At 41.0% G+C, this 43,125-nt stretch carries 35 protein-coding genes and 7 pseudogenes; 18 read left to right on the top strand and 24 right to left on the bottom strand.

What is annotated here, in order from left to right:
• A pseudogene (locus tag JCM15074_RS24250) lies at positions 1-154 on the bottom strand (S-(hydroxymethyl)glutathione dehydrogenase); the annotation flags it as partial.
• A gap of 165 nt (positions 155-319) precedes the next feature.
• Between JCM15074_RS24250 and JCM15074_RS22925 the strand changes: the two are divergent.
• Positions 320-1,203: pseudogene (locus JCM15074_RS22925) on the top strand (LysR family transcriptional regulator).
• A gap of 62 nt (positions 1,204-1,265) precedes the next feature.
• Here the strand turns inward: JCM15074_RS22925 and JCM15074_RS25335 are convergent.
• From JCM15074_RS25335 to rpmH, 8 genes and pseudogenes are all read right to left on the bottom strand, one after another.
• Positions 1,266-1,493, bottom strand: coding sequence for a cation:dicarboxylate symporter family transporter (locus JCM15074_RS25335; protein ID WP_267880201.1), 228 nt, complete (start codon positions 1,491-1,493; stop codon positions 1,266-1,268).
• On the bottom strand, positions 1,493-2,341 hold the full coding sequence (locus JCM15074_RS22920) for a dicarboxylate/amino acid:cation symporter (RefSeq protein ID WP_267880200.1): 849 nt from the start codon (positions 2,339-2,341) through the stop codon (positions 1,493-1,495). Before JCM15074_RS22920 ends, JCM15074_RS25335 begins: the two co-directional genes overlap by 1 nt.
• A 248-nt stretch (positions 2,342-2,589) precedes the next feature.
• Positions 2,590-3,804 (bottom strand): NAD(P)/FAD-dependent oxidoreductase, encoded by a 1,215-nt coding sequence (locus JCM15074_RS17965; protein ID WP_025823036.1) that lies wholly within the window; start codon positions 3,802-3,804, stop codon positions 2,590-2,592.
• A gap of 378 nt (positions 3,805-4,182) precedes the next feature.
• Positions 4,183-5,543, bottom strand: a pseudogene (gene mnmE, locus JCM15074_RS22915) (tRNA uridine-5-carboxymethylaminomethyl(34) synthesis GTPase MnmE).
• Positions 5,544-5,623: 80 nt separating this feature from the next.
• Positions 5,624-7,261 (bottom strand): membrane protein insertase YidC, encoded by a 1,638-nt coding sequence (gene yidC, locus JCM15074_RS17955; protein WP_025823034.1) that lies wholly within the window; start codon positions 7,259-7,261, stop codon positions 5,624-5,626.
• Positions 7,262-7,264: 3 nt separating this feature from the next.
• Positions 7,265-7,520, bottom strand: a pseudogene (gene yidD / locus JCM15074_RS24100) (membrane protein insertion efficiency factor YidD).
• Positions 7,487-7,840 (bottom strand): ribonuclease P protein component, encoded by a 354-nt coding sequence (gene rnpA / locus JCM15074_RS17950; protein WP_234400271.1) that lies wholly within the window; start codon positions 7,838-7,840, stop codon positions 7,487-7,489. The pseudogene yidD and the gene rnpA overlap by 34 nt, the downstream one beginning before the upstream one ends.
• Positions 7,841-7,865: 25 nt before the next feature.
• Positions 7,866-8,003: a 50S ribosomal protein L34 gene (gene rpmH / locus JCM15074_RS17945; protein WP_037469963.1), complete on the bottom strand. Its 138-nt coding sequence runs from the start codon at positions 8,001-8,003 to the stop codon at positions 7,866-7,868.
• Positions 8,004-8,447: 444 nt separating this feature from the next.
• On the opposite strand from rpmH, the gene dnaA reads away from it, so the two are divergent.
• The 4 genes from dnaA to gyrB are packed head-to-tail and all read left to right on the top strand — an operon-like array spanning position 8,448 to position 14,499.
• Positions 8,448-9,833 (top strand): chromosomal replication initiator protein DnaA, encoded by a 1,386-nt coding sequence (gene dnaA, locus JCM15074_RS17940; RefSeq protein WP_025823028.1) that lies wholly within the window; start codon positions 8,448-8,450, stop codon positions 9,831-9,833.
• Positions 9,834-9,850: 17 nt separating this feature from the next.
• Positions 9,851-10,951, top strand: a complete 1,101-nt coding sequence (gene dnaN, locus JCM15074_RS17935) for a DNA polymerase III subunit beta (RefSeq protein WP_025823026.1) — start codon at positions 9,851-9,853, stop codon at positions 10,949-10,951.
• 31 nt (positions 10,952-10,982) lie between these two features.
• Entirely contained in the window at positions 10,983-12,065 is a 1,083-nt protein-coding gene (gene recF / locus JCM15074_RS17930) for a DNA replication/repair protein RecF (RefSeq protein WP_025823025.1), read from the top strand.
• A gap of 16 nt (positions 12,066-12,081) precedes the next feature.
• On the top strand, positions 12,082-14,499 hold the full coding sequence (gene gyrB, locus JCM15074_RS17925; RefSeq protein WP_025823023.1) for a DNA topoisomerase (ATP-hydrolyzing) subunit B: 2,418 nt from the start codon (positions 12,082-12,084) through the stop codon (positions 14,497-14,499).
• A gap of 148 nt (positions 14,500-14,647) precedes the next feature.
• Here gyrB and glyS read toward each other — a convergent pair.
• Positions 14,648-16,716: pseudogene (gene glyS / locus JCM15074_RS22910) on the bottom strand (glycine--tRNA ligase subunit beta).
• 14 nt (positions 16,717-16,730) lie between these two features.
• On the bottom strand, positions 16,731-17,636 hold the full coding sequence (gene glyQ, locus JCM15074_RS17915; RefSeq protein WP_025823020.1) for a glycine--tRNA ligase subunit alpha: 906 nt from the start codon (positions 17,634-17,636) through the stop codon (positions 16,731-16,733).
• Positions 17,637-17,737: 101 nt separating this feature from the next.
• On the opposite strand from glyQ, the gene JCM15074_RS17910 reads away from it, so the two are divergent.
• A complete protein-coding gene (locus JCM15074_RS17910; protein WP_037469970.1) occupies positions 17,738-18,316 on the top strand; it encodes a DNA-3-methyladenine glycosylase I in 579 nt (192 codons plus the stop codon).
• 48 nt (positions 18,317-18,364) lie between these two features.
• Here the strand turns inward: JCM15074_RS17910 and JCM15074_RS17905 are convergent, their stop codons facing one another.
• The 5 genes and pseudogenes from JCM15074_RS17905 to fadB form a co-directional block, all read right to left on the bottom strand.
• Positions 18,365-21,532 carry an amidohydrolase family protein gene (locus JCM15074_RS17905; protein ID WP_025823017.1) on the bottom strand — a complete coding sequence of 1,056 codons (3,168 nt, stop codon included), beginning with the start codon at positions 21,530-21,532 and terminating at the stop codon, positions 18,365-18,367.
• A 104-nt stretch (positions 21,533-21,636) separates the two neighbouring features.
• Positions 21,637-22,083, bottom strand: a complete 447-nt coding sequence (locus tag JCM15074_RS17900; protein ID WP_025823016.1) for an MOSC domain-containing protein — start codon at positions 22,081-22,083, stop codon at positions 21,637-21,639.
• 10 nt (positions 22,084-22,093) lie between these two features.
• Entirely contained in the window at positions 22,094-22,339 is a 246-nt protein-coding gene (gene tusA, locus JCM15074_RS17895; protein WP_025823014.1) for a sulfurtransferase TusA, read from the bottom strand.
• Between the two features lie 139 nt (positions 22,340-22,478).
• Positions 22,479-23,644 (bottom strand): annotated as a pseudogene (fadA, locus tag JCM15074_RS22905) (acetyl-CoA C-acyltransferase FadA).
• Positions 23,645-23,661: 17 nt separating this feature from the next.
• On the bottom strand, positions 23,662-25,812 hold the full coding sequence (gene fadB, locus JCM15074_RS17885) for a fatty acid oxidation complex subunit alpha FadB (RefSeq protein ID WP_025823012.1): 2,151 nt from the start codon (positions 25,810-25,812) through the stop codon (positions 23,662-23,664).
• A 294-nt stretch (positions 25,813-26,106) separates the two neighbouring features.
• Between fadB and JCM15074_RS22900 the strand changes: the two are divergent.
• The 3 genes and pseudogenes from JCM15074_RS22900 (at position 26,107) to hemG (JCM15074_RS17870) (ending at position 28,820) form a co-directional block, all read left to right on the top strand.
• A pseudogene (locus tag JCM15074_RS22900) lies at positions 26,107-26,723 on the top strand (YigZ family protein).
• 103 nt (positions 26,724-26,826) lie between these two features.
• Positions 26,827-28,284, top strand: a complete 1,458-nt coding sequence (locus JCM15074_RS17875; protein ID WP_025823010.1) for a TrkH family potassium uptake protein — start codon at positions 26,827-26,829, stop codon at positions 28,282-28,284.
• Positions 28,284-28,820, top strand: a complete 537-nt coding sequence (hemG, locus tag JCM15074_RS17870) for a menaquinone-dependent protoporphyrinogen IX dehydrogenase (RefSeq protein ID WP_025823008.1) — start codon at positions 28,284-28,286, stop codon at positions 28,818-28,820. The genes JCM15074_RS17875 and hemG (JCM15074_RS17870) overlap by 1 nt, the downstream gene beginning before the upstream one ends.
• Positions 28,821-28,848: 28 nt before the next feature.
• Here the strand turns inward: hemG (JCM15074_RS17870) and JCM15074_RS17865 are convergent, their stop codons facing one another.
• Positions 28,849-29,151 carry an ArsR/SmtB family transcription factor gene (locus tag JCM15074_RS17865; protein ID WP_025823006.1) on the bottom strand — a complete coding sequence of 101 codons (303 nt, stop codon included), beginning with the start codon at positions 29,149-29,151 and terminating at the stop codon, positions 28,849-28,851.
• Positions 29,152-29,359: 208 nt separating this feature from the next.
• Between JCM15074_RS17865 and hemG (JCM15074_RS17860) the strand changes: the two genes are divergently transcribed.
• Positions 29,360-29,893, top strand: coding sequence for a menaquinone-dependent protoporphyrinogen IX dehydrogenase (hemG, locus tag JCM15074_RS17860; RefSeq protein WP_025823003.1), 534 nt, complete (start codon positions 29,360-29,362; stop codon positions 29,891-29,893).
• Between the two features lies 1 nt (position 29,894).
• Here the strand turns inward: hemG (JCM15074_RS17860) and JCM15074_RS17855 are convergent, their stop codons facing one another.
• From JCM15074_RS17855 to def, 5 genes are read right to left on the bottom strand one after another with little or no spacing between them, the layout of a single operon-like run.
• Complete coding sequence (locus JCM15074_RS17855) at positions 29,895-31,337, bottom strand: TrkH family potassium uptake protein (protein ID WP_025823002.1); 1,443 nt, start codon at positions 31,335-31,337, stop codon at positions 29,895-29,897.
• An 8-nt stretch (positions 31,338-31,345) separates the two neighbouring features.
• Complete coding sequence (gene trkA / locus JCM15074_RS17850; RefSeq protein WP_025823000.1) at positions 31,346-32,755, bottom strand: Trk system potassium transporter TrkA; 1,410 nt, start codon at positions 32,753-32,755, stop codon at positions 31,346-31,348.
• 10 nt (positions 32,756-32,765) lie between these two features.
• On the bottom strand, positions 32,766-34,049 hold the full coding sequence (gene rsmB, locus JCM15074_RS17845) for a 16S rRNA (cytosine(967)-C(5))-methyltransferase RsmB (protein WP_025822999.1): 1,284 nt from the start codon (positions 34,047-34,049) through the stop codon (positions 32,766-32,768).
• Positions 34,049-35,011, bottom strand: a complete 963-nt coding sequence (gene fmt / locus JCM15074_RS17840) for a methionyl-tRNA formyltransferase (RefSeq protein WP_025822998.1) — start codon at positions 35,009-35,011, stop codon at positions 34,049-34,051. The genes rsmB and fmt overlap by 1 nt, the downstream gene beginning before the upstream one ends.
• Before the next feature lie 8 nt (positions 35,012-35,019).
• A complete protein-coding gene (gene def / locus JCM15074_RS17835; protein WP_025822997.1) occupies positions 35,020-35,532 on the bottom strand; it encodes a peptide deformylase in 513 nt (170 codons plus the stop codon).
• A 198-nt stretch (positions 35,533-35,730) separates the two neighbouring features.
• Here def and JCM15074_RS22895 point away from each other — a divergent pair, with 198 nt between their 5' ends.
• From JCM15074_RS22895 to hemF, 6 genes are all read left to right on the top strand, one after another.
• Complete coding sequence (locus JCM15074_RS22895; RefSeq protein WP_051536955.1) at positions 35,731-36,765, top strand: LysM peptidoglycan-binding domain-containing protein; 1,035 nt, start codon at positions 35,731-35,733, stop codon at positions 36,763-36,765.
• A gap of 23 nt (positions 36,766-36,788) precedes the next feature.
• Positions 36,789-37,901 (top strand): DNA-processing protein DprA, encoded by a 1,113-nt coding sequence (gene dprA / locus JCM15074_RS17825; RefSeq protein ID WP_025822996.1) that lies wholly within the window; start codon positions 36,789-36,791, stop codon positions 37,899-37,901.
• A 2-nt stretch (positions 37,902-37,903) separates the two neighbouring features.
• On the top strand, positions 37,904-38,377 hold the full coding sequence (locus JCM15074_RS17820; protein WP_025822994.1) for a DUF494 family protein: 474 nt from the start codon (positions 37,904-37,906) through the stop codon (positions 38,375-38,377).
• Positions 38,378-38,531: 154 nt separating this feature from the next.
• Positions 38,532-39,095: a DNA topoisomerase family protein gene (locus tag JCM15074_RS17815; RefSeq protein WP_025822992.1), complete on the top strand. Its 564-nt coding sequence runs from the start codon at positions 38,532-38,534 to the stop codon at positions 39,093-39,095.
• 78 nt (positions 39,096-39,173) lie between these two features.
• Positions 39,174-39,737, top strand: coding sequence for an L-threonylcarbamoyladenylate synthase type 1 TsaC (tsaC, locus tag JCM15074_RS17810; RefSeq protein WP_025822990.1), 564 nt, complete (start codon positions 39,174-39,176; stop codon positions 39,735-39,737).
• A 14-nt stretch (positions 39,738-39,751) separates the two neighbouring features.
• A complete protein-coding gene (gene hemF, locus JCM15074_RS17805; RefSeq protein WP_025822988.1) occupies positions 39,752-40,672 on the top strand; it encodes an oxygen-dependent coproporphyrinogen oxidase in 921 nt (306 codons plus the stop codon).
• 13 nt (positions 40,673-40,685) lie between these two features.
• On the opposite strand, the gene JCM15074_RS17800 is transcribed toward hemF, so the two are convergent.
• Positions 40,686-41,111, bottom strand: a complete 426-nt coding sequence (locus JCM15074_RS17800) for a group II truncated hemoglobin (RefSeq protein ID WP_025822986.1) — start codon at positions 41,109-41,111, stop codon at positions 40,686-40,688.
• A gap of 97 nt (positions 41,112-41,208) precedes the next feature.
• Here JCM15074_RS17800 and aroE point away from each other — a divergent pair, with 97 nt between their 5' ends.
• Both aroE and JCM15074_RS17790 read left to right on the top strand, forming a co-directional pair.
• Positions 41,209-42,030 carry a shikimate dehydrogenase gene (aroE, locus tag JCM15074_RS17795; protein ID WP_025822984.1) on the top strand — a complete coding sequence of 274 codons (822 nt, stop codon included), beginning with the start codon at positions 41,209-41,211 and terminating at the stop codon, positions 42,028-42,030.
• 1 nt (position 42,031) lies between these two features.
• Complete coding sequence (locus JCM15074_RS17790) at positions 42,032-42,292, top strand: DUF1488 family protein (RefSeq protein WP_025822982.1); 261 nt, start codon at positions 42,032-42,034, stop codon at positions 42,290-42,292.
• 22 nt (positions 42,293-42,314) lie between these two features.
• Here JCM15074_RS17790 and JCM15074_RS17785 read toward each other — a convergent pair whose 3' ends face one another.
• Positions 42,315-42,857 carry a gamma carbonic anhydrase family protein gene (locus tag JCM15074_RS17785; RefSeq protein WP_025822980.1) on the bottom strand — a complete coding sequence of 181 codons (543 nt, stop codon included), beginning with the start codon at positions 42,855-42,857 and terminating at the stop codon, positions 42,315-42,317.
• Positions 42,858-43,125 lie beyond the last annotated feature (268 nt).

Here is a 43,125-nt window from a genome sequence, read left to right as displayed (position 1 = left end):
TTGTGAATGCGTCAGTGTGGCATACGCCTGTAGCAACGATACGAACTAATACTTCGCCCGCACGAGGTAGCATAACGTCAACTTCTTCTACTGATAGTGGTTGACCTGGACCCCAAGCAATCGCTGCTTTTGATTTGATAAATTTATCTGTCATTTGATGTTCCTATTTCTATAAAAACTATTTTTTGGGTACTAGCTAAATATAGCGTAAAAAAATTTTTTGATTAACCATGCGGTCATTCGATGATTAGTATTGTATTTATTTCTAGATAAATGATAATTACCTTAGTATGCAAATAACTTTTACCAAGGTGTAATAATGATGCAGTGGGAAGGAGTCATTGAGTTTGTGGCAGTGGCTGAAACCGAGAGTTTTACCTCAGCGGGTAAACGTTTGGGGATATCTACCGCGCAGGTAAGTCGCCAAGTCAGTGGTTTGGAAAATCGTTTAAATACTAAACTTTTTTATCGAACAACCCGTAAAGTATCGCTAACAGAAGAGGGCGCAATTTATTATCGACATTGTCGCCAAGTGTTAGATGGTTTAGAAGAAGCTGAACGGCTATTTCAAGTTTAAAAGATAAACCGCAAGGGATTATTAAACTGACGGCGCCAGTGACTTATGGTGAGCAGTATATTATGCCTATTGTGGTTGATTATATGCAGCAATACCCTGAAGTTGAAATTATCTCTGAATTGACCAATCAACCATTGGACTTAGTTGACGGTGGTTATGACTTAGCGATTCGTCTTGGCCGTTTAACTAACTCAAGTATGATGGCAAAGCGACTCACCAGTCGGATGCAGTTTGTCTGTGCAGCGCCAAGTTATATTGCTAAATATGGTTCACCCTATACCTTATCTGAATTAACTCAGCATAATTGCTTAGTGGGTAATTATAACCATTGGTATTTTACTGAAAATGGTAAATCTCGAAGTGTTCGTGTCAGTGGTTCATTGGTATGCAGTAGTGGTCATACGTTACTTGATGCAGCTAAACGTGGAATTGGACTAATTCAATTACCAGGTTATTACGTTGATGAAGCAATTGAGAGTGGTGAGTTACAGGTATTACTGCAGCAATACCAAGAACCTAAAGAAGGGATTTGGGCGCTATACCCACATAATCGCCATTTGTCGCCGAAAGTGCGTTTATTAGTGGATATGTTGGCTGAGAAATTACCTAAAAGTAAATATGGCTAAACGTGGTTATAGATAGCAAAAAAGCCGCAATTATTGCGGCTTTTGTAATAATAACTGCTTTATTAAGCTTTTTGCTGCCATTTATCTACAATTACGCTAGCAATTAAGTCGCCTTCAACGTTAACTGCCGTTCTAAAAGTATCAAGTGGTCTTTCAATAATCAGTAAGATTGCGATAGCTTCTAATGGAATGCCAACCGCTAACATCACCAGTTGCATACCCGACATTGAGCCAGATGGCATGCCAGGAGCACCTACTGATGACACCATTGCCATTAAGAAAATGATCACTAAGCACTGGTGCCTAAATCAATACCATAAAGTTGGGCGAGAAAGATTGCCGCAACCCCTTCAAACAGTGCAGTACCATCCATATTCATAATTGAACCGAGTGGTAACACCATACTACTGGTGGTTTGAGATACGCCTAAATCTTCTTGAGCCACTTGCAAAGATAATGGCAAAGTTGCAGAACTAGATGATGTGGTAAATGCCATTGCCATTGGGGCTGAAATGGCTTTCATCATCGGCAATATTTTACGACCAGTAAAAATTTTGGCTAATAAAGGTAAAGTAATACCACCATGAATGGCGGTAAGCACAAAGACTAATAAGGCAAACTGAGCGAGTTCACCAAATAATGCGCCATTCCCCTGTGTTGAATATTGGAAAATGATACTAAACACTGCAACAGGTGCAAACTTTACGATGCCTGAAACAAGTTTAGTTAAGCCTTGGTTAATACCATCAATGACCTGAAATACAGCGTGTTGTTTTGGTAATGTCAGTAATAAACTGATCCCCAGTAGTAGTGCAAATACAACAATCGCTAATAAATTACCATTGGCAAGGGCATGAAACGGATTTGCTAATGCCATATCAAGTAATTTAGTACTGATTGCTCCACCTGACGCACTATCTTGTGAGATTAAAGTGAGATGACTACTGTCTGGTAATGAGGTTAATGGTGGCCAAGTTGGCATCATTAACGCAGCCCCTAAACCTAAACAAATTGCTAACGTTGATGTCAGCATATAGATCGCAATAGTTTTACCACCGAGTGCTTTTAACTGTACGACAGAGCCTATGTGGGTAATGCCTTGCAGAAGTGAAAATAGCACGACTAAGCCAACTAACATTTTTAGCAAGCCGATATAAATAATTTTACCTATATCTGTAAATGTCAGTAATACGCTATCAGGCCAAGCCAAGATTGGGGGAGTAAATAACTAAGAAGAACAGCCAGTAATGCAGCAAGCACCAATTGACCGGGCAGTGTATGAGTGAGCTTTTTAAGCATACAAGATTCCTAAATGCCGCCATTAACACAACAAAATGGCGGCGAGTGGGGAATACCAAGCTTTATTGCATTGGTATGATACTAATATTAATTAGTGCTTGGCTTAAAAATACACTTTAAACGCTTAATGATTATTAAACGGGACATTGTTAATAAGCCACTGACTGTTTTTTGATGCAATCTGAAAATTGTATCGTACAGACGACGAACTAAGCTACCTTGAAGTATAAGTCTATCGTTCATCATAGTACTAATTGCAAAGTTATGACCAATCGCGACAACCATACCACCGTCTTTATAAACAAACGGGGTTAAATCTTGACCATTTAGCTTACCTGTAAGGCTTTTAGCTAAATGAACGGCTGCACGGTTAGCTGCCTGTGCCTTAGGTGGAACCATTGTACCGTTTGCTTGTGGAATTGCTGCGCAATCGCCTAACGCAAAAATACTATCATCAGTGGTTGTTACTAATGTTTGTTCAACTTCAAGTTGGTTAAGACGGTTAGTCGCTAAACCACCAATGTTCTTTAACCAATCAGGTGCTTTAATACCTGCAGCCCAAAATTGAATATCTGCATTAATATGTAAACCATCACTGGTTGTCATACCATCATTTTCAACCGCGGCAATACGAGTATTCAGCATCACTTTGATGCCATGATTTTCTAATTTACTTAATGCTTGGGTCGACATTTTTACCGGACTATTAGGTAAAATACGATCAGCAGCTTCAATAAGATTAATCTGTAATTTTGCAGCATGTGGATTTGAGCTTAATTGCTCGCTTACCTTTGCTAATTCTGCTGCTAACTCTACGCCTGTTGCACCCGCACCAACAATATTGACACTGCGATGACCGCCTGAACGTAATAGCGTGCTAATTAATTGCCAGCTATGACGAGCTTGCTCTGGTGTATCTAAGAATAAGCAATGCTCTTTAGCACCTAGGGTCGCAAAATCATTACTGATAGCACCAATGGCAATCACTAGGTAATCATAAGCTAGTTGATCTGTTTCGCCATTAGGTTTACGTACCACCAGTTGCTTATGATCACGATCGATATCTTGCATCCATGCTTGGTAATGCATATAGCCGTGCTTGGCACCGTGACTAAAATAACAAACAGTATCAAGATCGCTATCAAAAGTACCTGCTGCTATCTCATGAAAACGTGGTTTCCAATAATGGTGAGTTTCTGGTTCAACTAACACTATTTCATGTTTTTTACCTGCTGATTTACCTAACATGCTCGCAAGTTCTAAACCTGCAGCGCCACCACCAACAATAACTACTCGAGACATATACGTTCCTAAATAATGCCGATTAATGGTCGGCATGTGTTGCAAAATAAAATTTGGGGATAACTCCTTTGCTCTTTACTTATTTAAGTAAAAAGTATGAAGGGTATCGGATGGAGAGTATTATATTTATTTCTCAGCCAATGATAATCTGGCGTAATCGCAAATTACTTTTACGGTAAGGTAATAATCGACTGGTATATTACTTTATTAACATCAGATTTTAGTGATAAATGCTTTTCTGATAAAGTGATAACTAAAATATTGATGTAAATCAAAGACGCGAATATTGTTTTTTGAGAGGAACGACACGTTTTAGGTAAAAAAATAGCCAAACATTTTGTTTGGCTATTTATAAATAAGTAATTTAGTACTGCAAATTTACTTACCGATACAGAATGAACTGAAAATCTTACCTAATAGATCATCTGAGGTAAATTTACCGGTAATTTCTGACAGAGCTTGCTGAGTCATACGTAACTCTTCAGCTAATAATTCACCTGCATAGAACACTTCAAGCTGTTCTTTACCTAACTGTAAGTGTTCAGCGGCAATAGCTAAAGCTTCTAGGTGACGACGGCGAGCAATAAAGCCACCTTCAAGGTTACTTTGATAACCCATAAGTGATTTCAGATGTTGTTTAAGCGCTTCAACACCTAAGCCTGTTTTTGCTGAAATACGGTATACGCTATAACCAGATTCTTCTGTGGTTGCTAATACTTCACCCGTTAAATCTGCTTTATTGCGGATAACGGTAACCCCCATATTACTTGGTAGGCGTTCAATAAAGTCTGGCCAGATATCTTTTGGATCAACGGCATCAGTCGTTGTGCCATCGACCATAAATAATACCCGGTCAGCATTATTAATTTCGGCCCAAGCACGCTCAATACCTATTTGTTCTACTGTGTCTGTAGTATCACGTAAACCTGCAGTATCAATAATATGCAGCGGCATTCCATCAAGGTGGATATGTTCACGTAATACGTCACGGGTGGTACCTGCTATTTCAGTTACAATTGCAGACTCTTTACCCGCTAATGCGTTTAATAGGCTTGATTTACCGGCATTAGGGCGACCTGCAATCACCACTTTCATGCCTTCACGGATAATTGAACCCTGTTTAGCACTTTGCTGGACGGTATCAAGTTTCGTGATGATGTTATTAAGGGCATTGGCAATTTTGCCATCAGATAAAAAGTCGACTTCTTCATCTGGAAAATCAATCGCGGCTTCAACGTATAAGCGTAAGTTCGTGACCTGTTCAACTAACTGGTGAACTTCATTTGAAAATTCACCTTGTAGCGATTGTAAGGCGCTTTTAGCTGCTTGCTCACTGGTAGCATCAATTAAGTCTGCAATCGCCTCTGCTTGAGTTAAATCAAGCTTATCGTTCATAAATGCTTGTTCGCTGAACTCACCTGGACGAGCTATACGAACATCACCCACTTCCAATACACGCTTAATTAACATGTCGAGTACGATTTGGCCGCCGTGTCCTTGTAGTTCAAGTACATCTTCACCCGTAAATGAATGCGGGCCTTTAAAGAATAGGGCAATACCTTGATCGATAACATTACCGTTATCGGCTTTAAAATCGCAATAATCGGCATAGCGAACTTTTGGCAAATGACCTAACACTGCCATAGCAACGTCTGTAGCCTTGTTGCCTGAAACACGAATAATACCAACGCCACCACGGCTGGTGCAGTTGCCTGTGCCACAATAGTATCTGTTGTCACTGTGTTTTCCTGCATTTGTATAGAATTTGTATGATAAAAAAGGCGGCTATTAAGCCGCCTTTTTTTAATATCTTAATGACTTATTTTAAGCCTTTTTTCGCTAAACCAGCATAAATAATCTTCTGCTGAGTAATCGCGACTAAGTTACCTACTAACCAGTATAGTACTAGACCGGCAGGGAACCATAAGAAGAATACGGTAAATACTACTGGCATCCACTGCATCATCTTAGCTTGCATAGGATCCATAGTTGGTGCCATTGGCTGCATCTTCTGCATAACAAACATCGATATACCCATTAGGATAGGCAAGATGTAGTACGGATCTTGAACTGATAAGTCGTGGATCCAGAGGATGAACGGTGCATGGCGTAATTCCACACTTTCCAATAATACCCAGTATAGCGCGATGAAAATTGGCATCTGTAACAAGATTGGTAAACAGCCACCCATAGGGTTAACTTTTTCTTTCTTGTACAGTTCCATCATAGCTTGACCCATTTTCTGTCGGTCATCGCCATAACGTTCTTTCAATTCGGCTAATTTAGGCTGTAGATTACGCATCTTCGCCATAGAAGTGTACTGCGCTTTAGTTAGCGGGTACAACAGACCACGAACGGTAAGTGTAATCAGGATAATTGCCACACCCCAGTTACCAACGATTGAGTGGAAGAACATCAATAGTTTGTAAATTGGGATTGCTAGCCACCATAAGAAACCATAATCAACTACTAGGTTTAGTGTCGGTGAAATTGCAGAAAGAGCTGCTTGATCTTTAGGGCCAACATAGAATTGCGCTTTAATATTTGCAGTTGCACCCGGTGCAATATCTTGCACTGTGCCCTTAAAGCCAATATTTGCTAAGTCACCAGTTGAAACACTAGAGAAGATAGTATTTTGTTGATCTGCAGGTGGTACCCAGGCTGATACGAAGTAGTGTTGTAGCATTGCAGCCCAACCACCTTCGGTCTTTTTATCTAGGTTATGTTCTTTCATCTCATCAAACTTGTACTTTTCATAACGTACATCTTGAGTTGAGAATGCAGCGCCGCGATAAGTCGGCATCATCATGTGACTTTCGCTAGGCTTGATAGTTTGCTTGATTTGACCATACATCTGCACTTGTAGTGGTGCAGCTGAGGTGTTGTTGATATGGTAATCAACACCGATATCAAACTTACCGCGGTGGAAAGTATAAATTTTGGTGTAAGTTACGCCATCTTTAGCGGTGAAAGTTAATGGTACTTCTAAGGTATCGCTACCTTTAGCTAAATCATAGTTAGTTTTAGCTGCAGTAAATACTGCACGACCATTAGCACTACTGTCGATACCATTACGACCAATTAGACCACTTTGAGCGATGTAGGTATAACCTTTAGTATTTTCTAATAATACAAAAGGATCGTTTTTATTCAATTCGAGTTTATGCGCAAGTAATGCAGCATAAACAATGTCACCACCAACTGGATTAATATGAATTTCTAGTTGGTCTGTCTTTACTGTAATAAGATTTTTTGATGCCATGTTCGACTCTGCCGGTACATGAGCATCAGTATCAGCATCAGGAACATCGGCATTGTGATCATGAGCAACAGTAGAAGAAGACACTGAAGTCTGAGTTGCGACGGGTTGCGGAGCTTTGTCCGTTTGCCACTGTTGCCATAGCAAAAAGCTGACAAACAACAGTCCGATTAGCAATATATTGCGTTGAGAATCCATAGCCTATTTATTACACCTATTCATTTTTAGGGGGGACGGGATCATTACCGCCCGGATGTAAAGGGTGACATTTTAATATGCGTTTCAGTGCAAGCCAACTCCCTTTTACCGATCCGTGGGTTCGAATCGCTACAATAGCATAATTGGAGCAACTGGGAGTAAAACGACATCTCGGCCCCAATAAGGGACTGATGAAAAGTTGATAACCACGAATTAACGTGGTTATTAGCCATTGTAGCGGCGACTGAGTTTGCGCCATAGCTTTTCTATTAGTTTATGAAGTTGTTCATTTTCCATTTCCAACACACCGTTACGTACCAATACGACAATATCCACAGGTGGAAGATCATGTTGGTGCAAACGAAAATTATCTCTGATAACACGCTTAATGCGATTGCGTTGATTGGCCCGTTTAACAAAACGTTTAGCTACGGTTAAACCTATACGAGGATGGTTTTCTTCATTAGGAATAGCGAGCAAGGTTATTTCAGCAGAGGATGCTTTGATTGGATTGGTAAAAACAGATTTAAATTGCGCGGGAGTTAGCAATCGCAACTCCCGCGTAAAGGTGTAACTTATAGTCACCTGAATGTTCTACTTAAGCTTAAGCAGAAAGGCGAGCACGACCCTTGGCACGGCGGCGAGCCAGTACCTTGCGGCCGTTAACTGTAGCCATACGTGCGCGGAAGCCGTGAGAACGCTTGCGCTTCAGGTTGCTAGGTTGAAAAGTACGTTTACTCATTATGGCAATCCGTATTCGTTAGTTAAAATTGCTTACCGCAAAAATTGTGGTAAGGGCAAAAAAGAGGCCGAATTGTAATCACTATGGCGCTTACAGTCAACAAGTAAACTGATAGATAACACAATTAATACCTACAAATGTGATTTTGAATTGCCATATTTTTACCAGAAGATGTGGATAACTCTGTGAATGAACACTACATCTAGTGGATCTAATCTTTATTGGCAAGATCGAAACCTCGCCATTATAGATCAAAGCCGATCCCTTAATAAAGCTGGATTTGCATGTAACTTAAAATAAAAGGATCGATCTTGATCATTTAAGATCTGTCAACCGATTTAATTACGATCTCGCTGGGGATAATTTTATTTTAAGGATAGCGATCATTAGCATCTCGAAGTAGAATAGTCCTCTTTTCTATAGATATTTCTTGAGGATTAGTCAGTGGCGGTTTCACTTTGGCAACAATGTATCGGGCGACTACAAGATGAGCTCTCGGCTCAACAGTTCAGTATGTGGATTAGACCGTTACAAGCTGAAATGGATGGGGATACACTGATCCTTTATGCACCTAACCGTTTTGTATTGGATTGGGTTCGTGATAAATATCTAAATATTATCAATCAATTCTTTATTGAACAGATGGGCAGTAATGCACCTAAGCTACGTTTTGATATTGGTAGTCGTCCATCTGCACCTAAACCACAACCGGTACCTACTATGCGTGCAACCGTGGCGCCATCGCCAGCTGCGCGCGTTAATGCACCACGTTTTAATGTGGAAAATGAGCCGGTTATTGATACTAACCACCGCAGTAATATTAATCCGACTTATCAGTTTGAAAACTTCGTTGAAGGTAAATCAAACCAATTAGGTAAGGCGGCTGCATTGCAGGTTGCTGAAAATCCAGGTGGCGCATACAACCCATTATTCTTATATGGTGGTACTGGTTTAGGTAAAACCCACTTATTACATGCGGTAGGTAATGGCATTATTAAAAATAATCCTAATGCTAAAGTGGTGTATATGCATTCTGAACGTTTTGTGCAGGACATGGTTAAGGCCTTACAAAATAACGCAATTGAAGAATTTAAACGTTATTACCGTAGTGTTGATGCACTCTTTATTGATGACATTCAGTTTTTTGCCAATAAAGATCGTTCGCAAGAAGAGTTTTTTCATACCTTTAATGCATTATTAGAAGGTAATCATCAGATCATTTTAACTTCAGACCGTTATCCAAAAGAGATCGACGGTGTTGAAGATCGATTAAAGTCACGTTTCGGGTGGGGGCTTACGGTTGCGATTGAGCCACCTGAATTAGAAACCCGTGTGGCGATCTTAATGCGTAAAGCTCAAGAGAGCGGTATTAATTTAGCAGACGAAGTGGCTTTCTTTATTGCTAAGCGTTTGCGTTCGAATGTGCGTGAACTTGAAGGTGCATTAAATCGTGTTATTGCCAATGCTAATTTTACTGGCAGACCGATTACGATTGATTTTGTACGCGAAGCATTGCGTGATTTACTCGCTTTACAAGAAAAGCTTGTTACTATTGATAATATTCAGAAAACAGTTGCTGAGTATTATAAAATTAAGATGGCAGATATGTTGTCTAAACGTCGCTCTCGTAGTGTTGCTCGTCCACGACAAGTGGCGATGGCATTGTCGAAAGAGCTGACTAACCAAAGTTTACCTGAAATTGGTGATGCTTTTGGTGGTCGAGACCATACGACAGTATTACATGCATGTCGAAAGATTGCGCAGTTACGCGAAGAGAGTCATGATATTAAAGAAGATTATGCTAATTTAATAAGAACTTTATCTTCTTAGGCGGGGAATAACTTAAAATGAAATTTTCGATTGATAGGGATGCCCTATTAAAACCGTTGCAGCTTGTATGTGGTGCGGTTGAACGTCGACATAATTTACCAATCTTAGCTAATCTACTAGTTGAAGTCAGTGAAACATCACTGAAAATGACGGGTACAGATTTAGAGGTTGAGTTAGTCGGCCAAGCTGATATTTCTGGTGAAGTTAATCCAGGTCGTACTACCGTACCTGCAAAAAAACTGCTCGATATTGTTAAATCATTTCCAGATCAAACCGAATTGCAGATTGAACAGCAAGATAATAAATGGTTATTACGCTGTGGTCGTAGCCGTTTTACGCTGGCGACTTTACCTGCAGAAGAATATCCAAATGTTGAAGCATTTGAAGCGGATATCGAATTTACCTTAAAGCAAGGTACGCTTAAGTCATTGATTGATTCAACACAGTTCTCAATGGCTAACCAAGACGTACGTTATTATCTCAATGGCTTGTTAGTTGAAACCGAAGGTAATGTATTACGTACTATTGCAACTGATGGTCACCGTTTAGCTTTAAGTCATCGCCAAATCGAAGCGCAATTACCTGAGAAGCAAGTGATCGTGCCACGTAAAGGGGTGATGGAATTAGCCCGCTTACTGGATAGTGAAGATCAAGATATTACCATTGCTATTGGTGATAATGCGATTCGTGCTACGACTGCACATGCGGTATTTACCAGTAAATTAGTTGATGGTCGCTTTCCTGATTATCGCCGTGTTTTACCAAAGGGCGGTGATAAGGTTGTTGTAGCTAGCCGTAATCACTTCAAACAAGCATTAACTCGTGCTTCTATTTTATCAAATGAGAAGTTCCGTGGTGTGCGTATTCAGCTTGAGCAGAATTTATTAAAAATTACTGCAAATAACCCTGAACAGGAAGAAGCTGAAGAGATTATTGATGTTGAATATGAATCTCAATCACTGGAAATTGGTTTTAACGTTAGCTACCTACTCGACGTATTGAATAACCTTCGTAGTGATGATGTACGTATTACCTTAATCGATGGTAACTCTAGTGCATTGATTGAAAACCACCTTGAACAAGATTCAATGTATGTGGTTATGCCGATGCGTTTATAATGATGATCGAGTTTCATAAATTGATGATTTTATGAGCTTAAGTCGGCTTTATATTGAACAATTTCGTAATATCCAATCAGCCCAACTCCAACTCGGAACTGGGCTGAATCTTATTTACGGCCAAAATGGTAGCGGTAAAACCAGTGTTTTAGAAGCTATCTATTTTTTAGGTATGGGCCGTTCTTTCCGTAGTCACTTATCTTCTCGAGTGATCAATAATCAAAGTGATAAATTAACTTTATTTGCCCAACTAGCGGCTGACTGCCAAGTGAATAAAATCGGCTTTCGACGCTTTAAAAATGGTGATACTGAAGTCCGTATTGACGGTGAGAAAGTTAAACGATTATCGATTTTGGCTGAAAATTTACCTATCCAAGTGATTACCCCTGAAAGCTTTTCATTATTATTTGAAGGCCCTAAAGCAAGGCGTCAATTTATCGATTGGGGCGCATTTCATAGTGAACAGCAGTTTTATAGCGCTTGGATGAATGTTAAGCGCATTTTAAAACAAAGAAATCAGTTACTTAAGAATGGTGTGAGTTATTCGCAAATTCAATATTGGGATAAGGAATTAGCCCGTTACAGTGAAATTGTCACTGATATTAGAAAGCGATATGTGGACTCGTTAAATGCGCTACTTAAGGGTATAATCGAAGAGTTTTTACCACGTCTTGATGTTAAGGTTTCCTTTAGCCGTGGTTGGGACAACAAAACTGATTTTGCGCAGCTACTTGAAGCGCAATATTCCCGAGATATTGCCACTGGATTTACAGTGAGCGGACCTCATAAAGCAGACCTAAGACTAAGGGTAGCGAATCTACCTGTACAGGATGCTCTATCTCGGGGGCAGTTAAAATTATTAGTCTGTGCACTGCGTATTGCACAGGGAAAGTTGCTCAAACAACAACTGAATAAAGACAGTATTTATTTAGTGGATGATTTGCCATCCGAGTTGGATGCACAGCATAGGCAGCTATTGTTGAAGCAGTTAACCGAAACCGGCGCACAAGTTTTTGTCACCGCAATCGAACCTTCAGCGATAGTCGATTCGTTAACTTCGCCTCCATCTCAAATGTTTTGTGTTGAGCATGGGCAAGTAACGGCAATTGAATAACCGACGAGAGAATAATATGTCAGAGAATAGTTACGATTCTTCGAGCATTAAGGTATTAAAAGGCCTTGATGCAGTACGTAAAAGACCTGGGATGTACATTGGTGACACCGACGACGGTACGGGTTTACACCATATGGTATTCGAAGTAGTCGATAACTCTATCGATGAAGCGTTAGCCGGTCACTGTAATGATATCGTGATTACTATTCACCATGATGGCTCAGTATCTGTAAAAGATGATGGTCGTGGTATTCCTGTAGCCATTCACCCTGAAGAAGGGGTTTCAGCTGCGCAGGTTATTATGACGGTACTGCATGCCGGTGGTAAGTTTGATGACAACTCTTATAAAGTGTCAGGCGGTTTACACGGTGTTGGTGTCTCAGTAGTTAACGCATTATCTGAAAAACTACAACTTACTATTCGTCGTAATGGTAAGTTGTATGAGCAATTTTATCAAATGGGTGAACCTGTTGAGCCAATTAAAGAGATTGGTGACTCAACACATACAGGTACTGAAATCCGTTTCTGGCCAAGTAAAGAAACCTTTTCTGATGTGCTGTTCCACTTTGAAATTTTAGCAAAACGTGTACGTGAACTGTCGTTCCTTAACTCAGGTGTTGGAATTCGACTTGTTGATGAGCGTGATGGTAAAGATGAGTTCTTTCAATACGAAGGTGGTATTAGTGCTTTCGTTGACTATCTAAACCGCAATAAGACCACAGTAAACAAAGATGTGTTCCACTTCACTCAAGAACGTGAAGATGGTATCACTGTCGAAGTGGCTATGCAGTGGAATGATGGTTTCCAAGAGAATATCTATTGCTTCACTAACAACATTCCACAACGCGATGGTGGTACTCACTTAGCGGGTTTCCGTAGTGCATTAACACGTAACCTTAATAACTATATGGAGCGTGAAGGCTTCAATAAGAAAGGTAAAACCAGCGCAACAGGTGACGATGCTCGTGAAGGTTTAACTGCGGTTATTTCCGTGAAAGTACCTGATCCTAAGTTCAGCTCGCAAACGAAAGATAAGTTCGTTTCAAGTGAAGTGAAGACTGCCGTTGAGCAGACTATGGGTGAGCAGTTAAATGATTTCTTACTTGAAAATCCTGCTGACGCTAAACTGATTGTGGGTAAGATCATTGATGCTGCTCGCGCACGTGAAGCGGCTCGTAAAGCACGAGAAATGACTCGTCGTAAAGGCGCGTTAGATTTAGGTGGCTTACCTGGTAAGCTTGCTGACTGCCAAGAAAAAGACCCTGGTCTTTCTGAAATTTACATCGTGGAGGGTGACTCTGCGGGTGGTAGTGCTAAACAAGGTCGTAACCGTAAAAACCAAGCTATTTTACCGTTAAAAGGTAAGATCTTAAACGTAGAAAAAGCACGTTTTGACAAGATGTTATCTTCGCAAGAAGTAGCAACGTTAATTACTGCTCTTGGTTGTGGTATTGGCCGTGATGAGTACGATCCAGAAAAGACTCGTTACCATAACATCATCATCATGACCGATGCTGACGTCGACGGTTCGCACATTCGTACGCTACTGTTGACCTTCTTCTTCCGTCAAATGCCAGAGCTAATTGAGCGTGGTTATATCTATATTGCACAGCCTCCTTTATACAAAGTGAAGAAGGGTAAACAAGAGCAGTATATTAAGGACGAGAAAGCATTAACTGAATATCTAACTACTTTAGCGTTAGATGGTGGTAGTGTTTATTCATCACAAGATGCACCTGCGATGTCAGGAGCAGCGCTTGAGCGTTTAGTATATCAGTACCGTGAAGTTGAAGCGGGTATTGAGCGTTTATGGCAAAAGTATCCTGAAGTGCTTTCAAATCAAATGATTTATCAGCCACGTATGACTGCTGAAATGTTAAAAGATGAAGCGGCTGTTCAAGCATGGAGTGAAATGTTAGTGGCTGACTTAGTCGCGCAGGAAAATGGTGGTGTACTTTATAGTGCTGTAGCCAATTTTGACCCTGAACGTCAAGTTTACCTACCTATGATTACAATGCGTAAGCATGGTATTGATCATAACCATTTATTTGGTGCAGACTTCTTCGGTTCTCATGACTACGAGCGTATTGCTAGCTTAGCGGAAGCATTAGATGGTTTAATCGAAGAGGGTGGTTATGTTAAGCGTGGTGAGCGTGTTAAATCGATCACTACCTTTGTTGAAGCTCTTGATTGGTTAATGACTGAATCAAAGCGTGGTTTGTATATCCAACGTTATAAAGGTCTTGGTGAGATGAACCCAGAGCAGCTTTGGGAAACGACCATGGATCCAGAATCGCGTCGCATGCTACAAGTTACCATTGATGATGCAATTGGTGCTGATCAATTATTTACTTGTTTGATGGGTGACCAAGTTGAACCTCGTCGTGACTTTATTGAAGCGAACGCATTGAACGTTGCTAACTTAGACGTTTAATCAGGTTATCAAACTAATAAAAAGGAGCTAATTAGCTCCTTTTTTGTTTTTAAAATAACCAATAACAATACTGATTAATGATTATTTTAATAGTATGGTTACCATAAAAACGCACCCTAAGGTGCGTTTTTATGGGGTTAATTCGCCATTATTGCAGTAAAGAGATATCTGCAATATGTAAGAACAAGTTACGTAGCTGAGTTAGCATAGCTAAACGGTTAGCTCGTACAGCTTGGTCATCAGCCATTACCATCACATCTTCAAAGAAGTTATCTACAGTTTCACGTAGACTTGCTAATAAGGTTAATGCTTGTTGGTAATCACTGTTAGCAAATAGTGGTGCAAGTTGTGGTTGCAGTTCAGCTAACTTTTTAGCTAATGCAATTTCAGCTGCTTCTTGTAATAAGCTGCTATCAACTTGATCGCTTAACTCGCCTTCAACTTTGGCTAGAATATTTGATACACGCTTATTTGCAGCGGCTAGGGCTGTTGCTTGCTCAAGTGTTCTAAAGTGAGCAACCGCTTGAATGCGACTATCAAAATCAGCAGGCTTAGTTGGACGACGAGCTAATACCGCTAAAATAACGTCAGTGCTGATACCTTTATCTTGGTACCAAGCACGGAAGCGTGCCATTAGGAATTCAAGCACTTCATCAGCTGCATTGTTATTACTAATGCTTGCACCATGTAGTTCAAGTGCCTTAGCGATTAGGTCAACTAAATCTAAAGGTAGCTTGTTTTCTACAATAATACGTAAAATACCAATCGCTGCACGACGAAGCGCAAATGGATCGCTGCGCCTTTAGGTGCCTGACCAATACCGAAGATACCTGTTAAGGTATCAAACTTTTCAGCCAATGCTACTGCACAAGATGTTGCTGCGGTAGGTACTGTATCGCCAGAGAATTTAGGTTTGTATTGCTGCTCAATTGCAACGGCTACAGCTTCAGTCTCACCATCTAAACGAGCATAATGCATGCCCATGGTACCTTGAGTATCAGTGAACTCCATTACCATGTTCGTCATTAGATCTGCTTTAGACAGTAAGCCAGCACGTGCTGCATCAGCAGAACTTGCACCAATTTGATCGGCAATATAAGCGGCTAATGCCGAAATACGATTTACACGATCTTTTAAGGTACCTAGCTGCTGTTGGAATACCACAGTTTCTAAGCTCGCTAAACGTGACTCAAGTGTGTGCTTCTTATCAGTATTAAAGAAGAACTCAGCATCTGCTAGACGTGGACGAACTACTTTTTCGTTACCAGAAATAATTTGGCTTGGGTCTTTTGACTCAATGTTGGTCACGAAAATAAAGTTAGGTAGTAGTGAACCATCAGCAGCAAAAACAGGGAAGTACTTTTGGTCACCCTTCATGGTGTAAACCAAAGCTTCTGACGGTACTTCTAAGAATTTATCTTCAAAGCTTGCGGTTAGTACCACTGGCCATTCAACTAATGAAGCGACTTCTTCAAGTAGTGATTCTTGAATATCTGCTACACCATTTAATTGTGCCGCCGCTTTTTCTGAGTCAGCTTTAATGATTGCTTTACGTTGTTCGTAATCAACCATTACTTTGCCGCGCTCAAGTAGGGCGCTTACATAGTTATCTGCATGGTCAAGTTCAAAGCTTGCTTCACCCATAAAACGGTGACCACGAATAGTACGTGCTGAAGCAATACCGAGTAATTCACCGGCAATTAACTCATCGCCAAATAACATAGTAATTGTATGTACTGGACGGATAAATTGAGTTTTGTTACTACCCCAACGCATTGGCTTTGGAATAGGCAGTTTATCAAGTGCACGCTGTGCCATTGCAGGAATAAGTGCAGATGTGGCTTCACCCGTTACTTTTGCATTGTAAAGTAACCATTCACCTTTATCTGTGACTAGACGTTCCGCTTGGTCAACTGTAATACCGTTACCACGAGCCCAACCTTGAGCTGCTTTAGTAGGATTACCATCAGCATCAAAAGCAACGTTAACGGCAGGGCCACGCTTTTCAACTACTTTGTCAGCTTGTGCTGTGACTAAACCATCAACTTTTAATGCTAAGCGGCGAGGTGCTGCATACCAAGTGGCTTGGCTATAGTTTAATTCTGCTTTGTTTAATTCATCAGTGAAGTTAGCTAAGAATGATTCAGCTAGCTTACGTAATGCTTTTGGTGGTAACTCTTCGGTTCCCACTTCGATGAGTAAGTTTTCTACATTCATATTTATTACCTCGATTACTTACACATTGGGAAACCAAGCGCTTCACGTGCTTGATAGTAGGCTTCTGCTACGCCTTTAGACATAGTACGTACACGTAGAATATAACGTTGACGTTCTGTCACAGAAATTGCGTGGCGAGCATCAAGTAAGTTGAAGGCGTGAGATGCTTTCATTACTTGTTCATATGCAGGTAGTGGTAATGGCTTTTCTAATGAAAGTAGGTGCTGACACATCTTCTCGCATTCGTCGAATACTTGGAATTGGAATTCAACATCTGCGTGTTCAAAGTTGTAAGTTGATTGCTCAACTTCGTTTTGATGGAACACATCACCATAGGTTGTTTTACCTAATGGGCCATCTGTCCATACAAGATCGTAAACACTGTCTACGCCTTGGATATACATAGCAAGACGTTCTAGACCGTAGGTGATTTCACCCGTGATAGGGCTACACTCAATACCACCTACTTGTTGGAAGTAAGTAAACTGAGTTACTTCCATACCATTTAACCAAACTTCCCAACCAAGACCCCAAGCACCTAGTGTTGGAGATTCCCAGTTATCTTCCACGAAACGGATATCGTGTACTTGGGTATCAATACCTAAAGCTTCTAATGAGCCAAGGTAAAGCTCCTGCATATTTTCAGGAGAAGGTTTGATCATTACTTGGAACTGGTAGTAATGCTGCAGACGGTTTGGGTTTTCACCATAACGACCATCGGTAGGGCGGCGAGATGGCTGTACGTATGCACTAGCAATCGGCTCTGGTCCTATCGAGCGTAAGAAAGTCATTGGATGGAATGTACCTGCGCCCACTTCCATATCTAATGGTTGAACAACTGCGCAACCTTGCTGCGCCCAGTATTCTTGCAGGGTTAAAATAAATCCCTGAAATGTTTTTACGTCGTGCTTAGTCGTCATGTCTACTGTGTCGGCGTTAATAGAAAATGGCTTTGATTATACCTTGTCGAAAGGGGCTTATGTAGGTTATTTTTTAAGTTATACCCAAAATAATGGTGGCAATGATGACAACGATAATAAGATGCCCTTGGACGAATGAAGATCCTTTATATCAGGCCTATCATGATGATGAATGGGGGCGGCCCATTTACGACAGCCAAGATCTGTTTGCTAAGCTTTGTCTTGATGGTCAGCAAGCGGGACTTTCTTGGTATACAATTTTAAAAAAACGCGATAACTATTATCAGGCATACGCTAATTTTGAACCGGCTAAAATAGTGCTATTTACTGAACAGGATATCGAACGCCTAATGCAAGATACCGGTATTGTCCGTAATAAATTAAAAGTAAATTCTGTTATTAAGAATGCCAAAGGTTTTTTAGCGCTGCAGCAACAAGGTATCGATTTTAGTGAATTCTTATGGGACTTTGTTGATGGCAAACCTGTCATGAATCAGTATCAGACAATGGCCGAAGTTCCTACACAAACACCAGCATCTGAAGCGATGTCGAAAGCACTTAAAAAGTTAGGTTTCACTTTCGTTGGACCAACGATTTGCTATGCATTTATGCAAGCAGTGGGGATGGTGAATGATCATCTAGTGAATTGTCATTGCTATAACAAAGTAGCAAATAAATAAAAAAAGGGGATGTTCCACGTGGAACATCCCTTTAGTTTTTATACTGAGTTACTTTTCAAAATAGAATGGAGTTCGTTTGGTTTGTTCACCATTGAGCAAGTTCATGGTTTCGGCATCATATAATTTTCCGTTGACCATGGTGTATTCGACTTTGTCTGACTGACGAATATCTTTAAGTGGATTGCCATCAATCACAATTAGATCGGCTAGCTTACCTTGGCTAATTGAACCTAACTGCTTATCCATTCCAAAATGAACTGCTGGGTTAATTGTTGCTGTTTTAAGAACCTCTAGATTACTCATACCACCTTGGGCAAACATCCACATTTCCCAGTGAGCGGCTAATCCTTCACGTTGACCATGAGCGCCAATGTTGGGTTTTATGCCAAGCTTATTAACTTCATTTGCCACTTTCGCGACATTGAAATGATTGTAATGTTCATCTGGTGCTTTAGGGCGACGCATTGAACGAGCCTGTAGAAATTCTGCAGGTACATATTTTGATAGTCGCGGATGAGCCCAAACTTCAGTTTTATCATACCAATAGTTTTCACCAGAAATACCACCGTAAGCCACGACTAAGGTTGGGGTATAGCCGACTTCGGTCTGGCTCCATAATTGTTTAATATCATCATAAATAGCGCCTGCAGGTAATGAGTGTTCAATACCAGTATGGCCGTCAACAATCATACTGAGGTTATGTTGTAATAGGCTTCCGCCTTCAGGGACGACCATCATATCGAGTTCACGTGCGGCGGCGATAACTTGCTGTCTTTGGTTACGTCTTGGTTGGTTGTAGCTTTTAACACTGAATGCGCCGACTTTTTTGAGTCGTTCTAAATGGAACTTGGCATCTTCTAAACTATCAATATGGGAAGTATAGCCCGGTATATTTGCGCCATATAAAATGGTACCGGTTGAGAAGATTCTTGGCGCAGCAATCTTACCTGCTTTTTGCTGCTCGGCTGCGGCAAAGATTTCTGTAGTGTCATTAGATGGGTCGTGAATACTGGTTACCCCTAATGCCATGGCGGCATACATATTCCAGTTTTGCTGCGGGATAATTTCATCTTCGCCTTGGGCACCATGAGCATCAAATAATCCCGGCATAATGGTTTTACCACTAATGTCATACACTTTGGCGTCTTTAGGAATAGGGACATCAGCTTTTGCACCAACAGCGCTAATTTTGTTATCCGTGACAACCACAACACCATCAGCAATCACTTGGTCATTATCCATCGTGATGACTTGGCCACCAACAAAAGCAATTGTTCCACGTGGAACATCTACTGATTGTTCGAAACCGATATCGGTAATAGTCGGTTTGTCTGCTTGCTTTGTTTGGTAATTAGCATCGATATCAACTTGGTATAATTCTGGTCCTAAGGTCCAATACAGCGTTTTATTATTGGCTTGCCAGCTAATACTTTCACCGGCACGAACACTTAATTGAGTGATGGGAAGGTTATTTGCCTTAGGGCCTATATCGATGGTTTCACCATGTTTGGCAAATGGTGTGACAAATACTTTAAAGCGTTCAGCAAAAGCTAATTGATTACCATCAGGAGATATTCTGAATTCAGTCGCATGCTTGCTTGTGTAGTGAACCCGTTTTTCAAAGCCTGTTAAATTGATTGAGGCAAACTCGGGTGTTTTACCTTGCTGGATAAAATAGACTCGATTATTGTCGGCACCAAATTGAGGTTGTTTACCCTGATTACTGAGTTTAATCGGTTGTTCTTTATCTAAATCTAAAACGTAAAGTCCTGGGTTTTGCGACCATTCTGGTGGGGTGATATAACCGCCTTTGGCTTTACGATAGACCACTTTGTTACCATCTGGTGAGAAGGTCGCTTCAATATATTTACCCAGTTCATTGGTAATGGTTTTGCTGCGCTTATTTCTAACACTGACAATTTTGAGGCTGCCTTGGTCTTGATCATTCCAAGTGCTATAGACAATGTATTTGCCATCACGGGACCATTTAGGGTCGAGTTCGCTGATATTATCTTTTAACTTGGTAAGGCGTTTTATTTTGCCGTCAGGTAATGACTTTAACCATAATTTACCTAGTGCTTCGTATACCACCATTTTGCCATTAGGTGAGACTTGCGCCATACGTAGCATTTTGACATCAAATTTTTCTTGATCTAAATTCTGCTCATATCTGACGGCAGGTTGTACGGCTAGCTCGGTATTAACCGTGAAGGGGATTTGTTTGACTTGTTTATCGGTAATATCAATTTTATTGATCTTACCTTGTGCCCAGAAGTAAATTTGTTCGCTGTCTTGATCCCAAGCCATGGTTGGATAGACACCATGAATTGCCCATGTTTCTTGCATATCTCGATCAAGCTGATTGTAAATTTGTTCAATCTTGCCTGATGTGAGATCTAATAAATAAAGTGACGATTGAAAACCATCACGCCTGATAAAAGCTAATTTTTTACCATCTGGACTTGGGGTTGGTCTAATGGCACCGCCAGTGCCCTCGAGCACGATATCAATTTCACCGCTTTGGGTATCGTAGCGCTTAATTTTATATATGCCTTTGACTGAGTCTTTAGAATAATGAAAGGTTTTGCCGGGCGTCGCATCTTGACTGAAATAGATGTAGCGACCATCTGGTGAGTAAGCAGGCTCGCCTAAATCTTTTTGTTCATTTGGACGCTCTGTTAATTTGACACCTTTGCCGCCTGCAACGTGATATAACCAGACTTCTCCTGCACCTAAACTCCGTGAACCGGTAAAGTGTTTTCGAGCGACTAAATATTGTGAATCTGGACTCCAAGCTGGACTGTTTAGCAATCTGAAAGTCTCATCGGTCACTGCTCTTGGATTACTCCCATCTGCAGCCATTACCCAAATATTATCGCCACCATTCTCATCTGAAGTAAAAGCAATGTATTGACCATCAGGGCTATAAGTTGGCTGCATTTGCCATGCGATGCCTGAAGCGAGTTTTTTAGCTTCTCCACCTGAAACTGGGATTTGGTAAATATCGCCCAATAAATCAAACACAATATGTTGACCATTAGGACTTAAACTTAGATTCATCCAAGTACCTTGGTTAACATTGATTTTGATTTGTTCTAGTGGCGCATTAGCGGGGTGGTTAACTTGCCATTTATCGGTGTCTGATTCGGCAAAAGTGAGGGGAGTAAATACCATAGCTATGGCTGCGCATAGCGGTTTGAGTTGTTGTTTTAACATGTGCAATCCTAGCGTCGTTGAAAATAATCATTATTTCAACGTTAGGATTGTATATTTTATAGACAGGATAAAGCGATTGTCAGTAACAATTAGTTTCTTATTAATTAGCTAGCATTACTGAATAATAGCTTGTCACCAATATGAATTTCACCGTCTTGAAGCACTCGGCAAGTCACGCCACCACGCCAATCTGGTTCTAGTGCCTGGCGCAGGCCTGAGTACGCTAACTCCATTTTATTACAAGGATCTGTTTCACCTGTAATTTCTAAAATGAGTTGACCAATTTGAACTTGTTTGCCGACATCTTCAGCACTAAAAATAATATCATCAATTAAGATGTTTGCCCGTCTAACCGTCCAGACTAAAGGCAATTCCATTTGCTCACAGACCGTTTGCCATTGTTGTTTAGAAAGTAAGGTCACTTGTCTTTTGCCTGGTCTGCCGTAAACGTCACCGACTATGCCTTTAGCACAAGTGACTTGGCTAGTATTGAGTAATTGCATTGGGGCATTTTTCTTTGCTTTAAAAGCAATGGCAGCGACAGTCGGCATAGTTGAGTCCTTATAATCCTTTCTTTATTAAGTAGCGATAAGGGGTGACTTCGGTATTACTGGCAATTAAGGTGTGATCCATAAATTGACAAAAACTCGGAATATCTCGAGTGGTTGCAGGATCATCTGCAATAATAAGTAATGTTTCACCATCAGCCATATGGCGCACTGTTTTGCGGATCATCATAACGGGTTCAGGACAACGTAGTCCTAATGCATCAAGCTCATGTTGTGCAGTTGCAAAAAGTTCGCTCATACATCCTCAGCGATTAGATTTAAATTACAATTGGCTAATTTTACTGCAGTGATAGCGATGGGGCAATGTTCCACGTGGAACAATATAAAAAACCGTCTATAAAAGACGGCTTTATAAGGCGCATATTTAAAATTTACAATTAATCGACACGTTCGAAGATCGTTGCGATGCCTTGGCCTAAACCGATACACATAGTCGCTAAACCATATTTAGCATTTTTAGCTTCCATTAGATTAATTAGCGTTGTTGAAATACGTGCGCCTGAGCAGCCGAGGGGATGACCTAACGCAATGGCACCACCATTTAAGTTAACCTTATCTTCAACAACTTCAAGTAAGCCTAAGTCTTTAACGCAAGGCAGTGATTGTGCAGCAAAGGCTTCATTTAATTCAATCACATCCATATCTTCAATGGTTAGTCCGGCGCGAGCTAATGCTTTTTGAGTGGCTGGTACTGGGCCATAACCCATAATTGCAGCATCACAACCTGCAACTGCCATTGCTTTAATACGAGCGCGAATTGGCAGTCCTAAAGCTTTCGCTTTTTCCTCTTCCATGACCAACATGGCTGAAGCGCCATCTGATAGTGCTGATGATGTACCTGCGGTAACGGTACCATTAGCGGGATCAAATACCGGACGTAAGCTAGCAAGTGATTCCATGGTTGTTTCTGGACGAATGACTTCATCATGTTCAACCAATATTAATCCGCCTTCTGCATCATGACCTTCGATTGGATAAATCTCAGCAGCAAATGCACCTGAAGTTGATGCCGTATAAGCACGTTGATGTGAACGGACTGCAAAGGCATCTTGTTGCTCACGGCTAATGCCATGCATTTTGCCTAACATCTCGCCGTTAGGCCCATCATGCCAGATGCTTTTGCAACGTTATTGGCAAGACCTGGATGAAAATCAACACCATGAGTCATTGGTACATGACCCATATGTTCCACACCACCGACAATAAAGGTATCGCCCATACCTGTCATAATTGCCCGTGTTGCTTGGTGTATGGCTTCCATTGAGGAACCACATAAACGGTTAACGGTTACAGCACCTGCTTGTTTGGGGATGCCAGCAAGTAGGGCGGCATTACGTGCAATATTAAAACCTTGTTCTAGGGTTTGCTGTACACAGCCCCAAATCACATCTTCAATGTCGTTAGCATCGAGTTGCGGGTTACGTTTTAATAATCCTTTCATTAATTCTGCTGATAGCGTTTCAGCACGTACATTTCTAAATACGCCAGCCTTTGAACGGCCCATCGGTGTACGAATGCAATCTACAATAACGGCTTGTTTCATTTTGTTATTCCTTTCCTTTAGGCTGGGTAGTAACGACCCTTGTTGGCAGCTAATTGACGCATACCATCAGTTACTTGGTATAGAGCACCTAAATGTGCGTATTGATCGGCAAGTTGAACAAATTTATCAATACCCATGGTATCTAGATAACGGAATACACCACCTCTAAATGGAGGGAAACCTAACCCATAAACCAGCCCCATATCTGCTTCGCTTGGGCTGGCAACAATACCTTCTTCAAGACAACGTACTGTTTCAATAATCATTGGGATCATAGTGCGAGCTATAATCTCATCGCTACCAAATTGTCTGGTTGCACCGAATGCCTCTTCAAGTAATGAATAACTGTTAGGATCTAACTCTTTTTTAGGTTTGCCACGGCGGTCAACTGAATACTGATAGAAACCTTTGCCGTTCTTTTGTCCTAAACGTGCCGCATTAAACATAATATCAATGGCATCTTTTTCTGGTTTAGCCATTCTCTCAGGGAAACCGTCTGCCATTACGCTTTGTGCATGGTGACCTGTATCAAGTCCCACTACATCAAGTAGATAAGCAGGGCCCATTGGCCAGCCAAACTGTTTTTCCATCACTTTATCAACTGCTGCAAAATCAGCACCATCAGCTAATAAGCCATTGAAGCCAGCAAAGTATGGGAACAATACGCGGTTAACAAAGAAGCCTGGGCAGTCATTAACCACGATAGGGGTTTTACCCATTTTGCTTGCATAAGCAACAACGGTAGCGATAGTTTCATCGGTGCTATGTTCGCCTCGAATCACCTCCACTAATGGCATCTTATGAACAGGATTGAAGAAGTGCATACCACAGAAGCGAGTTGGATCTTGTAAGCTTTTAGCAAGCAAGTTAATTGAAATAGTTGAAGTGTTTGAAGCAATAATGGCATCAGCAGCTACCGCTTGTTCAACCTCAGCTAAAACCTGTGCTTTAACTTTTGGATGTTCAACAACGGCTTCAACAATCACATCTGCTTGATTAACGGCATTGTATTCTAAGCTCGGTACAATATTATTAAGTACCTTAGCCATTTTGTCGGGTGTGGAACGGCCACGTTTAATTTGTGCCGCTAGCAACTTTGAGGCTTCATTTAAACCAAGATCAAGTGCAGCTTGGTTAATATCTTTCATTACTATTGGGGTGCCTTTACTGGCACTTTGGTAGGCAATACCACCGCCCATAATACCTGCACCTAATACTGCGGCATGATTAACTGGATGTGCCAGTTTCGATGCTTTTTTAGCTTGGCCTTTGACCATTTGGTCATTTAAAAAGATACCAATAAGCGCTTGCGCAACATCTGTTTTAGCCACTTGTAAAAATGCAGCATGTTCTACCTTGAGGGCACCGCTGCGATCTAACTTAGCGGCTTGCTCTATCACATCAATAGCTGCCATTGGTGCTGGGTAATGTTTACCGGCCACTTTAAATACCATGCCTTTAGCGGTAGCAAAGGCCATTAATGCTTCAAGTTTAGGTAGGGTTAATGGTGCTTGTTTTGCGGCTCGTCGTGATTGCCAATCAATTTTTTCGGCAATTGCTTGTTTCAGTAGTTCAATTGTTTTTTGTTCAAGCTGTGCTGGGGCAACAACCGCGTCTACTGCCCCCACTTTTAAAGCGGCATCGGCTCGATAGTTTTTACCTGTAGTGATCCACTCTAATGCGTTATCGGTACCAATCACTCTAGGTAAACGCACTGTGCCACCAAAGCCTGGAATAATCCCCAGTTTAGTTTCTGGTAAGCCAATTTGGGCGGTGGTGTCAGCAACACGGAAATCTGTTGCTAAGATGGTTTCACAACCGCCACCCAAGGCAAAACCTGAAATAGCAGATGCTGTTGGGAATGGTAAATCTTCCAGCTTATTAAAAATGTCGTTTGCTTCAATTAGCCATTGCTGCAATGTCGCATCATCGGCAGCGAACAAACCTAGAAATTCGGTAATATCTGCACCAACAATAAAATTATCTTTGCTTGTTGTAAGCACTAAGCCTGTTATTTCTGGCGTTGCTTTAATAGCATCAAGCGCTGAATTTAATGCTTGTAGCGATGCCTGATCGAGCTTATTAACTGAATCAGATGCGTTAAAGCATAAGCGGGCAATGTTATCTTCAAGTCGTTCAACTTGAATCGTAGGGCTTTGGTAGATCATTACTTGCTTCCTTTTGCTTAGGTTGTATTCCATTACATTTATCGTAATTGAATAGGCTTCCTTTTTTACAGCAGTCTAGGTCATCGATTGACCACTTATCATCCAGTTTGCTTGTAAATTAGTGAAATTACAACACTCAATTAAAACACTTGTTTAAATTTTAATTAACAAATGCGTCACCCCATTGTTTATACATATAAAACTACTGCTTGGATTTGCTATGATTAAGCTTATCTGTAGCATGTCGAATATTTCGATACCGCCATAAATTGATATAAATAAGATGAGATTGGTTTGAGTGATAGTTATTTAATTCCGGCAACAGAGTTAGTTTTTGAAGAAGAGATAAAACATAGTCGTTTTATTACCTTATTATTTGCGTGTGATAGCGCAGATAGTTTTCGTCAACAGATGATATTGGCGAGACAAACATATCCTGGAGCCACTCATTATTGTTATGCCTATGTATTAGGGCGGCCAACTGACTCTATAAATATTGGTTCAAGCGATGATGGCGAGCATCGGGTAGTGCCGGACGACCAATGTTGGCGACTTTACAAGGGGCTAATATTGGCGAAATTGGTGCAATTGTTATTCGTTATTATGGTGGCACTAAGCTTGGGGTTGGTGGTTTGGTTCGTGCTTATACTTCGGGCATGAAGCAAGGCTTAACACAATTAGTCACGCAATTAAAACAGATCCGTTATCCAGCAAAGCTGGATTGTGATTATGCTCAACTTAGAGATATAGAATATCTACTGCAGAAGTTTGATGCGGTAATAGAAGATAAGCAGTTTGCTGAAAATATCTCGATTACTTTCTCATTAGCAAAAGCTGCGCAAATCGAGTTTAACTTAGAGTTAGCAACGATGACTCACGGATTAGTGCAAGCAGAGTTTGATATTGCTTAAGGCTGAGATCTTTTTGTGACACAATGGATAATTATTTATATGGATATTTTCACAATCATGCCGTTAGCTTATATAGCACTGCATTGGAAAACGTAAACGCATAATGCAATATCGAACGATAATAAGAATTACAGGGCTATTAATCGCTCTCTTTTCAATTACTATGCTGCCGCCAGCATTAATTGCCGTTATTTATAAGGACGGTGGTGGTACGCCATTTATTCAATCATTTTTTGTCAGTATCGTGATTGGTTTTATATTGTGGTATCCCAATCGACAACAAAAAGCTGAATTAAGAACAAGGGAAGGTTTTTTAATTGTCACCCTGTTTTGGACGGTATTGGGTTTCATTGGTACTTTGCCATTTATTTTCTCTAGCCAACCTGATTTAAGTTATACCGATAGTGTGTTCGAATCATTTTCAGCATTGACGACGACGGGGGCAACCGTCATTGTCGGGTTAGACGACCTGCCTAAAGCAATTTTATTCTATCGCCATTTATTACAATGGTTAGGTGGTATGGGTATCATTGTTTTAGCGGTAGCTATTTTACCCGTATTGGGTATTGGTGGTATGCAGCTGTATCGAGCTGAGATTCCCGGCCCAGTAAAAGACTCCAAAATGACGCCGCGTATTGCAGAAACTGCCAAGGTGCTTTGGTATATCTATTTAGCATTAACCATTGCCTGTGCATTAGCATATTGGCTCGCGGGTATGACCGCATTTGATGCCATTTGTCACTCTTTCTCTACCATTGCGATTGGCGGATTTTCTACCCATGATGCCAGCATGGGCTATTTTAATAGTCCAACAATTAATATGATTTGTGTGGTATTTCTATTAATTGCGGCTGTGAATTTTAGTGTCCATTTTGCTGCATTTTGTCGTGGTGGTATCGATTTAAAAGTTTATTGGCGTGATGCTGAGTTTAAGATGCTATTGCTTATTCAGTTTGTATTAACCGCTATTTGCTTTTTAACACTTTATAAATCTGGGGTTTATGACACACCAGAGCAAACCTTAGATCATGCTTTATTCCAAGCGGTTTCTATTTCTACAACGGCGGGGTTTGGTACCCAAAGCTTTAATATGTGGCCGTTATTTTTACCTATGTTGTTAATTTTCTCTAGCTTTATTGGTGGCTGTGGTGGTTCAACCGCTGGCGGCATTAAAGTGATTCGTATGATTCTATTGTTATTACAAGGCTCGCGTGAATTAAAACGCTTAGTTCATCCACGGGCGATGTATTCCATTAGGATCGGCAGCACTGCATTACCTGATCGGGTCGTTGATGCGGTATGGGGATTTTTCTCTGCCTATACTTTAGTATTTGTGTTGTGTATGTTGGCGTTAATGGCGCTAGGCATCGATAACATTACTGCTTTTAGTGCGGTGGCTGCTTGTTTAAATAACTTGGGCCCCGGTCTAGGTGAAGTGGCAAGTAACTACGCATCTATTGGTGATGGTGCGAAATGGGTATTAGTGATTGCGATGCTATTTGGCCGATTAGAAGTATTTACTTTATTAGTGTTATTTACCCCGACGTTCTGGAAGAACTAATGCTTAAGACACTTATTCTTTATTCGACGGTTGATGGTCAAACATTGGCGATTTGCAAACAAATACAGCAAACCTTAACTGAGTTAGGTGAGCAGGTGTGTATTGTTAATTTAGCGGAGAATGAGCAACCTGCTTTAGCTGAGTTTGATAAAGTGTTGATAGGGGCTAGCATTCGCTACGGCAAGTATCGACCTGAATTATTTAAGTTTATTAATGCCCACAGTAAAGTGCTAGACAGTAAGCAAAATGCTTTTTTTAGTGTCAATGTTGTTGCGCGTAAGCCTAATAAAAATACCCCCGAAACCAACCCATATATGAACCAGTTTTTAAAGTTGTCATTATGGCGGCCACAACAACTGGCCGTATTTGCGGGTAAAATTGCTTATCCCCAATATCGGTTTTTTGATCGCATGATGATTAGATTTATTATGTGGATGACCAAAGGGCCGACAGATATATCAAAGGTCTACGAGTTTACTGACTGGCCGGCTGTTAAACGGTTTGGCCAAAGTTTCGCGTATAAAAAAACCTGCTAAGAGCAGGTTTTTTTAATTATTGCTAGCGCTATACATAGCGTTGTTGCAATACAGAAATCACATCGGTTACTTGCTGATTTTTTAGTTTGTAGTAAACCACTTGTGAGCATTTGCGAGTTGATACTAGATCTTCTGCGCGTAGCACAGCTAGATGCTGAGAAAGCGCAGATTGGCTTAATGGCACTGATTCATTTAATTCAGTTACGCTCAATTCGCTATCGTGTAATAGACATAAAATCATCAAACGATAAGGGTTTGCAATGGCTTTTAACCATTTTGCAGCGCCTTCAGCGTGGGGTAAAAGGGTACCAATATTAATTTTAGTTTGCATGAGGGTCAGTCAAATTAGTTGTTATTAGCACATACTAATTAATGGCATATTGGTTGGCAATAAATCTTTAATATCAATGTTTTAATTTATGAGCTAGTGCTAATTATTATAGATAATTTGATCTATGCAGATGAAATCACATGTTTAAAATCAATCTATATTATTATGAGGTAAGATAGCTGGATATATTTTTGTGGTGGATAATTTAATGAAGTCAGTTTTAGTTATTTATTTTTCCCGTGGCGGCCATACCGCTAAGATTGCACAAACAATAGCATCTCAAATAACTGAGCTTGGCGGTCAGTGTGATGTGGTTAACATTAAAGATAACCCACAAATTGAGTGGCACAAATATGATGCTGTTATGGTTGGCGCTTGTGTGCTTTATGGCAGTTATGATAAATCGGTTTTTGCATTTGTTGAACGCTATCAGCAGCAATTGAGCGAACGGCCAAACAGTTTCTTTAGTGTCAATGTGGTGGCACGTAAACCTGAAAAGCGTATTTTAGAAAATAATAAGTATTTACAAAAGTTTATTCAGTTATCACCTTGGCAACCACAACATTTAAAAATTATTGCAGGCAAGGTGGACTATCCATCATGGCCTTGGTATGACCGTTTGGCAATTCAGTTAATTATGAAGATGACGGATGGGCCAACCGATCCCAAGTCCGTGATTGATTACACGGACTGGGATGATGTGAAAGCTTATGCCACTGAAGTTTATGGTCTTGTGAACTAGCTTAATAACGCCAAAACTTGGGATGGAATAAGACGGCGACGGTTAGGATCTCTAATCGTCCCAATAACATTGCGACGGCTAATGCCCATTTAGCCACATCGGGTAAGGTCGCAAAATTGCCTGCTGGGCCAATAATTGGGCCTAATCCTGGACCTACATTTGATACCGCGGTAATTGCACCGGTAAAGCTGGTGACAGGATCTAATCCGGTTAATACTAGAATGATTGAAGTCACTACAATCACCAGCATATAGAGCAGCACAAAGGTCACTAGTGAGCGAATAATATCTTCACTAATCGGGCGGTTGTTGTAGCGTTCTCTAAATACTCCGCGAGGATGGAATTGCTGCTTAAGTTGCTCGCGCATAATGGCGCCAGCGATTTGGAAGCGGAATACTTTGATACCACCAGAAGTTGAGCCTGAACAACTGCCGACAACCATCAAAAATAGGAAGGCAATATTTGCCAAGCCACCCCAAGCTCCGTAGTCAGTTAAACCAAAGCCTGTGGTAGTCACCACCGAAACGACGTTAAAGCTGGTTAGGCGAATAGCATCAACGAATGGCATCTCGCGGGTATCGGACAGCCAAATCCCTAGGCCGATAGATACTAAACTGATAAACACCAAAAAGCCGATAACTTGGGTATCATTCCAAACTTTAAATGATTTCTGTTGAATTGACTGCACAAATAGGAGTAATGGTAATCCACCTGCAGCCATAAATACCGTGCCGACCCATTGCGCGGAGTGGCTAAAGTGCGCCATCGATTGATCTGAGGTTGAGTAGCCGCCAGTCGACAGAGTGGTCATCGCATGATTGGCTGCATCAAACCAGTTCATTCCTGCGAAGTGATAGCCAATTGCACATAAGATAGAAAGCAGAATATAGATATAAAATAACTGTTTAGCCATGTTCTGTGTTCGCGGCATGGCTTTGTCGCTCCACTCAGACGACTCTGTGCGGAACAGTTTCATACCACCGACGTTCAAAAATGGCAGTACTGCTACAGCCATTACAATAAAGCCGATACCACCAAGCCATTGTAATAATGAGCGCCAGATAAGAATACTGTGCGCCATTTTATCTAAGCCAGATAATACCGTAGAGCCTGTGGTGGTAATGCCTGACATGGTTTCAAAAAATGCATCGGTATAATTAATACCGTGATAAAGAGTGAAGGGTAGCGCAGCAAATGCGCTAACAATGACCCAAGTTAAACTGGTGAGTAAAAACATATCTCGAATATTGAGATTAATGCGCTTTCTTTGCCCTCCATGCATACAGATCCCAGCGGCTGATGCGGTGACTAATGCTGAGATTAGAAACGCGCCGACGGTCTCCTCATTCTGCACGAGGGCAAAAATGAGCGGGATGAGCATAAATCCTGCCATCATTGACAGGAACACACCTAAAATAAACAGCAAAGCTCGAAAATTTAACATACAACAGCCTAAAAGAAGAAAGCACTCGGTTGGAATAGTTTTTCAACATCGCCAACAAACTTCTTATTCACTAGGAATAAGATAATGTGATCTCCTTGTTCAATAATGGTTTTATCATGAGCCATTAACACCTCATCATCACGCACAATCGCGCCAATGGTGGTTCCAGGTGGTAGGCGGATATCCCCAATCTGTTTCCCTACAACTTTAGATGTGCTTGAGTCACCATGGGCAATCGCCTCAATGGCTTCTGCTGCACCACGTCTTAATGAGTAAACATTACAAATATCGCCTTGGCGGATATGAGTAAGTAAAGCAGAGATTGTGGCTTGTTGCGGTGAAATCGCAATATCGATATTCGCTTCTTGCACAATATCGACGTAGGCTTCGCGCTGGATGAGTACCATGACTTTTTTGGCTCCCATACGCTTTGCCAATAACGCTGACATAATGTTGGCTTCATCATCGTTAGTGACTGCAATAAACACATCAGTCTGATCGATATGTTCTTCAATCAGCAGCTCTTGATCTGAAGCATCACCACAAAAGACGGTGGTATTCTCCAGTTTTTCTGATAATAACTCAGCGCGCTCAGGTTTATGTTCAAGTAACTTAACTGAGTGATTGCGCTCCAGTCTTTTTGCTAGACCTAAGCCGATGTTACCGCCCCCTGCAATCATGATATTACGGTAGGTATTATCGAGCTTTTGCATCTCACTCATTACTGCGCGAATATGGCGACTATCGGCCACAAAGAACACTTCGTCATCGGCCTCAATAATTGTCGTACCACGCGGCATAATAGGTTTGCCTTGGCGGAAAATTGCCGCTACACGGGTATCAATATTTGGCATATGTTCGCGTAGCGTTGCAAGTGCATTACCCACTAATGGGCCACCATAATAAGCTCGTACAGCAACTAAACTGACACGACCTTCAGCAAATTCTAATACTTGAAGTGCGCCCGGGTATTCAACTAAACGATGAATATAGGCGGTGACTAATTGTTCTGGTGCAATCAGTTCATCAATAATAAAACCACCACGTGGTTTGTTATCGCTCTGTTTGGTTTCACTATCAATAAATAATTTATCGCGCATGGATAAATATTGCTCAGAACGAATACGTGCAATTTTGGTTGGAGTACCAAACAGTGAGTAGGCAATTTGGCAGGCAGCCATATTGCACTCATCACTGTTGGTTACGGCAATCAACATATCAGCATCTTCAGCGCCAGCGTCTTTTAGTACACCAGGGTGAGCTCCATGACCTACAATTACACGTAAGTCATATTTATCTTGTAGGGAGTTTAGTCTTGTTTTGTCACTATCAACGATGGTGATGTCATTATTTTCACCAACCAAGTTTTCAGCTAATGTGCCGCCAACTTGTCCTGCCCCTAAGATGATAATCTTCATAAATTGCCTATTATTTAGATTTAACTAAACGGGCATAGTAGAACCCGTCCATGTTGTCTTGTCCCGGTAAAATTTGCCAGCCGATATCTGCTGCATCTGTTTGATTTGCAATGGCAACTAAAGTTGCATCAGGGGTGCGTTCAAGAAAAGCGGCTATTTGTTGTTTATTTTCTTGAGGTAAAATCGAGCACGTTGCATATAACATGGTTCCACCCGGTTTTAGCCATTGCCAGCAATGATCAATAATTTGATGTTGTAACTTGGCTAACTCGGCAATATCTTTCTCTTTACGTAACCATTTTATATCAGCGTGGCGGCGAATAACCCCAGTTGCTGAACATGGCGCATCAAGTAAGATACGATCAAATTTATCACCTTGCCACCAAGCATCAATATTTGCGGCATCGCCGTGTACAACCTCGGCATTGAGGTGTAAGCGTTCTAAGTTTTGACTCACGCGTTGTAAGCGTTTTTCATCAAAATCGACTGCAACAAGTTTAATTGATGGTTCAGTTTCAAGTAGATGACAACTTTTACCACCGGGCGCGGCACATGCATCTAAAATAAGTTCATTCGCTTGTGGGGCTAATAAGCTGGCTGCCCATTGCGCTGCACCATCTTGAACAGAAACCGCGCCGTCGCTAAAGTGCGGTAAACGATTAACATCGGTAGGTGAACTCAGTAGAATTGCTTCGCTGCTCGTTCCTGCAGTTGCTTCAATTTCTACTTCTGCCAATTGTGCAAGATATTGGTCGCGTGTTTGTGATTGAACATTGTTACGTAACCACATTGGTGGACGTTGGTGACTTTGCTCTATCACTTGTTGCCATTGATCTGGATACGCGTTGCGCAAGGCTTTTACAATCCAAGCGGGAGTATTGTATTTTAAGGTATCGTTATCTTCAGCAAGTTGCGGTTGTTGGCGTTGAATATTACGTAATACACCGTTAACCACTTTAACTAAGCCTTCAAAACGAAGTTGGCGGCATGCTTCAGCTGTTTCAGAGATAGCGGCATGACTTGGAATACGGGTAAAGTAAAGTTGATAACAACCCACTAATAGCAATTGATGAATAATGCGCTGCTTGCCTTTTAAGGGCTTACTCATGCAATCACTAATGCATTTGTCTAATTGAGGTAAATAACGCATCACACCATAACAAAGTTCGGCAACAAGCGCTTTATCTTTACTATTTTCTAAATGTTGCTGTTGAATTGGCAGTGCCACAGAGAGTGACATGCCATTTTCTAATACTTGATAGATAGCTTTAGCTGCAAGTGCGCGTAAGTTGATCATGATTCACCTTCGCTAGCTGATAATACGGTGCCAACAGTAAACCATTCGCCACGAGAATTAAGAATATCGGCTACTGCCATAGGCTTTTTGCCCGGTAATTGCATCTTAGTGATAAGCAAACTACCTTCACCTGTTGCAATTTCAATTCCTGCTTTGTTGGCATTAATAATGGTGCCCGTCGCTGCGGTATGAGTTGTTGCTTGTGGGCTTGCTTGCCATACTTTGATATTACAATCTTGGTGAGCAAAATAACTAACTGGCCACGGGTTAAAAGCACGCACTTCACGATCTAATGTTGTTGCGGCTTTTGACCAATCTAGACGGGCTTCTTCTTTTGATAACTTAGCCGCGTAGTTAGCCAAGCTTTCATCTTGCTTTTCAGCTGTTAAGGTACCTGCTGCGAGTCCGGCTACGGCTTCAACTAGTGCGCTTGGGCCTTGCTCGGCAAGTTTTTCATATAAGCTTGCAGACGTATCGGTATCTTCAATTTTTAGCTCTGTTTTTAGCAGCATATCACCGGTGTCTAAACCGATATCCATCTGCATAATGGTCACGCCAGTGTGGCTATCGCCAGCCCATAGTGCGCGCTGGATCGGTGCTGCACCACGCCAGCGGGGCAAGATTGAACCATGCACATTGATACAACCTAAACGAGGTGCATCTAATGCTGCTTGTGGCAGAATTAAGCCATAAGCCACAACGACCATAAGATCAGCATTTAGGGCTGCTAACTCTTGCTGCGCCGCTTCATTGCGTAGAGATGCAGGTTGGTATACCGGAATATTGTGTTCAACCGCAAGATCTTTTACTGGGCTAGTGGTTAGCTTTTTACCGCGTCCAGCAGGGCTATCAGGCTTAGTGTAAACAGCAATGATATTATGCTCAGATGCTAACAATGCCTGTAAATGACGGGCTGCAAAATCGGGTGTACCTGCAAAAATAATATTTAATGGTTTCAAACTATTTCCTACGCTTGTTTAGCTTGTTGACGAGCTTCTTTTTCAAGTTTTTGTTTAATGCGTTGACGCTTTAATGGCGATAAGTAATCAACAAATAACTTACCTTGTAAATGATCGATTTCATGTTGAATACAGATAGCAAATAAGCCGTCTGCTTCAAGGCTGAATTCATTACCATCACGATCTAATGCCGTTACCGTAACAAATTCACTGCGATCAACATTAGCATAAATGCCTGGGACTGATAGACAGCCCTCTTCATTACTAAAATCGCCTGATTTTTCTGTAATTACTGGATTAATAAATACATTAGGACGTTCAACGTCATCTTGTAAGTCCATCACGATTAATTGATGGTGGTAATCCACTTGAGTTGCCGCAAGGCCAATTCCTTTCGACTCGTACATCGTCTCAAACATATCGTCTATCTGTGTTTGTAATGCCGGTGTAAAGTCGGTAATTGGTGCTGCAACCGTTCTTAGTTTTTCATCGGGAAAACGTAAAACATTTAATAAGGCCATAGATAAGCTCTAACAAGTCTGTCAAATTTTAATCAGTTAGTTATACTGATCACAGTATTGGATTAATTTTAATCCCTACTGGCTAGCAATAACAGTAAAAGCTCGATTTTAGCGTGAACAAACATGGATGCCGCTGATGATACGGATAATAATTTGTGTAATTACTTGTGTGTTTAGCCCCATTTTATGGCTAATTCGGTGCAACTTAAAGCTTCGCACCCAGAAACCTATGTGGTAAAAAAAGGTGATACCTTATGGGATATTGCCGGGATATTTCTTGATGATCCCACTAAATGGCGCGCTTTGTGGCAAGATAATCCACAAATATCAACGCCAGATTTAATCTATCCCGGTGATCGATTAACGCTGGTTATGGTTAATGGCGTGCCCCAACTCGTTAAAAAGCCCTATATCAAAAAAACATTTATTAAAAAAACACCAACAGGACGCATTCAAGCGAAACAACATCCTGTGCCTGCGGTTGAATTATCACATTTCTTACCTTATTTGCAGCATACACAAGTCGTGGATGATGAATGGTTAGTCGAGCAACCGTTAGTGCTGGAAGGTGATAGTGAATCTATTCATTATATATCTGGTGATGTGCTTTATATTAATAAGGCATTACCGTTAGGCACTAAGTATGGTGTTTATCGTCCAGCCAGAGAGTTAGAGCGCGATGACGGTACTGAACTCGGGCGAGAACTGGTATTGGTCAGCACTGGGCAAGTGACGCGAAGTGATAGTGTGTCTGAATTTACTCTATTGAGTAATTATCAAGAAACCAAATCAGGATACCGATTACTGCCTTTAACTGAAGATGTGATGCTGTCAGCTTATTTTTCGCCAGTACCTGCTACCACGGTTGCCGAAGTCAAAGTGATTGCGCTAGGTAAAAATGTACGTGAGATGGGCAAGTTGGATGTAGTTTATCTTGATCGTGGTAGCGAAGATGGTGTCAGTGCTGGTGATGTCTTTGATGTGTATCGCAGCAACCCTCGGGTGGTATTAGACAGTGATGACATGCCTGTGCAGCATAATGATGAAACCACTTACGACAGGTTTAGTGCAGCTGTCTTTGATGATAGTAGCATCAATACACCTGATTATTATCAGGGTAAAGTGATGGTATTTAAGAGTTTTGAACAGGTCAGTTTAGCCTTGATATTAAAATCAAGACGTCCAATCCGGATTGCTGATCAAGTGTATATTCCCACTTCAACCTCTGAATAGTGATTAACGAGCAGGGAGGCCATATGCTAACGGATGAAGAACAGCAATGGCTTACCCTCGCTGCGGTTTCAGGGTTAACCGATGGTCGAATTCAACAATTATTAAAGCAAGTGAGCTTAGCTGATGCTGTTGATTTAGCCGTTAACCATGGTGAACAGTTAAGGCAGCGCTTAAAAGCAAGAAAGCCCATACAATTTCAACCATTTAGAGTTGAACAATCATTAGCTTGGTTAGCGCAATCGCCATCACATTCAATCATTACGTATAGCAGTCAATATTACCCAACCTTATTAAAACAAATTAGTGACCCGCCTTCGGTGTTGTTTGTAAAAGGGGATCCAACTTGTTTATTAAAACCAACGATTGCGGTGGTTGGCAGCCGCAACGCAAGCCATGCAGGCCAACAAATTACTGCGCAAATATGTCAACAACTGGCATTTTCAGGACTACAAATATGCAGTGGTATGGCGTTAGGTATTGATGCTGTAGCACATAAAACCGCATTACAGCATCAACATACTACAGTTGCGGTATTAGGGACGGGAATTGATTGCATTTATCCCAAGCGGCATCAATCTCTTTACTGGGATATTATTAATCAAGGTTGTGTCATTAGTGAGTTTTGGCCAAATACTCAAGCCTTTGCGGGGAATTTTCCCAAACGAAATCGCATTATTAGTGGCATGTCATTAGGTTGCGTAGTGATGGAAGCACAACAAAAAAGTGGTTCATTGATTACGGCAAGAACGGCGTTAGAGCAAAATAGGGAAGTCTTTGCGGTGCCGGGGAATGTGTTAAGTGGTAATAGCCAAGGTTGTCATCAATTAATTAAACAAGGGGCAATGCTAATTGAGTCTGCACAAGATATAATCGAACAAATCGCAACTATTTGTGCCGCACACCTTGAAGGATTACCTTTGCGTCACAATATAGACCAATCAAGCAATACAATTACGCAGCAGTTGCCATTTGCACAAGTGTTAGATAGTGTTAACTATGAGACTACACCAATAGATGTGATAGTCGAGCATAGTGAACAACCTATAGCACAAGTGATGGAACAATTGCTTGAGCTAGAATTACAAGGTTGGGTTGTTGCCGTTCCAGGTGGTTATGTTAGACAAAAGAGGAGCTAAATATGTTTGATATCCTCATGTATCTATTCGAAAACTATGTGCACAGTGAAGCTGAGTTGATGGTAGATGAAGATGAGCTTACCAAAGAGCTTAACCGTGCTGGATTCCATCAGGCGGATATATTAAAAGCCTTATCATGGCTTGAACGCTTAGCGAGTTTACAAGAGAGTGATGGGCCTTATTTAGGGCAACATCAAGCTCAATCATTTCGTATTTACACCAGTCAAGAAATGGATAAGTTAGATACGCAATGTCGTGGTTTTTTGATGTATCTCGAACAGGTTAATGTATTAACTGTTGAAACCCGAGAGATGGTGATCGATCGAGTGATGGAACTCGATGAAGGCACATTAGTATTAGATGATCTTAAATGGGTTATCCTAATGGTGTTATTCAATGTTCCAGGTAATGAATCCGCTTATGAGCAAATGGAAGATTTAATTTTTGAGCAGCCTGAAGGGCGCTTACATTCTTAAATTTTAGCAATAAGTAATAAAAGGGGGCCTAAGCTCCTTTTTTGATCCTCTCAGTCTATAAATCGCTATCAACCAGATATTTAGCGAGATTGAGCAAGCTATTTAGGCTAAAATATAACTCATTATTGAGTGATTTCTATGTGGGTAACAAGCAATGTCGAAAATCGATCAACAGCTTTTTGGTGTAAAAGCTCACGCGTTAGAAAAAGAGTATGAACAATGCCCTTTGTGTGGTGGCGAGTTATCGATTAAACATAGTAAACACGGTAGTTTCTTAGGTTGTAATCAATATCCTACTTGTGAATATTCAAGGCCTTTAGTACAACATGAGGCGATGGAAGCACAAGTGATCACTGGTTCATCATGTCCTGATTGTGGTCATGAGTTAGCGGTTAAGTCTGGCCGTTATGGTATGTTTATTGGATGTACTCAATATCCTCAATGCCAACATATCGAGAAAGCGCAAGCAACGATAGCGAATCAAGTCGATTGCCCCATTTGTAGTAAAGGTCATATGGAACAACGAACGAGTCGTTTTGGTAAAAGTTTTTTTAGTTGTAGTAGCTACCCAAAATGCAAGTTTATTGTTAACTATCCGCCAGTCGCAAAATCTTGCCCTGATTGTGGCTTTGCCATGTTGGTTGAGCGTAAAACTGCGGCAGGTAATCGCCTTGAGTGCCCACAAAAAAGTTGTAAGTACAAATGTAAAGTCGATTAAGGCTACCTATTTTAATCATTGTACTGATAACTATATACTTCATACTATATTCCATCATTTTGAGAGAACATTGATTCTATGTTGCAGTTAAATCCAGAGCAGGCTGCTGAAGTTGTAAAAGAGGGCGGCGTTATTGCTTATCCTACTGAGGCGGTTTATGGCGTTGGTTGTGATCCAGATAATGAACAAGCTCTTGCACAGCTATTAACACTGAAACAGCGCCCATGGCAAAAAGGATTAATTTTGATTGCGGGTCAATTTTCTCAGCTAGAAGATTATGTGGATTTAGCTGCATTGACGTCTGAGCAATTAGCAATGGCTGAACGTCATTGGCCTGGCCCTTATACTTTTATCATGCCAGTTAAGCCACATGTGTCACGTTTGCTGCGTGGTCAATTTGACTCTATTGCTGTACGCGTAACAAATCACCCTATTGTGATTGAATTATGTCAGGCATGTAATAAACCACTCGTTTCAACCAGTGCCAATCTTGCTGGAGAAGCACCGGCAATGAATATTGCTGACTTGCAGCAGCAATTTGCCGATAAATTAAATGCTGTCGTGATGGGATCGCTTGGGCAGCAAATTGCACCATCAACCATTATTGATATTCAAACAGGCAAAATCATACGTAACGGATAAACAAAGGAGCCATTATGCAGCAACCGGATACCCAACAAGTAAAAGCATTTTTATTAGATATACAAGCATATATCTGTCGGGAACTGGCGCAGCTAGATGGCAAAGCGGATTTTATTCGTGATGAATGGCAACGTGATAATCAGACTGGGGGCGGCTTAACTCGAGTACTGACTGATGGCGAAGTATTTGAACAAGCTGGCGTGAACTTTTCACATGTTACTGGTGATAGTATGCCGCTGTCGGCAACCGCGCATCGTCCTGAATTAGAAGGCCGAAGCTATGAAGCGATGGGCGTGTCACTGGTTATTCACCCTAAAAATCCTTTTATTCCGACGACTCACGCCAATGTTCGCTTTTTTATTGCGACTAAACCAGGCGAAGCACCAGTATGGTGGTTTGGTGGTGGCTTTGATTTAACTCCGTATTATCCATTTGATGACGACATTAAACATTGGCATCAAACTGCTGCAGATTTATGTCAGCCATTTGGGGAGGAGATATATCCAAAATATAAGAAGTGGTGTGATGATTACTTTTATCTTCCACATAGAGCAGAGACCAGAGGTGTCGGCGGTCTCTTCTTTGATGATTTGAATCAAGCCAGTTTTGCTGAGTGCTTTGACTTTATGCAAGCTGTCGCAAAAGGCTTTATTCCGGCATATGCTCCTATTGTAGAGCGACGTAAAGATACACCATATAATGAACAACAGCGCCAGTTTCAGCTATACCGTCGTGGGCGTTACGTTGAATTTAATCTCGTTTATGACAGAGGCACCTTGTTTGGCTTACAAAGTGGGGGCCGAACTGAATCAATATTAATGTCGATGCCGCCGTTAGTTCGTTGGCAGTATGATTATCAAGTTGAACCCAATAGCCATGAAGCCAAGTTAGCCAATTACTTAATCGCAAGAGATTGGCTGCAAGAGTTGAGTTAAATCAGTTTTGTTATTATTGATTACGCATATGATCGGCAAGCTTTGCGATAGCATCGCGAATAACTTGCCGATGCTCTGAGTCTGTTACCGATTGCGCTAATGCGTAATCCATACAGCACAGCCACTGATCTCGCAGTTCCTCATCAATCGCAACATGTAGATGCCGTTTTCTTAGCATCGGGTGACCATATTGCTGCTCAAATAATGGTGGCCCACCTAACCAGCCTGAAAGAAATTCAAATAGACGTTGTTCAGCAATATCCAATGGCATCTTATGTACCATCAGCAATTTTTCTAATTGTGGATCTGATTGCATATTTTTATAGAAATGATGGGCAATAGCGGCAACCGTTGTTTGCCCGCCTATATAAGTATAAGCATTAGATGGTTTTGTTTGCGTCGTTGTTGGTTTGCTAAATATACGCTTTAAGATCTGCATCATCTTGTTCCCTCAATCAGATTACTCATGCTATTAATACATTATCTGTTTAAACTAAGGCAATATAAACTTCGCCGAAATCTATATAGGCCATAAGATGCCCGATCAATATGCCGTATTAGGTCACCCCATTAGTCATAGTAAATCCCCCTTTATTCATGCTGAGTTTGCTAAACAAACTCATCAACAAATGATATATCAGGCTATTGATGTTGAGCCCGTAAACTTTGAAAGCTTTATTGCTGATTTTGTTAAAAGTGGTGCGAAAGGGGCTAATGTGACAGTGCCTTTCAAAGAACAAGTTGTTGCCCTATGTCACCAGCTTTCGCCTCAAGCTCAAATGGCTGGTGCGGTTAATACCTTAATTATCGATAATCATGGCAACATCAGCGGCGATAATACTGATGGTGTTGGTTTGGTTAACGACCTACAGCAGTATATTGATCTTAAAAATAAGACGATCTTATTAATCGGTGCTGGTGGTGCAGCAAGAGGAGTCATACTGCCATTATTAGAAGCAAATATTGCATCCTTGACGATAACAAATCGTACGAATGAAAAAGCACAAATATTAGTAGAACGTTTTAAGGCTTTCGGAGTGGTTGATAGCATATTGATGGCGGATCTAAATCAACATTATGATGTCATCATTAATTCAACTTCAGCCAGTATTAGTGGCCAAGTACCAGCGATCCCCTCAGCTATCATAAATAGCAATGTATTGTGTTATGACATGATGTATTGCGAAGGCGATACCAGTTTTAATATGTGGGCCAACAAACTGGGTGCACGCACATTAGATGGCATAGGGATGTTAGTAGGGCAAGCGGCGGTAAGTTTTAATTTATGGCGAGGGGTTCAACCCAACATAAAACCTATAGTAAGTTTATTGAAAGTCCCTCAACAAAAAGAGAGCTAACATGAATCAAGATGTAATTTTTGCTGATATTCAATACTGGGACAGTGAACAACAAAAAATGATTTTTCCTGCACAATCGCAGGGGATGAATATTAGTTGCTGTATTAGTCTAGAACGACTTAAACAAATATCAGAACAAGATCCAATTACAGAAGCTGAAATTATGGCTGTCTTTAATGATAGTCGTTTTGATATTGAAGATATTGCAGAGGCACTCATCGAAGCTGAGGCATTCGATGAGCAAGGGCTAATTCAACTATAAAATGAAATAGTTAGATTAAACGTTATTTAGCTTCTGCCAAATACTCATCTTTAAGGCGAACATAATTAGCTGCAGATTGTGGTAAAAAAGCAAGCTCTGATTCAGTAAGTTGACGAGCTTGTTTTACAGGACTACCCACATACAGATAACCGCTTGCTAAGCGTTTGTTTGGTGGCACTAAGCTGCCAGCACCAATAATGACATCATCTTCGACAATGACGCCATCAAGAATAATTGCCCCCATACCGACTAACACCCTGTTTCCGACCATACAACCATGTAGCATAGCTTTATGGCCTACAGTGACATCGTCACCGATAATGAGAGGGAATCCTTGAGGCAGTTGCTCAGAGGTGCGGGTGACATGTAATACACTGCCGTCCTGCACATTAGTGCGTTTACCTATTTTGATAAAGTTAACATCACCACGTGCAGCAACAAGAGGCCAGATACTGGCATCAGTATCTAAAGTGATAGCGCCAACAAGTACTGCAGAGTCATCTATATATACAGATTCATCAAATTGCGGTTGAGTATGTTTATATTGACGAATGTTAACAGCCATAATAAAGCCCTTATATGGATAAAAAATATCAGTTTTGCATTTAAAAACAGCAACTCGAATGATAAATCAGCAAACGATCATGGGGAATCATTATTTGTTAAAAAAGCGCTTGCGCAAAATCAATATCTCCCTATAATGCGACCTCACTGACACGGCAAGCGGCGCTAAGCTTTAAGTTTGCAGAGTGTAAGCGGTCACTATCTTAAAGTGATTTGAGTGATAAATAACCACTTGAAAATAAACTTTTAAAAAGTAGTTGACGGCGACT

Source organism: Shewanella marina JCM 15074 (assembly GCF_000614975.1).
In the GTDB taxonomy this organism is placed as follows: domain Bacteria; phylum Pseudomonadota; class Gammaproteobacteria; order Enterobacterales; family Shewanellaceae; genus Shewanella; species Shewanella marina.
Note: the sequence above shows the minus strand (reverse complement) of the source record. Positions and strands in the feature narration are given on the sequence as shown.

Coding starts and splice junctions, on each gene's coding strand:
- JCM15074_RS22920 (WP_267880200.1), bottom strand. CDS start 2,341: ATGTTAGTTGGCTTAGTCGTGCTATTTTCACTTCTGCAAGGCATTACC.
- JCM15074_RS17965 (WP_025823036.1), bottom strand. CDS start 3,804: ATGTCTCGAGTAGTTATTGTTGGTGGTGGCGCTGCAGGTTTAGAACTT.
- yidC (WP_025823034.1), bottom strand. CDS start 7,261: ATGGATTCTCAACGCAATATATTGCTAATCGGACTGTTGTTTGTCAGC.
- rpmH (WP_037469963.1), bottom strand. CDS start 8,003: ATGAGTAAACGTACTTTTCAACCTAGCAACCTGAAGCGCAAGCGTTCT.
- dnaN (WP_025823026.1), top strand. CDS start 9,851: ATGAAATTTTCGATTGATAGGGATGCCCTATTAAAACCGTTGCAGCTT.
- recF (WP_025823025.1), top strand. CDS start 10,983: ATGAGCTTAAGTCGGCTTTATATTGAACAATTTCGTAATATCCAATCA.
- gyrB (WP_025823023.1), top strand. CDS start 12,082: ATGTCAGAGAATAGTTACGATTCTTCGAGCATTAAGGTATTAAAAGGC.
- glyQ (WP_025823020.1), bottom strand. CDS start 17,636: ATGACGACTAAGCACGACGTAAAAACATTTCAGGGATTTATTTTAACC.
- JCM15074_RS17910 (WP_037469970.1), top strand. CDS start 17,738: ATGATGACAACGATAATAAGATGCCCTTGGACGAATGAAGATCCTTTA.
- JCM15074_RS17905 (WP_025823017.1), bottom strand. CDS start 21,532: ATGTTAAAACAACAACTCAAACCGCTATGCGCAGCCATAGCTATGGTA.
- JCM15074_RS17900 (WP_025823016.1), bottom strand. CDS start 22,083: ATGCCGACTGTCGCTGCCATTGCTTTTAAAGCAAAGAAAAATGCCCCA.
- tusA (WP_025823014.1), bottom strand. CDS start 22,339: ATGAGCGAACTTTTTGCAACTGCACAACATGAGCTTGATGCATTAGGA.
- fadB (WP_025823012.1), bottom strand. CDS start 25,812: ATGATCTACCAAAGCCCTACGATTCAAGTTGAACGACTTGAAGATAAC.
- JCM15074_RS17875 (WP_025823010.1), top strand. CDS start 26,827: ATGCAATATCGAACGATAATAAGAATTACAGGGCTATTAATCGCTCTC.
- hemG (WP_025823008.1), top strand. CDS start 28,284: ATGCTTAAGACACTTATTCTTTATTCGACGGTTGATGGTCAAACATTG.
- JCM15074_RS17865 (WP_025823006.1), bottom strand. CDS start 29,151: ATGCAAACTAAAATTAATATTGGTACCCTTTTACCCCACGCTGAAGGC.
- hemG (WP_025823003.1), top strand. CDS start 29,360: ATGAAGTCAGTTTTAGTTATTTATTTTTCCCGTGGCGGCCATACCGCT.
- JCM15074_RS17855 (WP_025823002.1), bottom strand. CDS start 31,337: ATGTTAAATTTTCGAGCTTTGCTGTTTATTTTAGGTGTGTTCCTGTCA.
- trkA (WP_025823000.1), bottom strand. CDS start 32,755: ATGAAGATTATCATCTTAGGGGCAGGACAAGTTGGCGGCACATTAGCT.
- def (WP_025822997.1), bottom strand. CDS start 35,532: ATGGCCTTATTAAATGTTTTACGTTTTCCCGATGAAAAACTAAGAACG.
- dprA (WP_025822996.1), top strand. CDS start 36,789: ATGCTAACGGATGAAGAACAGCAATGGCTTACCCTCGCTGCGGTTTCA.
- JCM15074_RS17820 (WP_025822994.1), top strand. CDS start 37,904: ATGTTTGATATCCTCATGTATCTATTCGAAAACTATGTGCACAGTGAA.
- JCM15074_RS17815 (WP_025822992.1), top strand. CDS start 38,532: ATGTCGAAAATCGATCAACAGCTTTTTGGTGTAAAAGCTCACGCGTTA.
- tsaC (WP_025822990.1), top strand. CDS start 39,174: ATGTTGCAGTTAAATCCAGAGCAGGCTGCTGAAGTTGTAAAAGAGGGC.
- hemF (WP_025822988.1), top strand. CDS start 39,752: ATGCAGCAACCGGATACCCAACAAGTAAAAGCATTTTTATTAGATATA.
- JCM15074_RS17800 (WP_025822986.1), bottom strand. CDS start 41,111: ATGCAGATCTTAAAGCGTATATTTAGCAAACCAACAACGACGCAAACA.
- aroE (WP_025822984.1), top strand. CDS start 41,209: ATGCCCGATCAATATGCCGTATTAGGTCACCCCATTAGTCATAGTAAA.
- JCM15074_RS17790 (WP_025822982.1), top strand. CDS start 42,032: ATGAATCAAGATGTAATTTTTGCTGATATTCAATACTGGGACAGTGAA.
- JCM15074_RS17785 (WP_025822980.1), bottom strand. CDS start 42,857: ATGGCTGTTAACATTCGTCAATATAAACATACTCAACCGCAATTTGAT.